The organism is Alkalidesulfovibrio alkalitolerans DSM 16529, from assembly GCF_000422245.1.
GTDB classification, from domain to species: domain Bacteria; phylum Desulfobacterota; class Desulfovibrionia; order Desulfovibrionales; family Desulfovibrionaceae; genus Alkalidesulfovibrio; species Alkalidesulfovibrio alkalitolerans.
The window spans coordinates 113,810-169,558 of sequence record NZ_ATHI01000030.1; the positions used below are offsets into that span (position 1 = coordinate 113,810).

Sequence of the window (55,749 nt, forward strand, 5' to 3'; positions counted from 1 at the left end):
CCCACGCGTTGCCGTCGTTGCGGCACCTGCATGGGCGCTTGCCCCGAGCGCGTCATCAGTTTTGACAACTACAACGTCGACATGATCGGCACCATGATCAAGGCCGTCGAGGTTCCGCCCAAAATCAACGAGGGCGGCCCGCGCGCGATCATCCTGGCCTGCGAGAACGACGCCTATCCGGCCATCGACATCGCGGCCATGCGCGGCCATCCGTGGAGCCCCTACGTGCGCATCATTCCGGTCCGTTGCCTGGGATCGGTGAACACCATCTGGATCGCCGATGCCATGTCCAAGGGCACGGACGGCGTGCTGCTCCTCGGCTGCAAGTACGGCGAGGACTACCAGTGCCACTTCGTCAAGGGTTCCGAGCTGTGCAGCCGCCGCATGGTCAACGTCGCCGAGTCGCTGAATCGTCTCGGTGTCGAGCCGGAGCGCGTGCTGCAGAAGCAGGTGGCCATCGATGAGTACGACCAGGTGCCGCACATCATCGATGATTTCATGAACTACATCCTGAAGCTCGGCCCCAACCCGTTCAAGGGATACTAGGCCATAAGGGAGGACGAATTCATGTCGAACCCGGTCCGCATCCAACCCGACCTGCAGTTCGTCAAGGACCTGCAGCAGGTGGGGGGCGACACGCTCAAGCGCTGCTATCAGTGCGCTACGTGCTCGGTCGCCTGTCCCATCTCGCCCGCCGTGAATCCCTATCCCCGAAAGGAGATGATCTGGGCGCAGTGGGGTCTGAAGGACAAACTCGTCAACGACATCGACATCTGGCTGTGCCACAACTGCGGCACCTGCTCGGATCTGTGCCCGCGCGGCGCCAAGCCTGGCGATCTTCTGGCCGCGCTACGCAACATGGCCTACCGCAAGGTGGCTGAACCCACGATCATCGGTGAGTGGATGAGCAAGCCCAAGCACCTGCCGTTGCTCATCGCCATCCCGGCGATCATTTGGCTGGTCGTGTGGATCATCCGCGCGGGCATGCTCGGGAGCTTCTTCCCCATGTTCGAGCCTGCGGCCGACGGACACGGCTGGCAAGTGGTGGCTGAAGGCGGCAAGGTGATCTACGGCGGTCTCTTCCCCGGCGATTTCACCATCGACCCGATCTTCATGGCCACTTTCTTCGCCATGGTTTTCGTCTTCTACCGAAGCGTGAAGAAGCTCATCACTTCCTTCGACGTGCCCAAGACGTTCGTGCTTTCGGGCGAGAAGAATCCATCCATGTTCGAGGCGTTCAAGGCGACCATCGCCTGCGAAATCGCCACCCACACCAAGTGGAAGAAATGCGGCGATGATACCGAAGCCGACAAGCAGAAGTTCATGGGGCACTTCACCCTGTTCTATGCCTTCATCGCCCTGATGATCGTCACCGGCACCATCGCTGCCACCCACTGGGGCAGCAATTTCCTGCGCTGGTTCACGGGTCTTGAGCTAGGCATCCTGAAGTTCTTCGGCCATACACCGCTGAACCTGTGGAACCCGCTCAAGCTCCTGGCCATCTTTGGCGCGGTGCTTTTCGTCTACGGACTGGCCAAGCTGACCGCCCGTCGCATGCGCCAGGACACCTCCAAGCACGGCTCCTCTTGGTACGATTGGTATCTGTTGGGCATCATCTGGGTCGTCGGCCTGTCCGGCATCTTCTGCATGCTGCTCAGGCTCGCCAACACGCCCACCCTGGCCTATCCCATGTACTTCGTGCATCTGGTCTCGGTGTGGATGCTCTTCGCCTATCTGCCCTGGTCCAAGCTTGGGCATTTGGTATATAGGACCGCGGCCCTGACGTACGCCCGTCACGTCGGCCGTATCCCCATGGAAACCAAAGAGGAAAAGACTTTTGTCCTCTAAGTGATTGAAGACAAGGGAGGATCTATCATGGCTGAAGCGCGCAAGACTTTCCCGATGAGCACCTTCGCCGCCTACATCAAGGGTGTGGGCAAGGAAGGCCAGAAGCAGAACATCACTGAACTGCTCGCATTCATGACCGGCTCCGACGTCGATGCCGAGGCAGAGCCCTTCGCCGCCGCCCTGGCCAAGGCCTGGATTTACGAGCAGCATCCCGAACTGGCCAAAATGGCTGGCGGCCAAGTGCAGGCCCTTGGCGACACCGTATCCGTGCTCGAACTGCCCGAGGGCGTGAAGACCGAAGTGGCCGCGATTTTCGCGAAGCTTGGCGAATACCGCAAGACCATCGCGGATCAGAAGGGCAAGATCGCCGACCTGGAAAAGAAGCTGGCCGAGACCGAGGGCAAGCTTTCCGAGACCAGCAAGGCCATGGCCGACTTCAAGGGCAAGTACGAGGCTCTTGAGGCGTCGGGCAAGGGGGCCGGTGAGAAGGTCATCATCGCCGCCGAGGAGAAAGTCACGGCCCTCAACGCCCAGTTGGGCGATCTGGCCGCCGAGATCGAGAAGGCCAAGACCGGCATCATCGCCATCCTGAAGGCCGCTCCCGCCGCGGGAGGCGTCGCTGCCGCCGATGCGCCCGCTGGCGCCGGCGCTCCGGAAGTGGGTGGCGAGCCAGAGGCAGATTTTGGCTTCGGTTCCGACCCCTTCGCGGACAGCAAGTGGTAGTCCCGCATTGACGGATTTGTCATCCCAAACCCGGTCGACTTCGCGTCGGCCGGGTTTTTTGCTTTCGTCGCTCCGCGAAGCTTGTTCGGGCGCAAACCCGGCGCGCTCGCGCGAAGCGAACATTCTTCTGTTTGCGCGCAAGGGGCCCGGCGACACGGTCTGGACGGGGTGTCTTTGCTGACAATTGTGTCAAATCCATGCGCTTGATTTCGTTCATCGTTTCGTTGTAAGCAATCCGCCACTATGGGACATTTGCGCTTAACCGACGTGTGTGTTCGTTTCGGCGGGCTGCAGGCCCTTGCGAACGTTTCCTTCGAGCTTCGGCCTGGCGAGATCATGGCCCTCATCGGTCCCAACGGCGCGGGCAAGACCACGCTTTTCAACGTCATCACCGGTGTGTATCGAGTCTCGGACGGAGACGTCACCTATGGCGACGTGAGCCTGATCGGCCTGCGGCCGCACAGGATATTGTCTTTGGGCATCGCCCGAACCTTTCAAAACATTCGTCTCTTCACCGCCATGACCGCCCTCGAAAACGTCATGGTCGCCCAGCATTGCCGGTCGCGTTCCGGCGTCTTCTCCGCCGTGCTCAGACCGCGCTCGCAGCGCGAAGAGGAGCGGCGGATCATCGACAAGGCCCAGGCCGCGCTCGATTTCGTCGGCATGGGCGACATGACGGACGTCGTGGCCCGAAATCTTCCCTACGGCTTGCAGCGCCGACTCGAAATCGCCCGCGCCTTGGGCAGCGAACCGCAGACGATTCTGCTCGATGAGCCCGCCGCCGGTCTCAACCCGTCGGAGAGCAGGGACCTCATGGAGCTCATCACGCGCATCGCCGATTCCGGCATCAACGTGCTCATGGTCGAGCATGACATGAAAGTCGTCATGGGCATCAGCCACCGTGTGGCCGTTCTGGATCACGGCGTCTTGATCTGCCAGGGGCGGCCCGACGAGGTGCAGTGCGACCCCAAGGTCATCGAGGCGTATCTGGGCCAGTAAACTCAACCGTTGGAGGGTGATGGAATGAACAGGAATGTGGTGCGGATTCTCGTGGTCGCGATGGCGCTCGTGCTTGCCAGCGGCCCGGCCCTTGCGGCCAAGCTCAAGATCGGCAGCCTTTCTCCGCTGACCGGCCCCTATGCTGCGGACGGCAACGACATCGCCAACGGCGTGCGCGCGGCCATCGCGGCCATCGAGAAGGAAGGCGGCATCCCCGGGTTCGACGGCATCGAACTGATGGCCGAGGACAGCGCCTGCGATCCCAAGCAGGCTGTGGCCGCCGCCAACAAGCTTCTTTCCGCCAAGGTTGCGGGCGTGATCGGCGCGTACTGCTCCAGCGCCACCATCCCGGCTTCCGACGTCCTCTCCGAGGACGACATCCCCATGCTGACCCCGGCCTCGACCAACGAAAAGGTCACCGAGCGCGGTCTCAAGCACATGTATCGCGTCTGCGGCCGTGACGATGACCAGAGTGTGGTCGCCGTGCAGTTCATGACCGACTACCTCAAGGGTAAGAGCGTCTACATCGTGGACGACAAGACCACCTACTCCCAGGGGCTGGCCGACAACGTCAAGAAGCTGGCCGCCGAAAAGGGCCTCAAGGTCATCGCCCACGACCACGTGAACCAGGGCGACCGCGACTTCTCGGCCGTGCTGACCAAGATCAAGGCCGCCAACCCCGACGTCTTCTACATGAGCCTGCAAAACTCCTCCTCGGGCGCCCTGATGCTCATCCAGGCCCGCCGTATGGGCATCAACGCCGCGATCATCGGCCAGGATGCCGTGTACCACCCGCAGCTCATGGAGATCGCCAAGGCCGACGCCGAGGGCGTGTTCCTGACCTTCGGCTTCATCGACGAGTCCACCGAGGCCTACCAGAAATTCCTCGCGGCCTACGCCCCCTACGGCACACCCGGCGCGTACTCCGGCTACGCCTACGACTCCGCCACCGTGCTGCTCAAGGCCATCAAGGACGCGGGCAGCACCAAGCCCGACGACATCCGCGCTGCGATCATGAAGATGGACTTCCAGGGCGCCTCCAAGCACATCAAGTTCATGGAGAACGGCGACTCCGGCTCCAACTACATCATCCGCATGGTCAAGGACGGCCAGTTCGTGAACTACTGGAATCCGGCCACCGGCCAGACCTACTAGTTGCATTATGGGAGGGCTCCGTGACGGGGCCCTCCGTTTTGTCCGGAACATGTGGCGCTGTCCTGCAGGGCCGCATCCCCGCCGCGCTGGGCGCGACAAACCGAGCGAGCAGACATGGACTTTTTTCTCCAACAGTTCCTGAACGGCCTGACCCTGGGCGGTCTGTACGCGCTCATCGCGCTCGGCTACACCATGGTCTACGGCATCATCCAGCTCATCAACTTCGCCCATGGCGAATTTTTCGCCGCCGGCGGCTACATGGGCGTGATCCTGCTCTCGTGGATGGCATCGCAGGGCATGATCCAGAGCAATCCCTGGTTGTGCATGGGCATCGCCCTGTTCCTGACCATGGGATATTGCGCGCTTCTGGCTATGGCCGTGGAAAAAGTGGCCTACAAGCCTCTTCGTCATTCGAGCCGTCTGGCCGTGCTGCTCTCGGCCCTTGGCATGTCCATCTTTCTGCAAAACGGCCTGATGCTCACCCAGGGCGTGTACGACAAGGCCTACCCCACGGAGCTCGTGTCCGGGCAGGTCGCGTTCGGTGAACTTCAGGTCTCGCTCATGCAGGTCGTGATCCTGTGCACCACGGGACTGTTGCTCATGGCCCTGAACACGCTGGTCTTCAAGACCAACATCGGCAAGGCCATGCGCGCCACGGCGCAGGACAAGACCATGTCCGCGCTGGTCGGCATCAACCCCAACAGGATCATCTCCATGACTTTCGCCATCGGCGCCGGGCTGGCCGCCGCGGCGGGAATCCTGGTGGGCTTCAGCTACGGCTCGGTGCGCTACGACATGGGCTTCGTGCCGGGCATTAAGGCCTTCGCGGCCGCCGTGCTCGGGGGCATCGGCAACATTTCCGGGGCCATGATCGGGGGGCTGATCATCGGCATGGTCGAGGTCATGGCGGCGGCCTACATCCGGGGCGGGACGGAATACAAGGACGTCTTCGCATTCATCATTCTGATCTCGGTGCTCTATTTCATGCCCACCGGCATCATGGGGGAGAACGTCGATGACACCCGCGTCTAACTCCCCCTTCCGCAGGGCATGGTTCATCCTGGCCCTGGCCCTGGCCTGGCTCTTCGTCCTGCTCTGGCCGCTTCTGGGCATCCGGTCGGACGGCTCCTTCACCTTCGCCGAGACCTTCGCGGTCTGGAGCAAGGTCGCGCTGGCCGGTCTTGCGATCCTCGCCATCTGGAAGCTTCGCCACGTCGGGGCGTTCGATTTCCTGCAAAAACCCGTGGCCGTGGCCCGTCAGGCCGTGGACACCGGCTACAACGCACTGCCCAAATGGGTCTGGCTGGGCCTGCTCGGGGCCTTTGCCCTGACCTTTCCCATGTACACCGAGCGCTATGCCCAAGACGTGGCCGTGCTCGTGCTAGTCTACGTCTGCCTGGGGCTCGGCCTGAACGTGGTCGTTGGGTTGTGCGGCCTTCTGGATCTGGGCTACATCGCCTTTTACGGCGTGGGTGCCTACACCTATGCGCTGCTGTCCATCCACTACTCCATGCCGTTTTGGGTCTGCCTGCCCATCGCGGCGGTACTGGCCTCGATTTCTGGCTGCATCATCGGCTTTCCCACGCTGCGTATGCGTGGCGACTATCTGGCCATCGTGACGCTCGGCTTCGGCGAGATCGTGCGCATCATCCTCAATAACTGGATGAGCCTGACTAACGGTCCCAACGGCCTTTTGGGCATCAAGTCGCCCGGCGTGTATGTGCCAACCTTCGTTGACGGAAGCCTGACCTTCGAACACCTGTGGCTGCGCAACCTCCATCTCATCTATTACGTCATCCTCGGCTTGGCGGTATTCACGATCATCGCCGTGAACCGTCTCAACTATTCGCGCATCGGTCGGGCCTGGGAGGCCGTGCGTGAGGATGAGACCGCAGCCGAGGTGATGGGCGTGAACACCTTCCTCATCAAGCTCCTGGCCTACGCCACAGGCGCGGCCTTCGGCGGTCTGGCCGGAGCCTTCTTCGCCGCGCGCATGCGTTTCGTCTCGCCCGAGTCCTTCACCTTCATGGAGTCGATCATGGTCCTGGCCATGGTCGTGCTCGGCGGGCTTGGCAGTATTCCCGGCATCATCCTCGGCGCCATGGCGCTCATTGTGCTGCCCGAAGTCTTCAGAGGCTTCGAGTTGTACCGAATGCTCGCCTTCGGCGGAGCCATGACCCTGATGATGGTCGTGCGTCCGGCCGGACTCATTCCGGCCAAGCGCATGGGCAAACGCGGCGAGGAGGCGGACTAGTCATGGCCGAACCCATCCTCGAACTGGAAAACGTCACGGCCCACTACGGCCGCATCCAAGCCCTCAAGGGGATCTCGCTGCGAATATTCCCTGGCGAGATCGTGACCATCATCGGCGCCAACGGCGCGGGCAAAAGCACCACGCTGATGACCATCTGCGGCGTGCTCAAGGCGAGTTCGGGAGACGTACGCTACCAGGGCGCGAGCATTCGCAACCTGACTTCGGACCGTCTGCCATCCATGGGGCTTTGCCAGGTTCCGGAGGGGCGGCGCATCTTCCCCCGTCTGACCGTGGCCGAGAATCTGGACATGGGCTCCTTCTTCCGCAAGGACAAGGAGAACATCCGCCGCGACAAGGACATGGTCTTCGAACTTTTTCCGGTTCTCAAGGAGCGCCGCCGCCAGGCCGGGGGCACGCTTTCCGGTGGCGAACAGCAGATGCTGGCCATCGGCAGGGCGCTCATGGGCCGCCCCAGGCTGCTTCTGCTCGATGAGCCCTCGCTTGGTCTCGCTCCGCTGATCGTCAAGCAGATCTTCGAAATCATCCGGCGCATCAACGAGGAGAACCAGACGACCATCCTGCTCGTGGAGCAAAACGCCAATCTCGCCCTGCAATTGGCCACGCGTGGCTACGTCATGGAGACGGGGCATGTGGTTATGGAGGACGACGCCCGCTCACTCCTTGGCAATCCGGATATCCGCAAGGCCTATCTGGGCGAATGATCCCTCCTGCGAAGTCGGTGCGCGCGGGCTTGCCCGGATGTCGTTTCGCCGTCGAAGTAGGGCGAATGGGTATTTCATGATTTCGTGGATTGGGGTAGGGTTCGCCTACCCAGGCCGAGATTCGACTACAGGTCCGTGATCGCCACGGACGTTTCAGGGGGTGTATCCGTGTTTCTCGGCGTATGACCAGGGAGCGTTCATGGCTGGCCTTATAAATCCCGCGAAAGAGATCAAAACGCGCATTGGCAAGGCCAAGATCTATTTGAACAAGCGGCAGGCCGTGCGTTGCATGGCCGAACTGCTCGGCGCGGTAAAGATTCACATCGCCTGCCAGAAAAAACTCGTCGGCGCGGAAAAGATCGAGATCGAGTACACTCTCGACGAACTCATGAGCGGGCTTTCCGCCCTGCCGGAACTACAGCCTTATCTGCCCGAGCCGTTGTCCTACAAGCGTGGCTGCGAGCGGGCCGCCTTCGGTCGGATGATCGAGGTCCTCAAGCGCATCAGCAAGGATCTGGAAAACGGCGGAGCGGAGGAGGATCCCGAGGAGGTCGAGGCCCGCCGCAAACGTAATGCGCTTCTCGACCGCATGGAGGAATTCCTCCTCAAGGGCGATCAGATGATGGTCGCAGCCTGCATCAAGAAGCTCGTGGACGAGAGCGGCGGCGACTCTTACGTGCTCATGGACGTGGCCGAACGTTACTATCGCGCCCATGACTGGCGCTCTGTGCTGCAGTACGCGCTCGAAGCCATCCGCAAGAATCCCAAGGAGATGCGGGCCTACAAGCTGGCCATCAACGCTCACCGGTTCCTCTCCGAATACGACGAGGCGCTCGGGCTCTACAAAAAGGCCATCTCGGTCTTCGGCCATCACCCCAATATCTACGTCAACTTGGCCAAGCTCTACCAGGAGTGGGGCAAGCTCAAGCCCGCTTTTGATGCCGCGCGTATGACGCTCAGGCTCGATCCCGACAATGATGAAGCCCAGCAACTCGCCGTGACTCTGGCAAGGAGCCTCGGCGTGCCCTGGCCGGGGGCGGGAACGGCCACGGTCGCGCCTGCAGGCGCTGCGGCGCAATCCGACGACGCGGAGAACGGCGCGCCTGCCACCGGTACTGCTTCGGCGCCCTCCGTCTGATCTATCTTTCACCGGGATTTTTGTGCGGGCGCCGACAGGCGCCCCACTTCCGCCCAGGCTTGACGCCGTGTCAGGCCATGAAAGCGGCGATGCGCTCGACGACCACGTCCAGGAGACGCTCCACCTCGTTTTTCAGGCGCATGGCCTCGGCCTTGTTCCGCTCGCGGCAGGCCATCTCCAATTCCAGGGCGAGTTCCATGAGCGCCGAGGCATTAAGGGTGCCGCACATGCCTTTGAGGGAGTGCGCGGCTTTGGACGCCTTGATGAAGTCGCCCTCGTCCAGGGCGTTGGATATTGTGGCAAGACGCGTGGGGCCGTCCTCCAGGAACAGTCCATATATCTCGCGCAGGAACTCCACTTCCCCATCCAGTCTGTCGAGGGATTTGGCAGTGTCGAGGATGAGTTCGTCGGAGAGGCTTTCGATATTCATTGGCCGGCCCGTTGTGTTTCCATTGCGCATTGAGCTTCAGTTGTTATGTCATTATTCGTCATCCACGAATTCGTCAATGCGCATGCTTTGATCTGGCTGCGCCGAGGTGGTCCGGCGGGTGGACCTGTTTTGACGGCGCATCCGCGATGGTGTAGCCAAGCGAAACGTTTACCTGCGGCCGGCTGCCCGGCCGCATCTCTTGCCCGGAGGCTCCTTCGTGATCCGCATCCAACCCCGCTGTGAGACCGGTTCGCGCCGCATCGCGTTTCATCGTGTTCTGGCGGCATTTCTATGTCTGCTGTTTTTGTGGCCTGCGGGCCTCGTCGCCCAAAGCACGGCCATGGACCCGCGCGAGGAGGGGGGATTGCGCTCCGGCAAGGCCACGACCTTCGAAGAGATGCTGCACCGGCACCGCTTGCAGCGGCTCAAGGAGCATGCGCTATTGACCTCCGAGCGCGCCTGGAAGGCCCGCGAGGACCACTTCGCGGCCCGGCTTTCCGGCATGAGCCTGCGCGAGAAGGTGGGGCAGGTCTTCATGGTCACCTTTCCGGGCGACGTCTACACGGGCGACGTGGCCGATCTGGTCGAGAACTGGAAGGTCGGCGGCGTCATGCTGTACGGGGCGGCAGGCAACGTGGGCTCGCCGCGGCAGGTCAAGCGGCTGACCGACGCTTTGCGAGATCACGCCCTGGTCGGCGGCAAGCCCCTGCCGCTGTTCATTTCCGTGGACCAGGAGGGCGGCCCGGTGGCCAGACTCCGGGACGGCTTCACGGTCTTTCCCTCGGCCATGTCCATCGCGGCCACCGGCTCCCCGGAGAACGCGGCCCTGGCCGCTCGGCTCACGGCCCGCGAGCTTCTGGCCGTGGGCGTGAACGTCAATTTCGCTCCGGTGGCCGACGTCAACACCAACCCGGACAATCCCATCATCGGACTTCGCTCCTACGGCTCCTCTCCGTATCTGGTCGCGGCCTTCGTGCGCGCGGCCGTGCGCGCCTATGGCGAGATGGGGCTTTTGGCCACGGCCAAGCATTTTCCCGGCCACGGCGAGGCGGACATCGATTCGCACCTCGACCTCCCCGTGCTCGACGTGGACCGCGACCGGCTGGCGAACATCGAGCTTCCACCGTTTTTCGCGGCGGAGCAGCAGGGCGTTCCCATGATCATGACGGCGCACATCGCCCTGCCTAAATTGCATCCCGAAAGCCCGGACCTGCCCGCCACGCTTTCGCACCGTGTGCTCACCGGGCTTTTGCGCGAGCAGATGGAGTTTCCCGGGCTGATCGTCACGGACTCCATGTTCATGGGGGCCATCATGCAGCGTTACGGCGTGGAGGAGGCCGCCCTCACGGCCTTCGAGGCGGGCGCGGACATCCTGCTCTACGGCGCGGACCTCTATGCGCGCGGCGGCGACGGCGACACCGTGGCCCTGCAGAAGCAGGCCATGGAGGCGCTCTATCAGGCCGTGCGCTCGGGCCGCATTCCGGCAAAGCGGCTCGACGAATCCGTGGAGCGCATCCTGCGCGCCAAGGCGCGCATCGCGCCGGGGCTGCACATCCCCGAGGACGACCGCTACGCGCTCATCGCGGCGGGCGACGTCTCGGCCGTGGTCACGGCCGAGCGCATGGCCGCCGAGGGCGTGACCATCGTGCGCCACCAAGACTTCTTTCCGCTTCCCGAGGACGGCGCATTGGTGGTGGTCTACCCGCGTGAGCTTTCGGCCCTGGCCGACGCCTTTCGCGTGCGGCTGCCCTGGGCGCGGCTCGTGCCCGTGGAGCGCGATCCCGGCGAGGAGGACGTGGTCCGGGCCGTGAACGCGGCCAAAAACGCGGTCAGGGTCGTGGCCGTGGTCACGGATTGCCGCAAGTTTTCCGGCCAGGAACGGCTCGTGCGCGCCCTTGGCGAGCGCGCGGCCGTGGTCGCGGCCGGGTTGCCCTACGATCTCGCGCTGTTCCCGTCCGCGCCGTTGCTCGTGGCCACCTACGGGCCGCACCCGGGCGCGCTCGCGGTCCTGCCGCGCCTGCTCGAAGGCGAATTCAAGCCACGGGGCACGCTGCCCGTGGAGTTGCCTGGTCTTGGCGGCATCGGTTTTTCCGACTCCTTACCCTAGAGCGGAGGTTTCATGATCAGCGAACTGTCGCAAAGCGCCATGCGCGTTCAGGAATATCTCGCCGCGCGGGGCCATGCCCTGCGCGTGGTCGAACTTGCCGATTCGACCCGCACCGCGGCGGACGCGGCCAAGGCCATTGGCTGCGAGGTCGCGCAGATCGTCAAGTCGCTCGTCTTCCGGGCCAAGGATTCCGGCCGTCCCGTGCTGGTCGTGGCCAGCGGCGTAAACAGGGTGGACGAGGCCAAGGTGGCGGCCCTCCTTGGTGAACCAGTGGGCAAGGCGGACGCGGCCTTCGTGCGCGAGTGCACCGGCTTCGCCATCGGCGGGGTGCCGCCCGTGGGCCACGCCGAGCAGATCGTGACCATCATGGACGAGGATTTGCAACAATACGTCGAAATATGGGCCGCTGCAGGCACACCGCACGCTGTTTTCAGGCTCACGCCCGACATCCTGCGGGAACTGGCCGAGCCCATCGTGGCGCGGATCGCCCAGGACTGACCCTCTTTTCGTCGCCAAAGCGCTTCGGGAAGTTGGATAAAGGCGTGTCACGGGTCCATGAGTCGTTTGCGAGGGCTCCCGGCGTGACCCGTCAGGGCGCGTGGTTTGCGCTGGCCTTGCGGGCGGCGAACTCCCGGCGCAGGCGGGCCATGACGTGGTCGTAGCCGCCTGGTCTGTGCGGCAGGGCGCAGCCCGAGCAATCCTTCACGCCCGTGGGCGTCAAGCGCGGCGAGCCGCCGCAGTCTTCGAGAAAATAGAGCGGACAAAAGCAAAACAGGCAGTTGAACTCCTCGGGCCGTTCGCAGGCGTGGCAGGGGAAGTACTCGCACTCGGCGTTGTTGAAGAAGCGGTGGCTGTTTTTCATGCCGCCTCCGGGGCCGTGGGGGCGCTTGCCGCTTCCATTGCGGGCGGCTTGAAGAGTCTGAGCCTGAGCGCGTTGCTGACCACCGAGACCGAGGACAGGGCCATGGCCGTGCCCGCGATCATCGGGTTCAGGGTCGGGCCGCCGAAGACGTGGAGCACGCCCATGGCCACGGGGATGCCCAGCACGTTGTAGCCGAAGGCCCAGAACAGATTCTGGCGGATGTTGCGCATGACCGCTCGCGACAGGGCCAGGGCCGTGACCACGCCGTGCAGTTCGCCGCGCATGAGCACAATGTCGCCCGCCTCCACGGCCACGTCCAGGCCCGTGCCCATGGCGAGGCCCACGTCGGCCTGGGCCAGGGCCGGGGCGTCGTTCACGCCGTCGCCGATCATGGCCACGCTCAATCCCTCGGCCTGAAGGGTTTGCACTTCCTGGGCTTTTCGTTCGGGCAGCACCCTGGCCGTCACGCGCGAGATGCCCGCCTGCCGCGCCACGGCTTGGGCCGTGGCCGTGGCATCGCCCGTGAGCATGACCACGGAGAGCCCCATGCGCGAAAGTTCGCGCACCACTGCCGGAGCCTCGTCCTTGAGCACGTCGCTGACGCCGATGATCCCGGCCGCTTGGCCGTCCACGGCCACGTGGACCGGAGTGCCGCCCGTCGCGGCGATCTCATCTGCGGCCGCCTCGTCGAAGCCCGCGTCCTGATCCCCGGAAATGCGCTCTCGGACGAACTCGTCGTTGCCCACGGCCACCTCGCGGCCGTTCACGCGCGCCGTGACGCCGCGTCCGGGCAAGGAGAGGAAGTCTTCTGCCTGCGCCAGGGCAAGCCCTTTGTCGCGCGCGGCTCGCACCACGGCCGCCGCCAGGGGGTGCTCGCTGCCGACCTCGGCCGAGGCCGCAAGGGCCAAAAGCTCGTCATCGGATATGCCGCGCGCGGGCGAAAGGCGGGAGACCTCTGGCCTGCCGCGCGTCAGGGTTCCGGTCTTGTCGAAGACCACGGCGCGCACGCCCTCGGCCGCCTGCAATGCCTCGCCGCTCTTGATGAGCACCCCGGCCTGCGCGCCCCGGCCCATGCCGACCATGAGCGAGGTGGGCACGGCCAGCCCCATGGCGCAGGGGCAGGCGATGACCAGGACGGCGATGAAGATGCGCAGGGCGAAGGTGAACTCCGCGCCCGCGGCCAGCCAGGCCAGACCCGAGGCCAGCGCGAGGGCCATGACGATAGGCACGAAATAGTAGCTGACCCGGTCGGCAAGTCCGGCGATGGGGGCCTTGGAGCCCTGCGCGCGGCGCACCATTTCCACGATGCGCGCGAGGGTGGTGTCCGCGCCCACGCGCGCGGCCTCGATGGTCAGCGCGCCGCTTTGGTTCATGGTTCCGCCGGTCACGGCCGCTCCCGGCTCCTTGGCGACGGGCATGGACTCGCCCGTGAGCATGGATTCGTCCACGCTGGAGCGGCCCGAGACGACCACGCCGTCCACGGGCAGGCGCGTGCCGGGCCTTACGAGCAGCCGGTCGCCGGGCTCCACGTCCTCGATGGAGACCTCGCGCTCACCCTCGTCCGTGACCAGCACGGCCGTGTCCGGGGTCATCTCCATGAGCTTTTCGATGGCGCTCGACGTTTTGAGCTTGGCCCTGGCCTCCAGGTATTTGCCGAGAGAAATCAAGGCCAGGAGCACGCCAGTGGTCTCGAAGTAGAGGTCGTGCGCCCGGGCCACGGCGTCGATGCCAAGCGCGATCTCCACGAGTTGCCACAGGCTGTAGACCAGGGCCGCGCCAGTGCCCACGGCCACGAGCGAGTCCATGTTCGGCGCGCGCCGCAAAAGCGCGGGAAACCCCTGGAAATAGAAGCGCCGCCCGATCCAGACGATGGGCAGGGTGAGCAGGCACTGGGCCGAGGCGAAGGCCAGCGGCGCGGTCATGGGGTCGAGCGCGGCGGGCAGCGGCAGGCCGAACATGTGGCCCATGCTGATAATGAACAGCGGGACGACGAAGACGAAGGCCAGTCCCACCTCGCGGCGCATGGCGAGAAGCCGCGCCAGGGCCTCGCGCCGCTTGGCCTCCTGGGCGTCGCGGCCCGAGGTGCGGGTGTGGGCGGTGAAGCCCAGTCCCGCGATGGCCTCCTTGACGGCCCGGGGCGAAACCAGGGCCGGGTCGTGGACCACGCGGCCGGTATTGTTCGCGAGGTTGACCTGGACCTCGCGCACGCCCGGCGTCTTGGCGAGCACGCGCTCGATGCGCGCCTGGCAGGCCGCGCAGTGCATGCCGCCGATGTCGAGCAGCAGTTCGTTCTCGTCAGGGGGCTGTTCGAGGCTGAAGCCGAGGTCGGCCACGGCCTTGGCGATGGCCTGGGGCGACAGCGCGTCCGGGTCGTATTCCACGGCCATGGTTTCGGCGGCCAGGTTCACCGCCACCTCGCGCACGCCCGGCGTCTTGGCGAGGACGCGTTCGATGCGCGCCTGGCAGGCCGCGCAGTGCATCCCCTTGACCGGGGCTTCCAGCCGAATGGTCTTCTTTTCCGCTTGGCCTTCCATGGGGTATGGAGTATGCGCCGGGAACACGGCCGTGGCAAGGCCGAGTGACACGCTTTTTTCACTCATAGGGATCAACATGCGATACGATGACGACGATTTCGACCCGACGATCAAGTCCCGCTCCCAGGTCAAGCGCGAGATGCACGCCCTGCAAAAGCTCGGCGAGCGGCTGGTGAGCCTGTCGCCCGCGCGGCTCAAAAAGCTCGGCCTGTCCGATGATCTTTACGAGGCCGTGCTGCTCGCGGCGCGCATCACGGACAACGAAGGCCGCCGCCGCCAGATCCAGTACCTGGGCCGCCTGATGCGCGAGACGGACACGGCCGCCGTGGAAGCCCTGTTCACCGAGGTCGACGAGGCCAAGGCCCTGGACGCGGCGCGTTTCAAGCGCCTGGAGCGCTGGCGCGACGGTCTCATCGCGGGCGATGCGGCCATCCTCGACGAAATCCTGGCCGAGTTCCCGGACCTCGACGTGCAGCGCGCGCGTCAGCTCGCCAGAACTGCCGCGGGCGAGGCCAAAAAGGGCAAGCCGCCGCGCTCCTCGCGCGAGTTGTTCCGCATCCTGCGCAAACACCTGGAGCAATCGACCTGTCCGGCCGCTTTGGACGAGTCGGGCCAGTGCGACGACGCAGCCTCAGACGACACCGAAACCGCTTCCTGATCATCCGTCGGCACGTGCCCGGCAACCCCGTACCAGTTTGACGGATAGGGGTGCTGTGTGTATTTGTTTCGTGGCACGATTTTCTTTATAATATACTTTTTCGGGATGAATTCGGAGGTTCGCATGCGTTTTCACCGCCTCTTTCCGCTTCTCGTATTTGTCTCCGTTCTTCTGGTCGCGCCGTGCGCTTCGGCGCGTACCGTGGTGGACGCCATGGGCCGCACCGTGACCATCCCCGAAACCGTGGAGCGGGTCATCTGTTCGGGATCGGGCAGCCTGCGTCTGCTGACCTACCTCGGGGCGCAGGACTTGATCGTGGCCGTGGACAGCATCGAGAAGCGCGGCGCGCAGGTGGACGCGCGGCCTTACGCCATCGCCAATCCGCAGTTCAAGGACTATCCGCTTTTCGGGGAGTTCAGGGGATTTGACAATCCCGAACTGATCGTCGGCCTCGACCCCCAGCCCCAGGTCATCCTCAAGACCTACGCGACCTCGGGTCATGACCCCATCCAGTTGCAGGAAAAGACCGGTATTCCGGTTGTGGTCGTCAACTACGGCAACCTGACCCATGGCCGCGCCGACCTGAACGCCGCGCTCAGGATCATGGCCGAGGTGGTCGGCAAGGCCGGGCGCGCCGAAGAGGTCATCGCCTATTTCGACGCGGCCGAGGCCGATCTGCGGCGGCGCGCGGCCCTTGTGTCCGAGGCGGCGCGGCCGAGTTGCTACGTCGGCGGTCTGGCCATGCGCGGCGGCCACGGCTTTCGCTCCACCGAACCGGCGTACGCGCCGTTCGCGTTCCTTGGCGCGCGCAACGTGGCCGCCTCCCTGGCCACGGGAGCGGAATTGTCGCACGCGGACGTCTCCAAGGAGCAGATCATCGTCTGGGATCCGGAAATCGTCTTCCTCGACGTGGCCACAACGCGCTTGAGCGGCCAGGCGAGCGGGCTTGAGGAGTTGCGCACCGACCCGGCCTATGCCGGGCTTTCAGCCGCCAACAAGGGGCGGGTCTACGGCGTCTTGCCCTACAATTCCTACACGCAGAACTTCGACTCCATCCTGGCCAACGCCTACTTCATCGGCAAGACGCTCTACCCCGAAGCCTTCGCCGACGTAGAGCCCGTGGCCAAGGCCGACGAGATATACACGTTCCTCGTGGGCAAGCCGGTTTTCGACAGGCTGCAAAGCGACTTCGAGGGGATGGTTTTCGCGCCGATCAAAGTGCGGCCGTAGACGCGCAACGGTGGGACGAAACGCGTGAGCCATTTCGAGCACGGGGAGATTCCCCGCGAGTACAGCGCCTACATCGGCCGCAAGACGTTCTTCCTGACCGCGTGCCTGGTCACGACCCTCGCGCTGCTCGTGGCCGGGGTGTCGCTTGGCGCGGTCAGCATCCCCATGGCCGAGGTCGTGCGCATCCTGCTGGGCGTCGGCGAGCCGTCGCGCTTCGAGGCCATCATCTGGCACATCCGCCTGCCCCACGCCCTGGCCGCCGTGGCCGCCGGGGCAGGGCTCGCGGCGGCGGGCACGGCCATGCAGTCCATCTTGCGCAACCCCTTGGGCTCCCCCTTCACCCTGGGCATTTCGCAGGCCGGGGCCTTCGGCGCGGCCTTCGCGGTCATGGTCCTTGGCTCTGGCGTCATGCAGAGCACGAGCGTGGGCGCGGTGACCATCAGCGACCCCATGCTGACCACGGCCTGCGCCTTCGTCTTCTGCCTGGCGGCCTCCCTGGTCATCATCGCCGTGGCCCGGATGCGCGGGGCCACGCCCGAGGTCATGGTCCTGTGCGGCGTGGCCCTGGGCGCGCTGTTCACGGCCGGCTCCATGTTCCTGCAGTATTTCGCGGACGACGTGCAGCTCGCGGCCATGGTCTTTTGGACCTTCGGCGACGTTGGTCGCGCGGGCTGGCGCGAAGTCGGCATCCTGTTCGCCGTGGTCGTGCCCTCCATCATCTACTTCTCGCTCAACCGCTGGCGCTACAACGCCATCGACGCGGGCGACGAGACGGCCCGGGGGCTTGGCGTGCGTGTTTCCCGCGTGCGCCTCGCGGGCATGCTGGTGGCTTCGCTGCTCACGGCCACCATCGTCTCCTTCCTTGGAGTGATCGGCTTCGTGGGGCTCGTGTGTCCCCACATCGTGCGCCGCATCATCGGCGACGACCACCGCTTTCTCCTGCCCGCAAGCTGCCTTGTGGGCGCGGCGCTGCTTTTGGCTTCGGACATGGCCGCGCGCCTCGTCCTGGCCCCGCACGTGCTGCCCGTCTCCATCCTCACAGCCATGCTCGGCGCGCCAGCGTTCCTCTCCATGCTCATCACGGGGGTGCGGCGATGAGCCTTAGGGTGGACGGGCTGTCCTTCGCCTACAACGGGCAAAGCGTGATCGAGGCCATCGGTTTCGCCGTCAAGCCGGGCGAGCTTTTGGCCGTGCTCGGGCCAAACGGCGTGGGCAAGACCACGCTGTTGCGCTGCATCTGCGCCATGCTCAAGCCCAAGGGCGGGGCCGTGTTCGTGGAAGGCGGCGACGTGATGCGCATGCGCCGGGAGGAGATCGCCAAGCATCTTGGCTACGTGGCGCAGCGCGGCGAAACGGGCCGCATGACCGCCTACGACGCCGTGCTGCTCGGCCGCATGCCGCACATGGGCCTTCGGCCCTCGCGGCGCGATCTGTGCCTGGTGGACGCGGCCCTGCGCCAAGTGGGCCTCTCCCACCTTGCGCTGCGCCCCATCGACAGCATGAGCGGCGGGGAGTTCCAGCGCGTGTGCATCGCCCGCGCCTTGGTGCAGGAGCCGCGCGTGCTCCTGCTCGACGAACCGACAAGCTCCCTTGATCTGCGCAATCAGATCGGTATTCTCGACACCTTGCGCGGCATCATCAGGGGCCACGGCGTGGCCGCCGTGATGACCATGCACGATCTGAACACGGCGCTACGCTATGCGGACGCCTTCCTCTTCGTCCGCGAGGGGCGCGTCCACGCCCTGTGCGGCCGCGACGACGTCTGCGCGCGGGTCGTCGAGGACGTTTACGGCGTACCCGTCGATATCATCCATCACCAGGGGCTGCCAGTCGTCCTGCCCCGGAATCGAACCCCCACGGAGGAACCATGGCCTGCACCCTGAATCCTGAAACCATCGCCAAGGTCGTGGCCTTTCACGGCCATTCCTGCCCCGGCCTGACCATCGGGCTTCGCGCCGCCGAGATGGCCCTGCGCGAGCTCGGCGAGCCGAGCGGCGACTGGGTCTGCATCACGGAGACCGACATGTGCGGCGTGGACGCCATCCAGGCCCTGACCGGCTGCACCTTCGGCAAGGGCAATCTGGTGCACAGGGATTACGGCAAGATGGCCTTCACTTTCTTCGACCGCGCGGCGGGCAAGGGTTTTCGGCTTTTGCTCCGGCCAGAGGCGCGCGGCGGCACGGACAAGGAGATGGGGCGACTCATGGGCCGCATCCAGGACGGCCTGGCCACGCCCGAGGAGAAGGCGCGCGCGGCCGAGCTGCGCGAGGGGTTGCAGCGTCGCCTGATGTCCCTCGATCTGGGCGAGATGTTCAGCCTGAGCGTGGTGGACGCGCCCCCGGTCAGGCCCGCGCGCATCCTGCAAAGCCTGGTCTGCGAGGAGTGCGGCGAGCGGGCCATGGAGTCGCGCACGCGCCGCTTCGCGGGCAAGACGCTTTGCCTGCCGTGTTTCACCGAGGTCGAGCAAAAGGTCTGAAGGCGAAAGGGCAAAGGACGGCGAGCCCTCGCGGCCTGGAGATGGCGGCGCGGGAATCCTGGCCGGGCCGATCAGACGGCGACGTTGAGGAGCGAGCCCCTGGGCAGGTCCAAGGCGGAGTTCGAGGCGGCCACGGCCTGGCCGAAGAGGCCGTTAAGACCAGCCGTGGAGGCTTTCTGGAGGTCGTTTGACGCGCCAGGATCGTGCGTGAGTTGCTCCTCCAGGCGATCGAGCATCTCGGTCAGCCCTTCGCGCAGCCCCTTGGCCAGCCCCTTGTCCTTGATGGAGTCGAGCAGCAGCGATTCTGCCGAGGCCGCAGCCTCCGGCCCGAAGCGCTCGGCAATGCCCGCCACGGCCATGGAAATGGTGCGGCCCGCGTCCGAGGGCAGGACGGTGTTCGTGTAGAGCTTTTCGTTCAGGCCGTTGTCGAAATAATCGTTCACCTGGACGTTCAGGTCCGCGTTCAGCTTGTGCGCCAGGGCATCCCCGGCCGCGATGCCGTGGTTTTTGTCCATGAAGCGGACGGCCGCGAGCATGCCCTTGCCGAGCGCCGTCTCGTCGACGGTCCCGCCTCCGGCGTATCCGGCCATGATGCCCATGAAGGCCCGGCCGGTCTGCTCCCCGTAGCTCTCGGCCAGCCAGCGCGAGGCATCGACCAGGGCCCGGGAAAGCTCCTGGCCGTTCAGCCCGCCGTTTTCGCCGATGACGGCCGTTTCGGCCAGACGCGAGACGATCATCTCCGCATCTTCAAGGGTCCGCGTCTGGGCGGCCTGGCGGTCGAGACGCGCGGCCGCGACCTGGGGCATGATGCCCCCGCCTTGCGTGCCCGAGGCGGACGTGGCGCCGAAGATGGACCCCTGGCCGTAGCTCAGGGCGAGCGGAGAGACGTTCATATTCGCCCTATCGGATGCGCTCGGAAAAACTTGAGGTCCGGCGCGGGGAAAAAACCTGGTTGAACGGGGCGGGCGTGTTCTCCGGTCAGGAAGAGGCGGTCTCAAGGAGCTTCGCGGTCGTAGGAAAACACGAATTGAACGCGCCGGATACCGACTGGAGAGGAAGTTGCGGCCGTCTCCGGGGCCGCTCATCGCTTTGGAGCGGAGTTCGGCAACGGCCCGCTATGCCCGCTGGCTGCCGGAGACGCGGCCGAGCGCTTCCTTGGCGCGGCGCACGAAGGCCCTGACCTTGGCCTCGTCCTTGTCGCCACGCTCGTTTTCGAGGCCGGTGTGGGCGTCCACGCCAAAGGGCCGGACCGCGCGCACGGCCGCCGCCACGTTGTCTGGGGTGAGCCCGCCCGCGAGCAGCAGCGGCACGGGCAGGGCGTGCGCCAGCGCCGCGCTCACGGACCAGTCGTGCGTCTTGCCCGTGGCCCCGCGCGCGCCGCTTTCGGGATCGAAGGTGTCGGTGATGCAGGCGTCCACGAACGGGGCCAGGGCGAGACCGCGCGCGACGAGCGCGTCATGATCCTCACCATGCACCACCAAGGCGGCGATGAGTCCCAGCTCTGGGGCCGCGTTTCGAAGCTCCGCCACCACGCCCGGCGCGACGTCGGCGTGCAGTTGCACCCAGCGCGCGCCGAGAAGACGCGCCAGATCGGCCACGGCTGCGGGGTCGGTCTCGTAGGTGATGAGGCAGGCGCGCGTGGGCGGCACGCAGGCGTGGATGAGGCGCGCGGTCTCGTCCTCGCTCAAGTCCGGCGTGTGCACGGGCAGGCGCAGGGGAAAGCCGAGCAGATCGACCCCGGCCGCGAGCAGCATGCGCGCCTCTGCGCGGGAGCGCACGCCCGCGACCTGCACCGTGCGCGGGGCGAGAAGGGGTCGGAGGGCGTCAGACGGCAGGGTAGTAATCCAGGCCCAAAAGGACCTGCTCCTTGTTCGAGAGATCGCCGATGACGCGGCGAAGCGGCAGGGGCAATTCCTTGATAAGCATGGGCGTGGCCAGGATCTTTTCATCCTGGGCGAGTTGCGGGCGTTCCAGGATGTCGATGATGAACAATTCGTACTGACCGCCAAGTTCCTCTTCGCAAATGCGGCGCAGGTTGGCTGCGGCCCGCACCGAGGCCGAGGTGTGCCCGGTGACGTACAGCTTGAGGACGTATTTGCTCATTGCTTCCCCCCGTTTACCGTCCATGCCTTGTTCACTCTTTTCAGTCAAGATGGCGTCGGGGGCGGGGGCGACAGCGGGCGAGCTGGCGGAAGTTTGAGGCGACCACGGCGAGATAGACGACATTGAGCAGGATGAGCGTCACCCGAGCCACGGGGTCGTTCAGCGCGACCAAGATGCCCGCCGCGATCACGGCGATGGCCACCTTTGGCCACCACCAGCGCGAGCCCATGCGCATGAGCAGGCGCACGCCGGGGTTGAGTTCGCGGCCGCCGCAGGCAAGAATGCGGTTGGTCGTCCAGATGTCGGGGATTTGCAGCGCGACGAGCGCCAGGGCGAGGGAGACGTCGAGCATGGGGGGCGGGTCGTGGCGCGCGCGAGGCGCGCCACGAAGCTTTGCTGACTACTTGAACAGGGAGCCCATGTAGTCGTCGAGCTCGTCGCCCAGTCCGTTCACGAATTCCTCGACCTTGTTGACCTGCGCGGCCTGGACCTTATTGGCCACCAAGGCGGCCTTGGCGTAGACTTCTTCAAAGGCCGAGGGCGAGAGGCCCGACATGGCGAGCGCCTCTTCCTTGGAGATATGGCCGGTATGGGCGAAGACCGCCGCGAAGAGCCCCATCGATTTCTGAACGTTGTCCTTGGACATGTCTGCCTCCTCGTCTGCAGGGCGAAAGGGGGAAAATCAAGTTTCCATGATTGCTTTTCTAAGCCCTTTCGCCCGTCGGCGCAACCCGCAGGCGCGATTTCAGGCGCTGGCCACGCCGCAGGCGCAGGAATCGACGCGCTCGATGGTCTCGATGACGTACAGCCCTTCCTCGCCGGTGATGGGCATGGGCGCGCCGTCGCGCACGGCCGCGAGAAAGCGGGTCAGCTCCTCGCGCACGGGTTCGCGGAAGACCACGGGCCATTCGCGCACCGAGTAGCTGGCCTGGTAGCTCTCGAATTTGCTGTATTCCTTGACCTGCTGGGTGATGAGGTTGGACTCGATGTAGCGCGACTGCGTGGCCACGCGGATCTGGCGCGACTTGTAGGGCGTGACCCAGTTGCAGTTGATCTGCACGAGCACGCCGGACTCCATCTCGCCCGAGAGGATGACCGTATCCTCGTGGCTGCCGATGTTCTTCGAGGTGAAGGCCGAGATGCGCTTGTAACGCGAGCCGGTCAGGAAGCAGGCCAGGTCGATGTCGTGCGAGGCAAGGTCGCGCACCACGCCCACGTCCTGGATGCGCGGCGGGTAGGGCCCCACGCGTTCGAAGATGATGGAGATGACGTGGTTCTCTTCTTCGAGCAGGCTTTTTACCCGTTCCACGGCAGGGTTGAAGCGCTCGATGTGGCCGACCATGAGTGGCACGCTGCGCGCCTTGGCGGCCTCCACGATCTCTCGACCCTCGGCCGCGGAGGCCGCCAGGGGCTTTTCCACGAGCAAGGGGATGCCGCGCTCGATCACGGCCATGGCGGTGACGTGGTGATGCACGGTGGGCACGCACACGGACACGGCATCCGGCTTTTGGTCGAGCAGGGCGTCAAGTTTCGTGAACAGGGGCACATCATATGTCATGCCGACCTCTTCCAGCACGGAAGAGTCGAGGTCCATGACGCCCACGACGTTGACCTTGGACATCTGGGAATAGTTGCGCAGATGGACCTTGCCCATCCAGCCAAGGCCGATGACCGCGACGTTCATTTCTTTCATGGGGTCCTTCGTCGTTTTGGGGGAGCCGGATTCGGTTTTGGGGAGTGCCGTGCCGTGCGGCGGTCAAGGGCTCGGACGGCGGGGGCTCTTTGGCCTTGGCCACGGCCCGGCCGTCAGGCAGGCTCCCGCAGGCGTCCCGCTTGTGTTTAGGGACGCAGGATAGTACGAGGGGCGGTCGATTTCAACATCCATTTCGAGGCGGGGCGCATGCCGGAAAACGGCGAAAACAGCATCTGGATCAACGCGGGCGAGGCCTCGGGCGACATGCACGGCGCGGCGCTCATCCGGGCTCTTTCGGCCCGCGATCCGAAACTCCGCTTTATCGGCATGGGCGGTCCGGCCATGGCCGAGGCGGGCATGGAGCTTCTCTACGAGAGCCGCATGCTCTCCACGCTCGGGCTGACCGAGGTTTTCCACGCCCTGCCGCGCATCGTGCGCATGCTCGCGGGCACCTGGCGGGAACTCAAGCGCAGGCGGCCAAAGGCCCTGATTCTGCTCGACACGCCGGACTACAATTTCTTTTTGGCCCGCATGGCCCGCCGCCTGTCCATCCCCTGCTATTTCTACATCAGCCCGCAGGTCTGGGCCTGGCGCACGGGGCGGGTCCGCTTCCTGGCCAGGCACGCCCGCGAGATACTGTGCATCCTGCCCTTCGAGCAGGCCTTCTACGAATCGCACGGCGTGCGCGCGGCCTTCATCGGCCATCCGCTCATGGATGAGATTCCCTTCGCCGAAATCGACGCCATGACGCCCGAGGCGGATTTGGTGGGCATTCTGCCCGGCAGCAGGCGAAAGGAGCTGCACGCGCTCCTGACCGAGTTCGGCGCGGCCGCGCGCGAGCTTTCGCGCGCCCGCCCCGGCCTTCGCTTCGAGGTCATCCGCGCGCCCTCGGTGGAGCGCGAGGCGTTGCTCGCGGGCTGGCCTTCGGACGTGCCCATGACCATCGTGGAGCCAAGCGACCGTTACCGGGCCATGCGCCGGGCCTCGCTGCTCGTCGCGGCCTCGGGCACCGTGACGCTCGAATCGGCGCTCATCGGGACGCCGACCGTGGTGTGCTACCGGCTCTCGAACCTGACCTTCGCCCTGGCGCGCAGGATCATCGACGTGAAGTACGTCAGCCTGCCGAACCTCATCCTCGACGAGGCGGTCTTTCCCGAGCTTCTGCAGGACGACGCGCGCGCCCCCGGCATCACGGCCAAGGCCTTGGAATGGCTGGACGAGCCCGCCAGGCTCGATCGGGTCCGCGCGCGGCTGGCGGATCTTCGCTCGCGCATGGGCGAACCCGGCGCGCCGGGCCGCGCGGCCGCGATCATCCTGGATGATCTGGCCGCGCTTGGCGGCAAAACCGTCTGAATATCGTCCTTCTTCAGCCTTCCCCGCCCAGCCCCATGCCCGGCCGCATCTCGCGGCCGGAAAGGTCGGTCTCGTACCCGCCCAGGTCGCGCACATGCGCCTGAAAGGCCGGGTCGCGCACGATGGCGAGCAGCGCCGCGATGCGCGGATCGTCCAGGGCCGCGCGCGGGATGAGCAGGTCGTAGCGCTCGCGCGCCAGGGGCACGAAGCCCAGATCCAGCGCCTTGGCCGCCGCGTAAACGCCCAGTCCGCAGTCCGCCGTGCCCGTGCGCACGTTCACGGCCACGGCCATGTGCGTGAACTCCTCCTTGTCGTAGCCGCGCACCTGGTCGGGCCTGATCTTGGCCAGCTTCAAGTGGTGGTCGAGGAGGATGCGCGTGCCCGCGCCGCGCTGGCGGTTGGCGAAGACCACGTCCGGCCGCGCGAGGTCGGCCACGCCCGCGATGTTCTTGGGATTGCCCTTTGGCACGATCAATCCCTGATGGCGCACGGCCAGGGCGATCACGGCCACGTCCAGGTCCGGCGCGTGGCGCGCGAGGAAGGGAAAGTTGAAGTCGTTTGTCTCGGGGTCGAAGAGGTGCGCCCCGGCGCACAGCGCCTGCCTGGACGAGAGGGCCGCGATGCCGCCCATGCTGCCCACGTGGGACGAGGCCAGCCGCACCGGCTCGGGCTGGCCCATCAGCGCGTCGGCCAAAAGGTCGAGCGTGTTGTCGTGGCTGCCCACCACCACCAGCGTGGCGTCGAGCTCCTCCTGGGACACGTAGAGTTCGGCCTGAACGGTCTCGCCCGCCTCCACTCCCTCGCACGCGGCCGGGAGCGCGGCCACGGCCTGGGCGTTGGTCAGCGAGGTGATGAGTCCGGCCCCGCGCGCCAGGGGCAGGCCCACGTAGTCCTCGCCCACGCGGCCCACGGCCAGGCGCACGAACTCCTCCATGCCGGGCCGTGAGGGCACGCGGCGGGCCAGGCGCACGGGCAGCCGCGCGCGGCGCGGCGCGGCCCGGCCTTCGAGCCAGCAGCACAGGGGCAGGACGAGTTTTTCGAAGGCCACGGCCGCAGACACCGGGTAGCCCGGCGCGCCCGCGAGAAGCGAGCCGTTTTCGGCCACGCCGAGCAGGGCGGGCTTGCCCGGCATGGCGGCCACGCCATGCACCACCACCCGGCCCAGGCGTTCCATCACGCCGCGCGTGTAGTCCTTGGTTCCGGCGGACGAGCCCGCGCCGAGCACGACCACGTTGAATCCGGCCGCAAGCGCCTTTCTCGCCGCCGCTTCGAGCGCGGCCGGATCGTCGGGCACGGGCGCGAAGCGCTCGGCCCTGATGCCCGCGTTTTTGGCCATGTTCACGAGCATCACCGAATTGCTCTCCACGACCTGGCCCGGGCCGGGCACGGGACGCTCGGTGTAGTCCAGCACCTCGTCGCCCGTGGGGATCACGGCCATGCGCGCCGTGCCCGTGACCTCGACCTCGAAGACGCCCGCCGAGAGCAGGGCGGCCAGATCGAAGGCCGTGAGGGTGCGGCCGCGCGGCAGCACCAGTTCCGTGGCCACGATGTCCTCGCCGATGCGGCGCACGTGCTGCCAGGGAAAGGCCGGGGCCTCGATGAGCGCCGCGCCGTCGGCGTCGAAGGTCACGTGCTCGGCCATGATCACCGCGTCGCGCCCTTCGGGCAGCGGATTGCCGGTGTTCACGGAGGTGAAGCCGCTACCCGGCGAAAGGCGCACGGGCGAGCCCTCGCGCGCGGCGAAGGTGGTCTCGGCCGCCACGGCGATGCCGTCCATGGCCGCGGCGTGAAAGGTGGGCGAGGAGTAGCGGGCGATGACCGGCCCGGCCAGGACGCGGGAGAGCGCCTGGTCCGTGGGAATCGTCTCGGGCGCGATGAGCGCGTCGCGGTCGAGTTCCTTCTTGAGCGCCGTCAGGGCATCGGGAATGGGCACGGTGTCGAGATACAGGGTGCGGTTCATGCTCACGGCCTTTTTTTACGGGTACATGCCGGAAATGGATATGTCACGGCTGACCGAACATAGCAGCTTTTGCGCCGGGGCAAAAGCCAGCTTGCTTGCTTTCATTCTGACACCTGGCGTTTCCGCCTGCCTTGTCGTGGCGGCGCAGCGTGGATGCAATCGGGCCTCGAAACGGTATTGTCGCTTGTCACCGCGCCTGGGCATCTGCTAAACCATGCATCATGGCGATCATCCTCGCAGCCGACATCGGTGGCACCAACAGCCGCTTCCAGGCCTTCGAGGCGGCAGACGCAACGCTTCGTCCCCTGGAAGAGGTCTGGCTGCCCACACCCTCGGCCCCGTCCTTCGTTGGGCTGCTGCAAGCGCTCACGGCCTCGGGCTTTCCGCATTCGCCCGGTTCGTGCGCGGCCACGGTGCTGGCCGTGCCCGGACCCGTGGAGCGCGGCCGCTACGCGAGCATGGCCAACATCCCCTGGGACATCGACCTCGACGACCCGGACAACCACCTCCAGGGGCTTTTCGTGCGCTTGGTCAACGATTTCGCGGCCCAGGGCTACGCCAGCCGCACGGCCGTCATGGACCACGCTCTGGAGATCAAGCCCGGCACGCCCGATCCCGGCGCGCCCCTGGCGGTCATCGGCGCGGGCACCGGCCTTGGCCACTGCGCCACGCTGCCCGACGGCAAGGGCGGCTATCTGGCCGTGCCCGCCGAGGCCGGGCACACGGCCTTCGCCTTCATCGGCGAGGAGGAAGAGGCGTTTCACGCCTTCCTCCGCACGGAACTCGGCCTGCCCTACGCCTTCGGCGACGTGGTCGTCTCCGGCCCCGGCCTCGCGCTGTTGCACCGCTATCTGACCGGCGAGGACCTCTCGCCCGGCGAAGCAGCGGCCCGCGCCGCGCCCGGTTCGCCCACGGCCAGACTCTTCGCCCGTTTTTATGGTCGCGCCGCGCGCCACTACACGCTGTGCGTGGTGGCCTTCGCCGGGCTCGTGATCGCGGGCGGGGTGGCGGCCAAGAACCCGCATCTCGTGGACAACGACGACTTCAGGGACGAATTCGTGCTCTCGCCCAGATACCACGCCCAGCTTGCGGCCGTGCCCATCCGCCTCAACCGCGACGAGCGAAGCGGCCTCTTCGGCGCGGCCTTCTTCGGGGCGCAGTCCCTCGGGCTTCTTTCGGGCGGTCGCTCGTGAGCCGGTCGCGCGCCGCCCGGCTCGGCGTCATGGCGTTGGTCGTCCTGGGCGTGGCCGCCTTTTTCGGCCTGGGGCTGCACGAGCACCTGACGCTGGACGCCCTCAAGGAGAACCGTGAGCAGCTTTCCCGTTTCGTGGCCGAGAACACGGCCGCCGCCTATGCGGGCTATTTCGCGGGCTACGTTCTGGTCACGGCCCTGAGCCTGCCCGGCGCGACGATCATGACGCTCGCGGGCGGCGCGGTCTTCGGCTTCACGCCCGCGCTCCTGCTCATCTCCTTCGCCAGCACCATCGGGGCCACCCTGGCCTGCGGCCTGGCCCGGTTCCTGTTGCGCGACTGGGTGCAGGGCCGCTTCGGCGAGCGTCTGGCCCGCATCAACCAAGGCGTGGCCCGCGAGGGGGCCTTCTATCTCTTCACGCTCAGGCTCATCCCGGCCGTGCCGTTCTTCGTCCTGAACCTGGCCATGGGCCTTACGCCCATGCGCCTGTTCACCTTCTATTGGGTCTCGCAACTCGGCATGCTGCCGGGCACCATCGTCTACGTCAACGCAGGGGCGCAGCTCGGCCGCATCGAGAGCCTGGGCGACGTGCTCTCGCCCGCTCTGATCGGCTCGTTCGTCCTGCTCGGCATATTTCCGCTGCTGGTCAAGAAGATCATGGAGCGGGTGCGGCGGGCGCGCGCCTGCCGCGCCGCAGCAGGCCGCTGAAAAAGCACCATCTGCTTCGTTGCTGCAAAGAATCCAGACCCTCGCGTATTGCCAATACGCGAGGGTCTGGATTCTTCTTGCGCCTTGCATCTGTCGCTTTTTGAGCGGCCTGCGAGATGGGGAGGCAGCCTGCCGCGGTAGTCCGGCCGAAGCAAAAAGGCTTCAAATCCGTCGCGGGATGAGGTAGCCGGGGACGTGCACTACTTTCCCGACGCCGATCTCGCCTCGCGCGCGGTGCAGCGCGATTTCACCGTGACCTGGCTGAACGCCCGGGCGCTTCGCGCCGAGGCCGACAGACTGGGCGCGGACGTGCCCGAACGCACCGTGAAGGCGCTTGAGACCATCCTCACCAATTTCGTCCACGACGCGCAAAGAAATGCGCACCACCTCTACCGCGAGGCCGCGCGCGGGCTCGCCATGCTGCTTCGGCCCGGCATGCCGCCATCCCTGGCGAGCCGGGCCCTGGCCGTGCTCGACGCCATGTTGCGTGAGGGTACGCGCAAGGCCCGCCTGGCAGTCTCCGACGTCATGGGCGGGCTCGTCTCGGTTGCGCCGGGACCGCGCCTTTCGCCCTGCGATCCCGGCCGTGCCAAGGCCGTGGAGCTTGACGAGGTGCTCGCCCAGGTCGGCGCGCAGGGCGTGAAGCCCCGCCGCGCGGGGCGAAGCCTGCTCTTCGACCTTCCGGGCAAGCGTCTGCTTGTGGTCAAGCGGGCCAGGAGCGGCGAGGACGGATTGGGTCTGGGCCGCGAGGCCGCCTGGATGGATCTTCTTTCCCGCGAATCCTTCCCCGTGCGCTTCGAGGCGCCCGTTCCCCTGCCTGTGCACGGCTGTCCGCTGGTCGCGTTGCGCGGGCTTCGCGAGCCGGGGCTTCATCCACGCGGGCTGGCCCTTTGTTTCGTGGCCCCGGCCGACTACTTCGTCTATCCCAACGAGTTGTTGTGCGGCGGCAGGCCGGGGGCTGAGGAGTTTTGCGAGATGTGGCTGCGCGCGGCCGAGTTGTTCGGCCTGCTCGCGGGGCGCGGCATCGTGCACGAGGATCCCATCCCGCTTTTTCACAACCGCACGGCCCAGACGCGGCGAGGCGATCAGGGCGTGTACGACTGGCGGCGCATGGGCCGCCTGGACCAATGGCTGGCTTCGTGCCGCCATCCGAATTTCGGGGCCACGGGGCTGCGCGACTTCGAGCACCTGGCGCGCTGGCCCGGCCAGGGGCAGGCGCTGCACCGGGCGCTTGGCAACGCCCTGATGGCGCTGCTGCTCGTGGCTGGAAGCTGGTTTCGGGCCGCTAAGCCCGCCTGCCGGGGGATAGCGCCGGACGGCTCGCCCGCCGACGCCCGCCATTGCTTCGACGAGGAGTTGCTGACCCGCCTCGTGGGGCAAGGGTTCGCGCGCATGCACCTCGGCTTCGCCGGGGAGCCGTTCACGGGCGCGCTGCCTTTCGACGCGGCCCATCTGGCCCGGCGCATGGTCGAGGAGATGGGCGTGGACCGCTACATGGAAGAGTTGTTCCGGGTCGAGGACCAAGGCAGGCTCGGCCGCGTTGCCTTCGAGGAATTCCTTGTGGCGCGCGGGATGCCGCCCGAAGAGGCGGCGAAAGCGGAGCAAGGCAGGGAGGACATCGCCCTTGCCACGGGGCCGCATCTGGGTCGCTTCAACGCCCAGACCTCACTGCCGGAATTGAACGAATTCGTGGCCTGCGCCGCCGCCCGGATCATCGCGGGCCGTTATCTGGCGCACAATTTTCCGGACGCCCTCGTGCGCCTGGATGCAAACTAGAACGATCGGGAACGAGATGCCGCCCGTTTTTCCGGCGCGGCGTCAGGAGTCGAAATGTCCGTCACGCACCGCCCTGTCCGCCGCCTGCGGCCCCATTCCGAGGAACTGTTCGACGACGACCTGACCGTGGAGCAAGGGCTTGAGATCGTGATCGACGACGTGCCCTACGCCATGACCATGCGCATGCCGGGCGAGGATCACGATCTGGCGCTTGGGTTCTGCTTCACCGAGGGGCTGATCTGCGGCCCCGAGGAAATGGAGGGCATGGAGCACTGCGCCGGGAGCATGGGCGAGGGCCGCATCTTCGTGCGCCTTGCGCGCGGCGGCAAGGACAGGGCCGAGCGGCTGGCCCGGCAGCGTGGGCAGGTCAGCAAGTCGAGTTGCGGTCTGTGCGGCAAGGGCAGCCTGGCCGAGGTCCATGCCGACATCGCGCCCGTGACGCGCACGACGCCTTTTACGGCCCAGGCGTTGTGGGATCTGCGGGAGAAGGTGCTTGGCCTGCAGGAGGTCTTCGCGCTGACCGGCTCCACGCACAGCGCGGCCGTGGCCGATGCCTCGGGCGAGGTCTTGGCCTTCGCCGAGGACATCGGCCGCCACAACGCCCTGGACAAGGCCATCGGCAAGACGCTGCGCCTGGGGCTTAGGGAACGCGCCCACACCGTGCTCGTCTCCTCGCGCTTGTCCTACGAGATGGTGCTCAAGGCGGGCATGCTCGGGGCCGAGGTGCTGGCCGGGCAGTCCGCGCCCACGAGCCTAGCCGTGGATTTTGGCGGGAAACTCGGCATGACCGTGATCGGCTTTCTGGAACGCGCGCGGATGAACGTCTACACCCGGCCCGAGCGGGTGCTGCACGAGCCGAAAGCCGGATAGGGAAGCGTCCCTGATCCGGCTTTCGCGACAACGCGGCAGATGGGATTTTTGGGGCGGCCTGTCATCCGCCTCGGCCGAAGTCGCGCAGCATACGGCTGATCTTGAGCATGCAGTCGCCGCCGGCCTTCACATCGCCCTTGGCCACGGCACGGACGAAGCGCGCCTGCACGTCGCCGTTGCCGCTCAGGCTCTCGATGAAGATGGCCCCGACCTGCTGCACGAAGATGGTGTTGCGGCCCGAGGTGGGTGGCCGCTTGGGGTCGTAGAAGGCCATCAGACTCACGCGCGGGCTGTCCAGGGGATTGGCGTAAGCACTGCCCTTGATGGATTTGGTGGAGCTATCCCAGTATGCGCCAGCGTCCTGGGCGATGAGGTCGCTGATGCCCTGCTTGACCGGCCCCATGGAGTTGCCGGGCTCGATCTGCAATTCGTCCTCGATCTGTACGACCACGGAATTGCTGGCGGTGCAACCCGCGATGTTGCTGCGAAGTTCCGAGCCGCCGGTGACGGGTGTCCCCTTGTTTTTGGGCGGAAAGTTCACCAGGTTGTAGAAGCTGGGCACGAAGGCATCGTGCGGATCGCCGGGCTTGAGCAGGATCTGCGTGCCCGCGTCGGCGTCGTTGTAGCCGGGCGCGACGATGGAGGCCATCTCGCAGGCGCTGGCCGGATCGAGCTTGCCGTTGTTGCGCTTTTTGGAATCGGGGTCGCAGGTGTCGTCCCAGGTGAACTTGGCCGGGATGCTGAAAGGCTTGAGGCAGGCGCTTTCGCACACGCCAACGATGCCCGCCCGCGCCGAGGCTGAGACGTCGGCCGTGGGCGTGCCGATAACCCCGGCCAGGAAGAGTTGCAGCGGATTGCCGCGCGCGGCCTCGAACCCGGCCGTGACCTCGATCTGGTTGGGCATGGAGAGGCAGGGCACGCCGTCGCACAGAAAGCCCACGTCCGTATTGGTGATGGCCTTGGTGGGCTGCTCTTCGCTCAGCAGATTCGCACGGCCGAAGGTCAGGGATGCGTCGCGCACGGCCGAAAGGTCCGATCCCTTGGCCAAGAGCGTGCCCGCACCCGCCAACGCTCCGGCGTCGGCCGCAGTCTGAAGGCGGCTGCGATTGTACTGCATCCAGCCTACGTCCACGGCCAGGGCCGAAAGACCGACAATGGCCGCCAGGGAAAGCCCAAGGAAGATGGCCGCGATGCCGCGTTCGTCCGAATGCAGTCGGCGTATAAAACGCGCGAGCGAAGTAGTCTTTCTCATTCCTGCCTCGCTTCGGCCCGGGCAGTGAGGCCGTTCGGTATGAAGATGTCCACCGGGAAGAGCGAGAACCCGGTCAGGTTGTAGTTCAACTCCACGCGCACTCCGGTGCCGTGGCCGCCCGGTTTGCTCACCAGGGCGGTGTTCACGGAAAGCCTGGTCACGTCGAGCCCGGCAGCCTCGGCCGAGGCCAGGGCGACCGGCGTGGCGTCGCCGCCGCGGCTGGCCGTGACCACGGCCTCGCGGGCCGTACGGGTCAGGATGTTGCCGGTGTGGATCAGGCGTGAGACGTCGATGGTCCCGATGAACATGGGAAAGACCAGCAGCGCCATGGTGATGGCGAATTCGGTGGAGATGCCGCCTCGCTCTCCCTCGAGCAGTCTGCGTATGCGATCGCGCATGGCTGCCCCCTACCGTTCGTGGATCATGACCGAAGTGGCGGTCACGGCGTCGATTTTGAAGATGTCGGCGAAGACCGCGATCAGGGTGATGAAGTCGAAATTCACGCTGACCTTGACCGAGACCGGTTCAAGGGGAACGCGCGGCCCGATTTCGATCTTCGGGATCTCGCTCACTCCGCCGTTCACGAGATGCTGCGCGATGGTGGTATTGATTTCCGACTCGCTGACGTCCGCCAGAATGGCCAGCCGCGCGCCCTCCACGGCGGCTGCCGTGACCGAGCTCTGCGTCCAGTAGAGGCGGCTGAAGTCGATCACGCCCATGAGAATGAGAAGGAAGAGCGGCAGGAGCAGCGCCGTCTCCACGGCGGCGTAGCCGCTCTCGCCGGTTTGCCCCTTGCGGGCTCTGATGCGGTGCATGAATTGCCTGATCACGATACGCTCCCCCGGCTCGTGGCCGTACAATGGGGAAGCAAGGTTTGGACCAAACTTGTCCTAATATCTTTAGGTCTGTGAATTCATTGTGTTGCGATATTAAATGGAAACGAATAGCAGGGGTTTTCTGTCCACGCTTCGTGACCCGATCCATGAATCGTGGAGGGCGGCGAATGCCGTGCGCGCTGCATGCGGAGAAGTCGCCCGCGACTGGCGGCAAGGGAGGGCGCGCAGACTGTTCAAAAAGCGGCCGGATGCAAGGCGCAAGAAAGCGCCGGGGCCGACGCGTATCAAAACATGCGCGAGGACCCGGCGCTTTCGCGGCAACGCGGCAGACGGTACTTTCGGGGCAGTCTGCTAGCAGACCCACTCGTCGTCGGCGGCGATGGGCGCAAAACCCCGGCGCATGGTGTTTTCGGTCACGCAGCGCGGGTCCATGAACTGGAGCAGGTAGTCCGGGCCGCCTGCCTTGGAGCCAACGCCCGACATCTTGAAGCCGCCGAAGGGCTGCCGGTAGACCAGCGCGCCGGTGTTGTTGCGGTTGAGATAGAGGTTGCCTACGCGGAATTCCTTCTTGGCTTTCTCCAGATGGCGCGGACTGCGTGAGAACACGCCGCCCGTGAGCGCGAAGCGGGTGGAGTTGGCAATGGCGATGGCCTGATCGAAGTCTTTGGCCTTCATCACCGCGAGCACCGGGCCGAATATCTCCTCCTGCGCGATGCGGTGGTGCGGCTCGATGCCCTCCACGATGGTCAGGGGCGCGTAGCAGCCCTTGTCCGGCACCTCGCGCTCGACCAGGATGCGGCCTTCCTTGCGCGCGATCTCGATGTATTCGCGCACGTTGCGCTGCTGCGAGAGGTCGGCCACCGGCCCCATGTAGTTGGAGGGATCCTCGGAGGGACCGATCTTCACGGACTTGGCGGCCTCGACGAGGCGCTCGATGAAACGCTCGTAGATCGGTTCGACCACGATGACCCGCGAACAGGCCGAGCACTTCTGGCCCTGGAAGCCGAAGGCCGAGTACATGACGTGCAGCACGGCCTCGTCGAGGTCGGCGTCGTCGTCCACGATGATGGCGTTCTTGCCGCCCATCTCCGCGATGACCCGCTTGCACTGCTCCTGGCCGGGCCTGACCACGGCGGCCTTCTCCTGGATGCGCAGACCGACTTCCACCGAACCGGTGAAGGCGATGACGCTGATCTTCGGATGTTCGACGAGGTAGTCGCCCATGACCCGCGAGCGGCCGGGGCAGAAGTTGAAGACGCCGTCGGGCAGCCCGGCCTGCCTGAAAATGTCCACCATGCCGTGACCGATGATGGAGGAGATGGAGGCGGGCTTGTAGATCACCGGGTTACCGGTGACGATGGCCGCGCTGACCATGCCCAGGGAGATGGCCAAGGGGAAGTTCCAGGGCGCGATGACTGCGGCTATGCCTTTGGGCTGGTAGAAAAGGTGGTTCAACTCGCCCGGCGCGTTGCCCATGCGGCGGGGTTTGCCCAGGCGAATCATCTCGCGGGCGTAGTATTCCAGGAAGTCGATGGCTTCGGTCACGTCGTGGTAGGCTTGGTCCCACTGCTTGCCGACTTCGAGCACCTGGATCGCGGAAAGCTCGAAGATGCGTGCGCGGCAGATGGCGGCGGCCTTGAGCAGCACGGCCGCGCGGTCCTCGGGAGCGGTGTCGCGCCAGGCGGGGAAGGCACGCTCGGCCGCCGCGATGGCATCGTCCACCTCGCCCGTGCCAGCCTGGCAGACATGGCCCAGGATTTCGTCCGGGTCGGCCGGGTTGTAGGAGGCGATGGTGTCGGAGGTCGTGACATCGCGGCCGCCGATGAACAGCGGATAGGTGGCGCCGGCCTTGGAGCGGACCGTGGCGATGGCCGCGACGAAGGAGTCGCGCGCGGCCTTGATGGTGAAGTCGATGTTGGGGTCGTTGCGGAAGGGCGGCAGGCCGCCGGGGGCCTCGCGCGGCGCGGGATGGGTGCGCGGCGAGCAGGCCAGGGCGCGCTTGAGTGTGGCCTCGGGATTCTCCAGGAGCTTTTCCGCGTCCACGTTGTCCGCAAAACCCTGGCGAAGGAACGACTCGTTGGCCGTGTTCTCCAGCAGGCGGCGCACCAGATAGGCCATGCCCGGCAGAAGCTCGCCGTAGGGGCAGTAGAGGCGCACGCGGCCAGCCACGTTCTTCAGGCCCTTGCGCACGGGTTCGGCCATGCCGAAAAGCACCTGAAACTCATAGCGGTCCTCGGAGACGCCAAGCGCCCGGGCGTATTCCATGACCGCGCTGATGCTGCGGATGTTGTGCGAGGCGCACTGGTAGTACACGAGGTCACTGTTTTCCAGGATGACCTTGGAGCAGCGCTCGAAGGCGATGTCCGATTCGGCCTTGTTGGTCCACACGGGAACGGGCCAGCCCGACTGCATGGCGATGACCGTCTCGAAGTCCCAATACGCGCCCTTGACCAGGCGCAGGCCGAAGGGCAGCTTCTCGGCCCGGCTCCAGGCGATGAGTCCGGCGAGGTCGTCGTCCACGCTCTTCAGGTAGGCCTGCAGCACCACGGAGAGGTGCGGCCAGTGGCGGAACTCGGGATCGGCGCGCAGCCTTTTGAAGAGTTCGATGGTCGCTTCCTTGTACTTGAGCTGCTCCATGTCGATGCACATGGCCCCGCCCATGGCCACGATCTTCTTGTAGATCGGACGGATGCGTTTAAGCATGCCCGCCACGGTGCCCTCGACGTCCACGGCTTTGGACTGGGAATAGAAGGCCGAGGGCTTGACCGAGACGTTGACCTTGGGCGCGTGCTCCCAGTCCAGGTCGCCCGAGGTGCCAAGCGCCTTCCAGGAACGCTGTTCCGCGGCGAGGGCGTCGAGCACCTCCAGGTAGCCGTTCATGTACTCGTCGGCCTCGATCTCGGAGACCGTGGCCTCGCCCAGAAAGTCCACGGTGAAGGTGAAGCCGTCCTTGCGCAATTTATTCAGCGACTTGACCGCTTCCTTGGTGTTCTGGCCGATGATGAATTGCTTGGCCATGCCCTCGATGTTGGTGCGGATGATCTTGCCCATGGCCTTGGCGGCCAGGCCGCCGAGCAGGCCGGACTTCTCGGCGCCCCACTTGAGGACCGGCGGAATCTCGCCCGCGCCTTCGCCCGCGAAGTACTCGTCGATGTGGCGTTGCAGGGACTCCGAGGTGTTCAGGTAGGGCAGAACGTCCACGAAGCGGAAGAGCTGGACCTTGAAATCCTCGTGCTTCATGGCCCAGTCCATGACCTTGCCGGTCCAAAAGCCCTTGTTGAAGACGCTCGGGGCCTCGCCCGAGATGGAGGCGAAGAATTCCTTGCCCCGGGCGATGATCTTCGGATCAACCTGCTGCATGTCCATGAGGCGCGTGCTCCTTGGTCGGTTAGTCTTCGGGTGGCGCGGCGAGCGGGATGGACGCCGTCTCCTTGATGGTGCGAAGGACGATGGTGGAGTTGGTGTCGCGCACGCCGGGTATCTTGCCGATACGTTGCAGGAACTCGGCCAGGGCCTCGGTGTCGCCTACGCGGACCTTGACGAGGTAGGCGGCCTGCCCGGCGGTGTAGTGGGTCTCCAGGACCTCGGGCAGCGCGGCCAGCTTCTGGCCGGTGTCCATGGTGCCCACGCCTTCCTCTACGTGGACGAAGGTGAAGGCGGTGAGTCCGAGGCCTGCGGCCTTGGGGTTCACGCGCGCCTCGTAGCGTTCGATCACGCCGCGCCGTTCGAGCTTTCGGATGCGCTCCAGCACTGCCGAGGGGGCCATGCCGATGGTCCGGGCGATCTCCGCGTTGGGCACTCGGGCATTGTTGCGAAGGATATTCAGGATTTTGCGGTCAACTGCATCGATCATGCTGAATGCTCCGTTCAAAGTGAATGTTATTCGTTATGCCACCGAAAAGTCAAGACTCCTCGTCGTCTCCGTCTGGTCCTGGCGCGGCAAGGCCAAATGCTTTGGGCGTTTTCTCCGTCTAGGAGCCGGTTTCGCCGAATGGCTTGAGAAGCCAGGAATGGCAAGGGTTTTCCGGTCATGCCAGGGGCTTTCTCCCCGGACTTTCGCCGGGTCGGCGACGAGTGTTCGAAAAAAATGGTCAAACGCCCTCAAGTGTTCTGCCTCATGTCCGATACAAAGAGCAACTTCTTGTTTTACGTGCTGCTCTCATCGTTTGCCGGGTGAATGGGGTTTTCCCGGCGGACAACCCAAGAAACGGCGGGCACGGCCCGCCGTTTCAATTCATAAGCAGGGAAGAGCGGGCGGCCCGTGGCCGTGAGGGAAAAGCCCGGAACCTTGCGCGTGGCGACGCGAAGGTTCCGGGCTTTTAGCGCCGCGCGCGGAGCGGATGGGCGTCCGGGTTGCCTCGGTTCGGAGTCGGAAAAGCTATTTGTTGAAGATCTTGTCGATCTTCTGGCCCAGGGTGTCGGCCGTGAAGGGCTTGACGATGTAGTTGGAGACTTTGGCCTGCACGGCCTCGATGATGTTCTCCTGCTGCGCCTCGGCCGTGACCATCAGGAACGGCAGGTCTGCGAATTCCTCACTGGCTCTCACCTTGCGCAGGAGATCGATGCCCGTCATCTTGGGCATGTTCCAGTCCGAGACGATGAAGTCCGCGCCCTGGCTGTTTAGTATTTCCCAGGCCGTGGTGCCGTCGTCGGCCTCCACGACGTTGGTGAAGCCGAGTTGCTTGAGGATGTTGCGCACGATGCGGCGCATGGTGGAAAAATCGTCCACCACGAGCACCCGCATATTCTTATTGTAGGACATGATACCCCTCCTGGCGAATTGCCCCGGCCCAAAGCCTCGGGGGAGCCTGGGCGGAACGCTTGGTGCTCTTAGCCTGAACCGAAGGGATTGTCACTATCGTATGGCATGTATCCATTGTGCGCAATTTTGCCGCCAGGCAGTCACGCAGGAAGGCTCCGCTTGCCACGATACATTTCCCGATCCGCCTCGGCCAGAAGTTCTTCCAGGGTCTGGCCGGGCGCGAAGGTGGCCATGCCCACCGAGGCGCTGAGTCGAAGGTTTGTGCGCCGACCGGTGCATGCGGCCACGTCGAGCGCCGCGATCTCGGCCTTGAGCCGTCCGGCCAGGGCCAGGGCCTCCTCGGGTGAGGCGTCGGGCATGAACACGGCGAACTCGTCGCCGCCCATGCGTACGAAAATGTCGTAGGCCCTGACGGCTTCTCGGATGCGCGCGGCCACCTCGCGCAGTACCTTGTCGCCCGCGTCGTGTCCCAGTGCGTCGTTGACTGGTTTGAAGCGGTCCAGATCCAGATAGACCAGGGCCAGAGGCATGTCCTTGCGCTCGGCCAGGGCCAGCAGGCGTGGCGCGTGGCGGTTCAGGTAGAGCCGGTTGTGGGCCGAGGTCAGGGGATCGATGACGGCCTCGCGCAAAAGCTGTTCGTGGTCGCGCAGCGTGACCAAGGTGTGGGCGAAGAGGTCGCAGAAGTGGTCCAGGAAATCCGTGGCCTTGTCGATGCTGAAGCGGTCGGCGGACGTGTCGTGCAGGGCGATGACGCCGATGTGCGTGCCCGGCGCGTACTTGTTGGGCAGCGGGTGCAGGTAACACGAGCCTTCGGGCGCGGGAAAGGCGCGGCCAAGGAACACGTCCAGGCGCGGCGCGCAGGCGCATGCACCCAAAAACGAGCCGTTCCCGTGGCCGGGCAGTTCCGCTTGGGCCTGGAAAAGCTCGGCTGCGGGCAGGGTGGTCACGCCGTGGGGCACGAACTCGCCGAACATCTCTTGCGAGAGCACGAGGCGCACGCGGCCCATGTCCAGGCGCAGGCGAATCCCGTCCAGCACTTCAGACAGATCGGAGAGGCTGGTCATGGTCTGCACGTACTCGATGCAGTGGCGGAATTTTTCGAACGTCTCCAGGGTGGCGCGATAAAGCTCCGTCATTTCGCGCATGGCTCCCTGGAGCCGGAAGAATTGATCAACCCGTATCTGCCCTGCCATGCGGCGGTTGTATAACCCCAGGGGCGCAAGAGCAAGGTCGCTCGCACAGGCCACGCCAAAAGTCCCATCGGATATGTCTTGATATGTGTCGGACCCGGCGCTTTCTTGCGCCTTGCATCTAGAACTTTTTGGGCGTCCTGCGAAGCCGGGTTTGTCAACCGTCTCACGCGTTCGCCATGCGAACGGGCTTGCGCGTCGAAAGGTGGGCGGGCATAACGAGGCATGCGCGTCGTCATCCTTCTCATGGTAACGCTGCTGGCGCTTGGCTGCGCGGCCAAGGTAGCCGTTCCCGACGCGGTCGATGACCCGCGCGCCGAGCCAGTGCGCGACCTCGTGCTTTTCCCGCAGAATCCGCTGGCCTATCTGGACATGCCGGGCAAGGCCGAGGCCTTGATCGCGCCCGAACGTCACGAGGAGCGGTTCGCCGAATTCCGGGAGCGCTTCTTCGCGCCCTGGGCGCGCGAGCGTCCGGCGCACGGCGCGGCCGAGGCCCTGTGGGGCTTTTCGGCCCACGCCGGGCGAAACGTCTGGGGCCAGGATCTGCGCAGGCGGCCGCCCGAATGGATTCGAAATCTCGCAGACACGGCCCTGGCCGGGGATTACCCGAACCTCGGCCGCCCGGCCGTGGCGCTGACGCGGCTCGACATGCGCGTGCTGCCCACTGCGGCCCCGGTCTTCGGCAACCCCGAACTGCCCGGCCAGGGCTTCCCCTTCGACCTGAACCAGAATTCGGCGGCCCACGCGGGCACGCCGCTCTTCGTCTCGCACGTCACGGCGGACGGCTGGATGCTGGTGGAGACCTCGTTCGCGGCCGGGTTCGTGCCCGCGCGCGACATCGCTTTCGTGGATCAGGCCTTCATGGACGCTTGGCGGGCCTTGCCCCTGGCCGCGCTGCTGCGCGAGGGCGAGCCGCTGCGCCTGGACGATGGCCGTGTCGCGGGCGTCTCGCGTATCGGCATGGTCCTGCCGCTGGCCAAAGGGTCGGACGGCCCGCGCCTGCTCCTGCCCGTGGCCGATCCCTCGGGCATGGCCGCGCTCTTGCGGATCAAGGCCGCGCCGGGACTTGCCGAGCCCTTGCCCCGGCCGCTCACGCCCCTGCAAGCGGCGGCAACGGCCGCCGAACTGACGGGCGCGCCCTACGGCTGGGGCGGGCTGTACGGCGAGCGCGACTGCTCGTCGCTTCTCCAGGACATTTTTGCCTCCTTCGGGCTTTGGCTGCCGCGAAACTCGCGCCAGCAGGCCGTGTTCGGCCGCTCCATCGCGCTTGCTGGGCTTTTGGACGACGAGAAAGCCGCCCTGATCCGTGAGCACGGCAAGCCGTTTCAGACCATCCTGGCCATGCCCGGCCACGTGGTGCTCTATCTGGGCCAGTGGCGCGGCCAGGCGGCCGTGCTGCACGCGGTGTGGGGGCTTCGCACGGGCGAGGGCGAACGGCGCGGAAGACTCGTCATCGGCCGTACGGTCATCACGGGCCTTGCCCCGGGCAGCGAGCACCCCGATCTTTCCAGGGAAGACGGCAAGCTCATCTCGCGTCTCACGGCCATGACCTTCGTGGAGTAGGCCGCAAGGACTTTTGCGCCCTCAGGCGTCGGCGCAGGAGATGGCCGGGGTGTCGCGGTGCGGCACGAGCAGTACCGGGCAGGGCGACTTTTCCAGGATCGTCATGCCCGTGTAGTCGATGCGCGCAAGCTTCCTGCGATGGCAGCCCATGACGATGAGGTCGAATTCCCTCTCGCGCGCCAGGCGGCAGATCTCCATGGCGGGGTCGGCGGGGCGGCAGTCGAAAGTCGCCTCCACGTCGGCCAGGGCGTCGCCGTGCTCGCGCGCGAACCGCTCCTCGGCCTCGGTGCAGGCCAGTTCGCAGGAGTCGTCGTCAGGCGCGAGATTCATGAGCTTGTAGTCCAGGGCGTGGAAGATGTGCAGCTTGGCCATGTGATGCCGGGCGAGCCCCGCGGCCATGGCCAGGGCGTCGCGGCCCGCGTCGCTGAAGGCGAAGGCGACAAGGATGGATCGGTACATGGGGACCTCCCGCGCGGCGCGCTTTGGGGTTCCCGAATACCATATCACATCTTCGCGTCCGGGCAAGGTCATGCGAACCGCATCCCGTCCGCCGCGCGGCATCGCGGCGACGACGCAAAATTTCTCCTCCCGGCGCAGCCATCGCCCTCCCGTAGCTGGTCGCGGCCGAGGGAGAACTGGAAACCGGCCTAGAATCCGTTCTGCCCGAACCTGTTCTCGGCCAGGAAGAGGAACATTTCGTGGCGCTTCTTGTAGGGCGGGAACTTGAAGAAGGCCGAGCCCGACACAAGCACGTCCACCCCGGCCTCCACCAAGTCGGCCGCGTTCTCGGGCGTGACGCCGCCGTCCACTTGGATCAGCGTCTTGGCCCCGGCCGCGTCGATCATGGCGCGAAGCTCGCGGATCTTGTCCATGACGAAGGGGATGAACATCTGGCCGCCGAAGCCGGGGTTCACGCTCATGAGCAGCACCATGTAGCATTGCGGCAGCACGTACTTGATGGATTCGAGCGGCGTGGCCGGGTTGAGGGCCACGGCGGGCTTGGCCCCCAGGTCCTCGATGAGCGTCAGGGTGCGCTCCAGGTGCGTGGTGGCCTCGGCGTGCACGCAGACCAGATCCGCGCCCGCGTCGATGAAGTCCTTCACGTAGCGCTCGGGCTTCTCCACCATCAGGTGGCAGTCGAAGAAGAGCTTGCTGTTCTTGCGCAGGGCCTGCACCACCAGGGGGCCGATGGTGATGTTGGGCACGAACATGCCGTCCATGACGTCGATGTGCGCCCACTTGATGCCCGCCTCTTCAAGGGCGGCCATCTCCTCGCCCAGGCGGGAGAAGTCGGCGGAAAGCAGCGACGGCGAAAGTATGATTTCACGGCCCATCAGTCGTTCTCCTCGCGGTGCATCTTGAAATCGACCTTGATCTTGAACATCTTCTCGGCGGGCAGGTTCAGGATGGGAATGCCGGTCTTGGCGGTGATTCCCCGAAGCTTGCGGGAGACCTCCTGCTCGCTTTCGCCGATGTAGGTGAACCAGACGTTGAAGGCGTGCCGCCTGAGGTAGTTGTGGGTCACGCCCACGTGACGGTTGACCTCGGCGGTGAAGGCGTCGAGCCTGTCCTCGGGCACGCGCGCGGCGCACAGGGTGGAGTGCCAGCCGAGCTTGCGCGACTGGAAGTTCGCGCCCATGCGCCGGATCACGCCCGCACCCTTCAGCGCCCGCACCCTGGCCAAGGTCTCGGCCTCGGTCAGCCCGAGCCGCTCGCCGAGTTCCTCGTAGGGCCGCTCACTGAGCGGAAACCCGGACTGGATGATGTCCAGAAGCTTCTTGTCGAGATCGTCCATGATTGCCCCGTCGTTCATATGTGGGCGTGATGCGGCCGGTCGTCCGGGTCGCTGCCGGTCCGGCCGCATTCTCAAGCCGCTATTTTCCGCCGCCCTTTCGGGGCGTGTGGGAGCAAAGCGGCTCCTCGGCCAGGTAGTCGCCGCGCATGGTGGCCGCGCGGGCGCGGCAGCCGCCGCACACGCGCTCGTACTCGCAGGAACCGCACTTGCCGGTGTAGGTCTTTGGGTCGCGCAGGTTCAGGAACTGCCGCGAGGCGCGCCAGACCTGAGGGAAGGGCGTCTGTTTCACCTGACCGCAGTCCAGTTCCAGGTAGCCGCAGGGCTGCACCTGGCCGGTGTGGCTGATGAAGCAGAAGCCCACGCCACCCAGGCAGCCGCGCGACACGGCGTCGAGCCCGAAGTTCTCGAAGGTCACGGGCGTGCCGTCCTCCTTGGCGCGTTGGCGCAGGATGCGGTGGTAGTGCGGCGCGCAGGTGGCCTTGAGCTGCATGGTGGTGGTCTTGCGGAAGTCGTAGAACCAGTTGAGCACGTTCTCGTACTCCTCGGCCGAGATGACCTCCGCGCCGAGCTGGGCCGCACGGCCCGTGGGCACGAGCAGGAAGATGTGCCAGGCGGCCGCGCCCACGCGCTCGGCAAGCTGGAAGATATCCTTGAAGGAGCCGAGGTTGCCGCGCGTGACCGTGGTGTTGATCTGAAACTCCAGGCCCACGCTCTTGAAGTGCTCTATGGCGTTCAGCACGCCCTGAAACGAGCCCTCGACTCCCCGGAATTCGTCGTGCGTGGCTGCGTCGGGGCCGTCCACGGAGAGCGAGCAGCGTTCGATCCCGGCTTCGACCATCTTGCGTGCGATCTCGGCCGTGACCAGGGTGCCGTTCGGGGCCATGACGCAGCGAAGGCCTTTGGATTTGGCGTGGGCCACGAGCTCGAAGATGTCGTGGCGCATGAGCGGCTCGCCGCCGGTGAAGATGATGATGGGGTTGCCCACGTCGGGAAAGGTGTCGATGAGCGCCTTGGCCTCGTCCGTGGAGAGCTCGCCCGGATAGGGCTCCAGGTGCGCCTCGGCCCGGCAGTGCTTGCAGGCCAGGTTGCACGAGCGCGTGACTTCCCAGGCGATGAGGCGGCAGACGGGCGAGCCGTCCTCCAGAGTGGCCGTTGGCCCGTGCGCGCCGCGCGGCCCCTGGCCGCCGTGTCCGATGTTGCCGGGATGGCCTCCGGGATGCCCCTCGGACTTGCCGCCAGGATGGTTGGCTGGATGCTTTCCCGGATGCGCGGCCGGGTGTCCCGAGGGATGGCCCGAAGCCTGGACCGGGGTCCTTTCGTGTGAGCGTTCGTTCATGTGTTCCGTCTATCCAATGGCCGGAAGAAGTTCTTCCGCGAAGTAGGTCAGAATCAGCGAGGCCCCGGCGCGCTTGATGCCCGTGAGGCTTTCCAGGGCCACGGCCCGGCCGTCCACCCAGCCGCGCTCGGCGGCCGCCTTGATGAGCGCGTATTCGCCGCTGACCTGGTAGGCCGCCAGGGGCGCGTCGAAGGCCTCGCGCAGGTCGCGGATGACGTCCAGGTAAGGCCCGGCGGGCTTGACCATCAGAATGTCCGCGCCCTCGGCGAGGTCGGCCTCGGCCTCGCGCAGGGCCTCGCGCCGGTTGGCCGGGTCCATCTGGTGGGTCTTTCTGTCGCCGAACTTCGGCGTGCCCTCGGCCGCCTCGCGAAACGGCCCGTAAAAGGCCGAGGCGTACTTGACCGCGTAGGACATCAGCGGCAGGTCGGTGAAGCCTTCGGCGTCCAGCGCCGTGCGGATGGCGGCCACGCGGCCGTCCATCATGTCCGAGGGGGCGACCATGTCCGCGCCCGCGCGCGCGTGCGAAAGCGCCGTTTGCGCCAGAAGCGCGAGGGTTGGGTCGTTCTCGATGCGCTCGCCGTCCACCAGGCCGCAGTGCCCGTGCGAGGTGTACTCGCACAGGCAGACATCGGTGATCACGCACAGCTCGGGGAACTCGCGCTTGAGCGCACGCACGGCGTCTTGCACGATGCCGTTCTCGGCGTAGGCCTGGCTGCCCTTCGGATCCTTCTCTTTAGGGATGCCGAAGAGGATGCAGGCGGCAAGCCCGTTTTTCACCGCGCCCTCTGCCTGGCGCAGAAGCTGCGGGATGCTCAATTGGTATTGCCCCGGCATGGAGCCGATGGCCTTTTTGTAGTCCGCGTCGTCCGTCTCGAAGACGAACCAGGGCTGGATCAGGTCCTGCGGCCTGAGTTCTGTTTCGGCCACCAGCCGCCTGACCTGCGGCGACATGCGCAGCCGCCGTCCCCGGAAGAAGTCCATGTCCGCGCTCCTTCTCGTTTCCCGGCCTAACGGGCGCAGGCCTGGGGTTCGGACGGGGCAGCCTCGTCGGGACGGCACACGGGCTCGCCCGCGATCTCCTCGTCGGTCAGGTAGCAGGCCGGGTCCTCGGCCCATACGTCGCCGTAGACGGCCTCGGCGCGCGCGCGGAAGTTGCCGCCGCAGATGTTCAGGAAGCGGCAGGTGGCGCAGCGGCCCTTGACGTGCGGGCGCTTGTCCTTGAGCTTGTGCAGAAGCTCGATTTCCGGATCGGTCCAGATCTCCGAGAAGGGGCGTTCGAGTACGTTGCCGAAGGTGTGGTTGCGCCAGAACTGATCGGCGTGCACCGAGCCGTCCCAGGAGATGCAGCCGATGCCCCGGCCCGTGGAGTTGCCCTCGTTCCAGGAGAGAAGCTCCAGCACCTCGGCGGCCCTCTTCGGGTCCTCGCGCAGGAGCCTGAGCCAGACCAGGGGGCCGTCCGCGTGGTTGTCCACGGTCAGGACTTCCTTCTCCTTGCCGCGCTCGAAAAGCTCGCGCGTGTGGTCGATGATCTGGTGCACCACGGCGCGGGTCTGGGCGTGGTCCAAGTCCTCGGCGATCATCTCCGAGCCCCGGCCCGCGTAGACCAAGTGGTAGAAGCAGATGCGCGGCACTTCGAGGTCTTCGAGGAGCCTGAAGAGCACGGGCACCTCGCCCGCGTTGTGGCGGTTGATGGTGAAGCGAAGCCCCACCTTCAGCCCCTCGGCCTGACAGTTCTCGATGCCCTGGATGGCGCGGCGGAACGAGCCGGGCACGGCGCGGAACTTGTCGTGCACTTCCTCGCCGCCGTCCATGGAGATGCCCACGTAGGACAGGCCCACGGCCTTGAGTTCCCGGGCCTTTTCCTTGGTGATCAGGGTGCCGTTGGTGGAGATGACCGCGCGCATGCCCTTGCCGGTGGCGTAGCTGGCCAGTTCGGTCAGGTCGCGCCTGGCCAGGGGCTCGCCGCCGGAAAAGAGCATGACCGGCGCGCCGAAGGCGGCGAGGTCGTCGATCATGACCTTGGCCTGCTCGGTGGAGATGGGGTCCGCGCCCTTGTCCTCTTCCACGGCCTTGGCGTAGCAATGGATGCATTTGAGGTTGCAGCGCCGGGTCATGTTCCAGACCACGACGGGCTTCTTGTCTTTGGAGAACTGCAGCAGATGAGAGGGCAGTTTGCCCGAATGGCGTCCGTAACGCAGGGCGTCGGACGGCTCGACCGTGCCGCAGTAGAGTTTGGAAATGCCGATCACGTGAGACCTCCGGGTGAGATGCGAAGCCTGCGGGCTACCACAATTCGGTCCGCCTGAACAGCCCTCGCGGGGTATCGATTCCGGGGCCGGATGTACTCGGCCGCCGCCTGCTTTTCTCAGGTCAGTATAAGCTCCCTGTTCGCAAGGGCAAGGCATGATAGGGCCGCGTCCGCGCGGGACCGTTATGCCGTTGTCGTGGATTCGGCGCGCAGCCGTAACGCGGCGCGGCTAGAAGTGGCCGAATCCACAACCGGACGTGCCCGTGATCAAACCCCGTTCGCCCCTCTCGCCGCTCGCAGCCATCGGCCGTCTGGCCAGGGGCCGCCTGCCCGGTCAGGTCGTCATCCAGTTCACCGAGCGCTGCAACGCGGCCTGCGTCCAGTGCGGCATGCGTCGCGGCAACGAGTTCGCGCGCTGCACCCTTGACGTCGAAGCGACCCGCCGCCTGCTGGACGTGTTGGCCGCGCGCGGCGTCGTTTCGGTCTCCTTCACCGGCGGCGAGCCGCTGCTCCACCTCGACGAGGTCTGCGCCCTGGCCGCGCACGCCCGCGCGGCGGGCATCCCCTTCACGCGCACGGGAACCAACGGATTTCTTTTCATGGGCGCGGACAAGCCAGGGTTTGCGCGCCGCGTCCACGCCCTGGCGGAAAAGCTCGTCGCGGCGGGGCTTTACACCTTCTGGGTCAGCCTCGATTCAGCCGACCCCGCCATCCACGAGGCCAACCGGGGGCTGCCCGGCATGGTCAGGGGCCTTGAGAAGGCCCTGCCGATTTTTCACGAGCACGGACTGCACCCGGCCGTGAACCTGGGGCTCAATCGTTTGACCGGCGGGCAGCGCCTGCCCGCCATCGATCCTGAGCGGCCAGAGACGCGCGAGGCGTTCGCCGCCCAGGCGCGTCTGGCGCTGCACCGTTTCTATCTGCGTGTACTGGACCTGGGTTTTTCCATCGTCAACGCCTGCTACCCCATGAGCGGTGAGGACGCGGGCGCGGTCTACCAGGCCACGAGCCGCGACGACGTCATCTCTTTCAGCCGGGCCGAAAAGCATGAACTTTTCGCCGCGCTTTACGACGTGGTCCCGCGCTACCGCCACCGTTTGCGCGTCTTCACGCCCAAAAGCGCGCTCTTGGCCTTGATGCGCGAGACGGCCGGTGAAGGCGGCCCTGCGGCCAACGCCTGCCGGGGCGGCGTCGATTTCTTTTTCGTGGACGCGAAGGGCATGCGCGCCTTCCCCTGCGGCTACAGGGGCGGGGAGGATCTGGGACCGGCCTTGGAACTCGACCCTGCGCACATCACGCCTTCGGCCGCCTGCCGCGCCTGCGAGTGGGAGTGCTTCCGCGACCCCTCGGAGATGGCCGGGCCGCTCCTCGACCTGTTCCGAAGACCCCTTGCGCTCGCCGGGCGGCTGGCGGGCGATCGCGCGTTCATGCGCGAGTGGCTGACCGATCTTGCCTACTACCGCGCTTGCGGTTGGTTCGACGCCCGCATTCCCCCAGACCGCGAGGCGCTTGCCCGCTTCGCGCCCGCATGAGGAGCCCGTCATGTTCAAGAGCCTGCACGACCGTTTCTTCCGTCTGGTCCACCAAGGCCGCCTGATCTATAATTGCTGCTGGGAAGACCCGGCGCTCGACCGGGACTTGCTTGAACTGGGGCCGGACGCGCGCGTCGTGGTCATCACCTCGGCCGGGTGCAACGCCCTGGAATACCTGCTCGACGATCCCGCCCGCGTGGATTGCGTGGACATGAACTACCGCCAGAACGCGCTGCTCGAACTCAAGAAGGCGCTCATCCTGCATGCCGGGCACTACCAGCTTTGGGCGCTCTTCGGTCGCGGCGCGGATCGCGACCACGAGCGCATCTATTCCTCCGTGCGTCGCCATCTGCCCGACTTCGCCAAGGATTTCTGGGACAGGAAGATCGGCTGGTTCTCGCCCGAGGGGCGGGGGTCGTTCTACTACCGGGGCGCGGCCGGGGACGTGGCCTACGCGGTCTCGCGCCTGCTGTGGAAATTGCGGCCGGAGCTTCGCACGCTGGCCATGGAGCTTTTGGAGGCCAAGGATCGGCAGGAGCAGGAGCGGGTCTTCGCGGCCATCGAGCCCCGGCTGTGGAGCCGGGTGCTGTCTGGAATCGTGCGCCAGCCGTGGCTCATGGCCTTTTTGGGCGTGCCGCGCCCCCAGATCGACCTCATCGTGCGCGAGCACCCGGATGGACTGGCTGGCTTCGTCCGCGACCGGCTCAGGCACGTGCTGACGCGCGTGCCCATCGACGAGAATTATTTCTGGCGCGTCTATCTGACCGGATCCTACACGCCTGCCTGCTGTCCGAACTACCTCAAGCCCGAGAATTTCGAGGTTCTGCGCGAGCGGGTGGCGCGCGTCCACACCCATACCGACAGCCTGAGCGGTTTTTTGCGCGCAAACGAGGGGGCTTACAGCCATTTCGTGCTCCTTGACCATCAGGACTGGATGGCCAGGCACGTTCCGCTGGCCCTGCGCGAGGAATGGGGGCTGATCCTTGAGCGGGCGTTGACCGGGGCCAGGGTGCTGCTGCGCTCTGCTGGCGGCCGCGTGGACTTCATCCCCGAGGAGGCCTTGGCGCGGCTCGCTTTTCGTCCCGATCTGACCGAGCCCGCGCATCCCCTCGACCGCGTGGGCACCTACGGCAGCCAGCACCTGGCGGAGGTCGGCTGATGCGCGACGCAGCCTTCGCCACGCACGAGAAGCTCAACCGCTACTATGCCGTGCACGCGCGCATCTACGACGCCACGCGCTGGACGTTCCTGCTCGGCCGCAACGAGATATTGGATGTCGCGGCGCGCGAGCTTTCCGCAATCCATGAGCCGCGAATTCTGGAGGCGGGATGCGGCACGGGCCGCAATCTGCAGACTTTGGGCAGGCGCATGCCGCGCGCCTCGCTGACCGGGGTGGACGTGTGCGCGCCCATGCTGGCCAGGGCCAGCAAGCGGCTCGGGGGGCTGGGGCTTTGCCGGGCCGGGGTCACGGCCAAGCTCGCGCGGCGGCCGTACGACGCGCCGCTCGAACCGGGGTCGCACGACCTCGTTCTCTTTTCCTACGCCTTGTCCATGTTCAATCCGGGCTTCGAGCAGGCGTTGGATGCGGCCTACGCGGATCTTCGTCCCGGCGGGCTGCTCGCGGTGGTGGATTTCCACGACACGGCCTTGGACGGCTTTCGGGCCTGGATGCGGGCCAACCACGTGCGCATGGAAGGGCATCTCCTGCCCGAACTCGAAGCGCGTTTCGCGCCGCGCCGCGTGAGCGTTCGCCCGGCCTGGTTCGGCGTCTGGCGGTACGCGCTGTTCGTGGGCGAGAAGAAATAGTCTGGACGCCAGCGCCTCATGGTGTGGCGAGCAGGCCGCTCACGGCGGACAGCAACTCGTCCGGAGCGAAGGGTTTTCGCAACAGCGCTTGCGCGCCGAAGGCCCTGGAATAGTCCAGAAAACTCATGTCGCCCAGCGATCCGCCGCCGGACATGGCCAGGATGCGGCATTCGGCCGATTCGTTGCGAAGCTCCATGATCGTTTCCAGGCCGTCCTTGTCCGGCATGAAGATGTCCACGATCAGGCAGTTCACCGGCCGCGAGCGGAAGAGCGCAAGCCCCTCCTTACCGTTGGCCGCCTCGATCACCTCGTGGCCTTCGCGTTCCAGCACGGCGCGGATGAAGCGTCGCATGGTCGGGTCGTCGTCGATGACGAGCACGGTGGCCCGGGGATGCGTCATGCGGCAGGGCTCCTTGCATGGCGTTCAGGGCGAACGTTATGTTGACCCATTTTTTGAAATAGGGACTGTGCGCGTTCCGTCAAGCGTCCAGGGACGTGCGGGCGGCATGAAGTTCGCGCTCCAGGTCGGCGACGAGGCTCCGGCAGTCCTCGGGGCAGCCTTGCACGGCGGCCGCTTCGAGTCGCATGGCCGCGATGGAGGCACGCGTCGCGCCGACCATGGCAGTGGTGCTTTTGAGGGAGTGGCCGTGACGAGCCAGCGCGCCCAGGTCATCCGTGTCCATTGCGTGGCGCAGACCCGCCAAGCGGCCGGGAAGCTCGTCCAGGAAGATGGACGCGAACTCGCGCGCCAAGGCGGTGTCGGCGCCGAGCGATCGTCCAGTCAATGCATTTGCGGACGGTGCAAGCGCCTCGGCCAGGGCTGCTTCCGAGATGGGCTTGGAGAGAATTCCGCTCAGTGCGCCGGTCACATCCCGTTTTTTGATCCAGGCCCGCTCATGGCCGGTGAGCGCAAAGACGGGCACGTCGGATGAAGTGGCCCAGTGTCGCGCCTCGCGCACGCGCCGCAAGACCTCGAAGCCGTCCATGTCCGGCAGTTCGATGTCCAGGATCACCGCCCGGACCGGCAGGGAGGCCATGATTTCCAGGGCCGCGCGTCCGGAACCCGCAACGCGCGCTGGCAGGCCCATCCTGCGCAGCACCTGTTCCGTGTACATGGCGTTCAGGACGTCGTCCTCGACCAGCAGGACAGGGCGTTGATCCCCGGAGGCCGGACGGGATGTGGAATGGGTGTGTTCAGCCATGGGATTCTCGCATCTGCCAATCCCATAGCGCATTTCTCGCCCTGGGTGCAATCAAGGATTGCGAACGACCTCCACGCGGCGGTTCAATTGACGATTTTCCGGGGTGTCGTTGGGGGCCAGGGGCATGGATTCGCCAAAGCCCTTGGGGATGAGCAACTCCGGAGCAATCTTGAACTGCGTCGCGAGGTAGTGCTTGACCGCGTTCGCGCGGCGCAGCGAGAGACGCATGTTGTACTCCTCGGTTCCCACGCTGTCCGTGTGGCCACGCAAGGTGAAGCTCTTTCCGGCGAGTTCGGGCGAGGTCAGGGCCTTGCCCAGTTCGTTCAGGATGAGCGCCGCGTCCGGCCTGATGTCCCACTTGTCGAAGTCGAATTCGACCTTCAGGTTCACGCCCTTGAGCGGGTCGCGCTCCACGACGACGCGCTCGGTGCCGTCGGGTGCGTACTCCATGGCCTTGGCCCCGGCCTTGGGATCGCTTGGCGCGGCGACACGATGGGGACGCAAGAGCCCTTGCAGGATGTCGTCCGAGGTGGTGGCGAAGCCGTGGGCGTCGGACCAGTCGTGGACGACGTCGGCCATGTTCGTAGCGATGCGGTAGAGCATGAGGTTCATGGCGTCCATGGGCATGCGGTACGAGCGCCGGAACAGGATGTAGTCCTCGGTCAGCACCCGCTCCATGCGGCCAGCCTGGGCAAGGGACCACACGAGATCGCCCGAGGCGGCGTCGATGATGTCGAGCCTGAGCGAGACGGCCGAGTCCGAGTTGCTGCCGCCGTGCAGATAATGGCTGATCTCGCCGGTCACGGCCAGGTCCGCGCCCTTGGAACGGGCCAGGCGGGCCACGTGCGCGCGGTTGTTGTAGAAGGCGTCGTCGTCGAGGCTTTGCACGGCGAAGACTTCACGCTCCATGAAGGTCTGCCAGAAGACGGTCATGGATTGCGTGCCGATGAGGCGCGGGTTTTCCATGGACTCCGTGACCTTGAAGGGCACGAAAAGGGCCGAGAGTCCGCGCGTGGGCGTGGTGCGAGGCTTGGAGTAGGTGTGCAGGGGCGAGGTGCGCACTTCCTGGTCCAGTGTGACCTTGGATGACTCGGTGACGCGGGGCTGCACATGGCCGCAGGCCGAGAGCAGGAGGCAGGCGAGGGCCAGGGCCGCAAGGCGCGTGGTCGTCAGATTCATGACGCTTCTCCGGGAACGGCTTTTCGCGCGCCCCCCGCGCCTGGGCCGTGATCATTCACGGCCCAGGCGCGGGGTTTTGGCGGCGGACGGGTCCGTGACGGGACGCCGTTGTTTCACCCGGAGATAGCAACAACTATGCCGAGTAGCTCGACATGCCCGCGATGACGGCGAAGACCAGCAGCACCAGGATGGCCAGAGGCAGGACCAGGGCCAGAAGCACCTGGAGATAGCTGGTCCTGTGGATGCGTTTGAGGCCGATGAACGTGATGAGCATGGACCAGACCAGGGCCAGGGCCGGGCCGACGAAGGGGATGATCGCGAGCGGCGCGGTGGCGCAGGAGTAGCAGAGCACCCGGAAGGTAGCCTCGAATCCCCGCTTGCCCCCCTGGAAGACGAATAGACCCACGTGGATGATCGAGGCGAAGAAAAACATCTGCAAGGTGGTCGTGAAAGGCGCGACGATGGTCTGGGTTATCTGGCTGCGCGGACCGTAGGCGGACATGATCACTTCCCGCAAGGCGGCCGAATCCACCTGGGTCGCGAGCGTGTCCAGAGCCGTGACGACCCAGGGCAGCATCAGCAGATGTCCGATGAGCGAGATGAGGATGGCGTAGACCAGTGGGCGGCCCAGGCCCTTGTTCACGGGTAAGGCCTCGAAAAACAGGCCGGGCGAGAACATGGCGCGCGTGGTGGTGGCGAAAAGTCCGCCGAAGAAGCCGTGCCGGTCCAGGCGTTCGAAAGGTGCGTCCACCTCGGGTTCGCCCGGCTCGGGGCGCCAGTCCACGGCCTCGTCGAAGCGGCTCTCTCGCCGTTCTGCCTCGTCGCCTGCCTCCATGGCCTCGAGTCGCTGCCAGATGTCGTCGGCGTCGTCCTGCGGGGGCTGGCGTCCGGAGCGTTTCCCGGCGCGGCTTTCGGGCTTCTCGTCGGTCCAGGGAGCGGGATGCGTGGGGGGCTGGCCTTCCTCTTCCGGGCCTTCCTCTTCCGGGCCTGCCTCGGTCCACCTCCTCGGTCCCGTGACCTGCACCGGAGAGTCGTCGTCGGGGCTTGCGCCGGGCCAGGTTTTTGAAGCGGCCTGCCTGGCGTGGCCGACGTGCGGCTCGCGCAGCAGCGAGGCCGGGGGTTCTTTCGCTGCCGTGCCCGGTTTTGCGGGAGGCGGCTCGGACGGTCGCTGCAAAAGCGTGGAGGCGCTGTCCGAACCAGTGTCCGCATCATGGCCCGCAATTGTGCGGGCCGCTTCGGGCTCATTGTCTGGGAGTTCCGGCGAGGATTCGAACCCGAGGGTCCGGGTCAGGCGGCTGATGGGGTCGCCGCCTTCGGTTTCGGAGGGCTGCGCCGTCGGCGGAGGTTTGAGCAGGGCCGAGATGCGCTCTGCCGAGGCCTCTTCCGCCTCGGCCTCCTCGTCAACCCAGGGGATGAGCGGCCGGGTGCGTGCCGGTTTGGGCGGTTCGTCGACCGACGTGGGCGTTTCGCGAGGCGTTTCGGGCTGGAGCAGGGAGGGTTTTTTGTCCAAAGCCTCGTCCGGGAATTCGCGTCTCGGCGCGAGGTCGGGCGGCGCAATGTGCGTCCGTTCTCGCTTCTCGACGCCTTCGTCCTCGGCATCACGTTCCTGTTCGCCGGGAAACTCGTCGGGCAGGGAGCGGAACTGGAACTTGGTCTTGCACTTGGGGCAGGTGGCGCGCACCGAGCCCGCGGGTATCTTGTCGTCCGGAACGCTCCGGGTGAATCCGCATTCGGGGCAGGTTATGTCCATGGCGTCATCCGCTTGGGGGGATTTTGGATGTCCAAGTTTGAAAGCCTACCTTCTCGGGCGTGGCAAATCAAGGCGAATCGGGGCCCGCGCGGACAGGGCCGAGGGGCTCGCGTTCGTCCGGGCAGCCTTTGCCCGCGCGGCCTGCGATGACGAAGTGCGGGGTGTCGCGGGTCGTGAAGAGCCGCCGGGCGCGTCGGACTAGGTCGGGATCGAAGGGGGCGCGCACGGCGCGCGGGCCGCGATGGCAGGAAAAGACGAGCTTGCCCCAGGGCGAAACCAGGCAGGAGTAGCCGGGCAGATGGCCGAAGGGCGTCTCGCCCACGGCGTTGGCCGCGAGCATGTAGGCCTGTGTTTCGATGGCCCTGGCTGTGAGCAGCCGCCGCCAGTGGGGCAGGCGCGTCTGGGCCCATTGTCCGGCCACGGCGAAGAGGTCCATGTCCTGGCGGGACTGGAGGCGGAAGAGTTCGGGAAAGCGCAGGTCGAAACAGATGGCTCCGCCGATGCGAAGTCCCCGCCAGGTCACGGGCCGGGGGCAGGGCTCGCCGGGCGTGAAATAGCGGCTCTCGTCCACGCCGGGAAACAGGTGCAGCTTGCTGTAGATGCGCTGCGGCCGGGGATGCTCGCCGGAAACGACGTACAGCGAATTGTACAAGGCGTTGTCGCGTCGCTCCCAGAAGCTGCCCGCCAGAGCATGGCCGGTCTGGTCGCAGAAGTCCTGGAGCCTGACCAGCAGGTCCTGGTTTTCGGCGGCCCAGCGCAGTCGCTGCTCGTAGTCGAATCCACCGTAGAAGAGTTCGGGAAAGAGCCAGAACGTCGGCTCCGCGTGTGATGCGGCCGTGTCGAGAAAGGGCGCGAGGTCTTCAAGGCATGTGCAGACGGGCGTTTGGAACGCGCCGAGGTAAAGCGTCATGGGCGTCTCTCCGGGCCATGCATGGCGCAAGGGTGGTTACACCTGGTTTTCGGGAAGCACAAGGCCGCGCGCGGGAAGCGTGAAATGGCCTGCGCCGGGGAGGAGCGCAAGCGGCAGACGGGGGTAGTCGTCCGAGAGCACGTGGCGCACGCCCCCTCGCGCGGCGGCGTTGAAGCCGTCGAGCTTTTGTCTGATGCGCTCGCTGCTTTTGGTCAGTGTCTGCTCGTGCAGGATGGACGCATTCAGGAGGATGCAGGTCTGTCCCGTGATTCCCTCCAGCCGTTCGTGCACGGGGCGCGCGTAGGCAAGTCTGGGCCGCTTGCGGAAGAAACGAAGTTGCAGGTCCGGCCACAGGCCGTGGCCGCATTTTGCGTGCGCGGCGTCTGGATAGAGCGTCAGCCGGGGCAGGTGAAACGCCGAGACGCCCCTCTCGTCCGCCTGCGCCGCAAGGTCGGGCAGGGCTTGCCACAGTGCCTCCGGCAGCCGTTCGTCCGCGTCCAGGACGAGGACCCAGCCGTCGTCGCAGGCATCGAGCATGACGTTTCGCTGGGCCGCGAAATCGCCGTCCAGGGGGCGCACGATATCCGTGCGCCGTGCGTCGAGCGGCAGGTCGTCGGGGATGTGGCCATCCCACACGGCCACGAAGCGGCGCACGTATTTGGGCGCGCAGGCGAAGAAGTCCGCAAGGCTTGGCTCGTCCGGATGCAGGATGGCCGCGAGCGTGAGGGCGGGGAGGGCAATGGTGGGAGGGCCGTCGAATTCGACCGTGCGGCCGAGATGGAAGACATCGCGCAGCCGCGTGGCCGCTCCGCGTTGCTCGGGAGAAAGTTCGGGATTCACGAGGTCGAAGGTGGTCTCGGGCGTGAGCCCTTCCGAAAGCCACAGGAGCTTGTGCGCCCAGGGCGAGGAATCGGCGAGCAGATCGCGGCTTGGGTCACCGCGCCACCACTCCAGCCGCCCCGAGGCGAGGCCCGCTCGGGCCGTGCCGGGGTCGGGCTCGCTGACCACGAGGCGCACGGAAGACGGCAGGCTTGCCGCCAGGGCGCGGGCCAGCGCGCCCGAGGCCAAGCCGAACAGGAGTACCGCGGACTTCTCTTGGCGGGCCATGGCCTTTCGAATGCGCGCGCAGAGCGTCTCGACGCGCGCGTGAGGCGGCTCCGGCGAAAGCGGTGTATCCGGTCCGAGCCGGTAGCGTAGCACCTCGCGGCTATAGAAGGAGAACGCCGACGTGTGGCCCGGAGTATGGACGATGCGAGGCATGGCGCAGCATAGCCGTGGGAGCGCGGCGCAGCAAGGGGCCTGCCTGGGGATCACCTGCTCTGCGAGTTGCCGTAGGCCATGGCGGCGCGGCGGACCTGCAAGGTCACGGGGCGCGGCGGCTGCGGAGACGCTTCGGTCGCGGGCTTCGGGGCGCTTTCGGGCGCGGGCCGCTTCTCCGCTCCGTTTGCCGCGTCGCTGAATGCGGTCGGCTGCATCGTCGCTTCCGATTCGGACTGCGCCCGCGCTTCTCCGGTCGTCGCGGCCTGGCTCTCGGGCTGGACCGCACCCGCCTTGGGCTGCATCTTCATCGCCGTGGCCGCAGCCGCGAGGCTGAGCG

At 66.1% G+C, this 55,749-nt stretch carries 55 protein-coding genes (2 of these 55 only partly in view); 25 read left to right on the forward strand and 30 right to left on the reverse strand.

What is annotated here, in order from left to right; translation table 11 throughout:
• The 9 genes from DSAT_RS12320 to DSAT_RS12360 form a co-directional block, all read left to right on the forward strand.
• On the forward strand, positions 1–546 hold the end of the coding sequence (locus tag DSAT_RS12320) for a hydrogenase iron-sulfur subunit (RefSeq protein ID WP_020887856.1). Its footprint begins 1,725 nt before the window's first position; only the last 546 of its 2,271 coding nucleotides appear in the window; its start codon lies off the left edge, out of view; its stop codon occupies positions 544–546.
• A 21-nt stretch (positions 547–567) separates the two neighbouring features.
• On the forward strand, positions 568–1,848 hold the full coding sequence (qmoC, locus tag DSAT_RS12325) for a quinone-interacting membrane-bound oxidoreductase complex subunit QmoC (RefSeq protein WP_020887857.1): 1,281 nt from the start codon (positions 568–570) through the stop codon (positions 1,846–1,848).
• A 27-nt stretch (positions 1,849–1,875) separates the two neighbouring features.
• Complete coding sequence (locus DSAT_RS12330; RefSeq protein WP_020887858.1) at positions 1,876–2,571, forward strand: hypothetical protein; 696 nt, start codon at positions 1,876–1,878, stop codon at positions 2,569–2,571.
• Positions 2,572–2,814: 243 nt separating this feature from the next.
• Positions 2,815–3,570 (forward strand): ABC transporter ATP-binding protein, encoded by a 756-nt coding sequence (locus DSAT_RS12335; RefSeq protein ID WP_020887859.1) that lies wholly within the window; start codon positions 2,815–2,817, stop codon positions 3,568–3,570.
• A 24-nt stretch (positions 3,571–3,594) separates the two neighbouring features.
• Positions 3,595–4,725 (forward strand): branched-chain amino acid ABC transporter substrate-binding protein, encoded by a 1,131-nt coding sequence (locus DSAT_RS12340; protein WP_020887860.1) that lies wholly within the window; start codon positions 3,595–3,597, stop codon positions 4,723–4,725.
• Positions 4,726–4,839: 114 nt separating this feature from the next.
• Complete coding sequence (locus DSAT_RS12345) at positions 4,840–5,757, forward strand: branched-chain amino acid ABC transporter permease (protein WP_020887861.1); 918 nt, start codon at positions 4,840–4,842, stop codon at positions 5,755–5,757.
• Positions 5,741–6,979 carry a high-affinity branched-chain amino acid ABC transporter permease LivM gene (gene livM / locus DSAT_RS12350; protein ID WP_020887862.1) on the forward strand — a complete coding sequence of 413 codons (1,239 nt, stop codon included), beginning with the start codon at positions 5,741–5,743 and terminating at the stop codon, positions 6,977–6,979. Before DSAT_RS12345 ends, livM begins: the two co-directional genes overlap by 17 nt.
• A gap of 2 nt (positions 6,980–6,981) precedes the next feature.
• Positions 6,982–7,701, forward strand: a complete 720-nt coding sequence (locus tag DSAT_RS12355) for an ABC transporter ATP-binding protein (protein ID WP_020887863.1) — start codon at positions 6,982–6,984, stop codon at positions 7,699–7,701.
• Positions 7,702–7,900: 199 nt separating this feature from the next.
• Positions 7,901–8,839, forward strand: a complete 939-nt coding sequence (locus DSAT_RS12360) for a tetratricopeptide repeat protein (protein ID WP_020887864.1) — start codon at positions 7,901–7,903, stop codon at positions 8,837–8,839.
• Positions 8,840–8,909: 70 nt separating this feature from the next.
• On the opposite strand, the gene DSAT_RS12365 is transcribed toward DSAT_RS12360, so the two are convergent.
• Positions 8,910–9,269, reverse strand: a complete 360-nt coding sequence (locus DSAT_RS12365) for an Hpt domain-containing protein (RefSeq protein ID WP_020887865.1) — start codon at positions 9,267–9,269, stop codon at positions 8,910–8,912.
• Between the two features lie 217 nt (positions 9,270–9,486).
• Between DSAT_RS12365 and DSAT_RS12370 the strand changes: the two genes are divergently transcribed.
• Together DSAT_RS12370 and DSAT_RS12375 are read left to right on the forward strand one after the other, a co-directional pair.
• Complete coding sequence (locus DSAT_RS12370; protein ID WP_020887866.1) at positions 9,487–11,376, forward strand: glycoside hydrolase family 3 protein; 1,890 nt, start codon at positions 9,487–9,489, stop codon at positions 11,374–11,376.
• Positions 11,377–11,388: 12 nt separating this feature from the next.
• A complete protein-coding gene (locus tag DSAT_RS12375; protein ID WP_020887867.1) occupies positions 11,389–11,874 on the forward strand; it encodes a YbaK/EbsC family protein in 486 nt (161 codons plus the stop codon).
• A 91-nt stretch (positions 11,875–11,965) separates the two neighbouring features.
• Here the strand turns inward: DSAT_RS12375 and DSAT_RS12380 are convergent, their stop codons facing one another.
• Positions 11,966–12,238, reverse strand: coding sequence for a cysteine-rich small domain-containing protein (locus tag DSAT_RS12380; protein WP_020887868.1), 273 nt, complete (start codon positions 12,236–12,238; stop codon positions 11,966–11,968).
• Positions 12,235–14,838 carry a heavy metal translocating P-type ATPase gene (locus tag DSAT_RS12385; RefSeq protein ID WP_020887869.1) on the reverse strand — a complete coding sequence of 868 codons (2,604 nt, stop codon included), beginning with the start codon at positions 14,836–14,838 and terminating at the stop codon, positions 12,235–12,237. Before DSAT_RS12385 ends, DSAT_RS12380 begins: the two co-directional genes overlap by 4 nt.
• 10 nt (positions 14,839–14,848) lie before the next feature.
• Between DSAT_RS12385 and yjgA the strand changes: the two genes are divergently transcribed.
• From yjgA to DSAT_RS12410, 5 genes are all read left to right on the forward strand, one after another.
• Positions 14,849–15,430: a ribosome biogenesis factor YjgA gene (yjgA, locus tag DSAT_RS12390; protein ID WP_020887870.1), complete on the forward strand. Its 582-nt coding sequence runs from the start codon at positions 14,849–14,851 to the stop codon at positions 15,428–15,430.
• Positions 15,431–15,553: 123 nt separating this feature from the next.
• A complete protein-coding gene (locus DSAT_RS12395) occupies positions 15,554–16,660 on the forward strand; it encodes an iron ABC transporter substrate-binding protein (RefSeq protein WP_020887871.1) in 1,107 nt (368 codons plus the stop codon).
• Between the two features lie 24 nt (positions 16,661–16,684).
• Positions 16,685–17,758: a FecCD family ABC transporter permease gene (locus DSAT_RS12400; RefSeq protein WP_020887872.1), complete on the forward strand. Its 1,074-nt coding sequence runs from the start codon at positions 16,685–16,687 to the stop codon at positions 17,756–17,758.
• On the forward strand, positions 17,755–18,543 hold the full coding sequence (locus DSAT_RS12405) for an ABC transporter ATP-binding protein (RefSeq protein ID WP_020887873.1): 789 nt from the start codon (positions 17,755–17,757) through the stop codon (positions 18,541–18,543). Before DSAT_RS12400 ends, DSAT_RS12405 begins: the two co-directional genes overlap by 4 nt.
• Complete coding sequence (locus DSAT_RS12410; protein ID WP_020887874.1) at positions 18,528–19,136, forward strand: FmdE family protein; 609 nt, start codon at positions 18,528–18,530, stop codon at positions 19,134–19,136. Before DSAT_RS12405 ends, DSAT_RS12410 begins: the two co-directional genes overlap by 16 nt.
• Positions 19,137–19,207: 71 nt before the next feature.
• Here DSAT_RS12410 and DSAT_RS14970 read toward each other — a convergent pair whose 3' ends face one another.
• The 6 genes from DSAT_RS14970 to DSAT_RS12440 form a co-directional block, all read right to left on the reverse strand.
• Positions 19,208–20,029, reverse strand: coding sequence for a hypothetical protein (locus DSAT_RS14970; RefSeq protein WP_020887875.1), 822 nt, complete (start codon positions 20,027–20,029; stop codon positions 19,208–19,210).
• A gap of 222 nt (positions 20,030–20,251) precedes the next feature.
• Positions 20,252–20,914 carry a phosphoribosylanthranilate isomerase gene (locus DSAT_RS12420; RefSeq protein ID WP_167324226.1) on the reverse strand — a complete coding sequence of 221 codons (663 nt, stop codon included), beginning with the start codon at positions 20,912–20,914 and terminating at the stop codon, positions 20,252–20,254.
• A gap of 46 nt (positions 20,915–20,960) precedes the next feature.
• Positions 20,961–21,239: a circadian clock protein KaiB gene (gene kaiB / locus DSAT_RS12425; RefSeq protein ID WP_040371238.1), complete on the reverse strand. Its 279-nt coding sequence runs from the start codon at positions 21,237–21,239 to the stop codon at positions 20,961–20,963.
• Between the two features lie 40 nt (positions 21,240–21,279).
• Positions 21,280–21,591 carry a DUF5658 family protein gene (locus DSAT_RS12430; RefSeq protein ID WP_020887878.1) on the reverse strand — a complete coding sequence of 104 codons (312 nt, stop codon included), beginning with the start codon at positions 21,589–21,591 and terminating at the stop codon, positions 21,280–21,282.
• A gap of 48 nt (positions 21,592–21,639) precedes the next feature.
• Entirely contained in the window at positions 21,640–21,885 is a 246-nt protein-coding gene (locus tag DSAT_RS12435; RefSeq protein WP_020887879.1) for a hypothetical protein, read from the reverse strand.
• Between the two features lie 99 nt (positions 21,886–21,984).
• Positions 21,985–22,932, reverse strand: coding sequence for a Gfo/Idh/MocA family protein (locus tag DSAT_RS12440; RefSeq protein WP_020887880.1), 948 nt, complete (start codon positions 22,930–22,932; stop codon positions 21,985–21,987).
• A 207-nt stretch (positions 22,933–23,139) separates the two neighbouring features.
• Here DSAT_RS12440 and lpxB point away from each other — a divergent pair, with 207 nt between their 5' ends.
• Entirely contained in the window at positions 23,140–24,285 is a 1,146-nt protein-coding gene (gene lpxB / locus DSAT_RS12445) for a lipid-A-disaccharide synthase (protein WP_020887881.1), read from the forward strand.
• A gap of 13 nt (positions 24,286–24,298) precedes the next feature.
• Here lpxB and DSAT_RS12450 read toward each other — a convergent pair whose 3' ends face one another.
• The gene (locus tag DSAT_RS12450; protein WP_020887882.1) at positions 24,299–26,245 is read right to left on the reverse strand and encodes a molybdopterin biosynthesis protein; all 1,947 of its coding nucleotides are present in this window, start codon (positions 26,243–26,245) and stop codon (positions 24,299–24,301) included.
• Between the two features lie 221 nt (positions 26,246–26,466).
• Here DSAT_RS12450 and DSAT_RS12455 point away from each other — a divergent pair, with 221 nt between their 5' ends.
• The 4 genes from DSAT_RS12455 (at position 26,467) to fdhD (ending at position 30,791) form a co-directional block, all read left to right on the forward strand.
• Positions 26,467–27,438, forward strand: coding sequence for a glucokinase (locus DSAT_RS12455; protein WP_020887883.1), 972 nt, complete (start codon positions 26,467–26,469; stop codon positions 27,436–27,438).
• Complete coding sequence (locus tag DSAT_RS12460; RefSeq protein ID WP_020887884.1) at positions 27,435–28,145, forward strand: TVP38/TMEM64 family protein; 711 nt, start codon at positions 27,435–27,437, stop codon at positions 28,143–28,145. The genes DSAT_RS12455 and DSAT_RS12460 overlap by 4 nt, the downstream gene beginning before the upstream one ends.
• A 195-nt stretch (positions 28,146–28,340) precedes the next feature.
• Positions 28,341–29,921, forward strand: coding sequence for a SidJ-related pseudokinase (locus DSAT_RS12465; RefSeq protein WP_020887885.1), 1,581 nt, complete (start codon positions 28,341–28,343; stop codon positions 29,919–29,921).
• Positions 29,922–29,975: 54 nt separating this feature from the next.
• Positions 29,976–30,791, forward strand: a complete 816-nt coding sequence (gene fdhD, locus DSAT_RS12470; protein WP_020887886.1) for a formate dehydrogenase accessory sulfurtransferase FdhD — start codon at positions 29,976–29,978, stop codon at positions 30,789–30,791.
• Positions 30,792–30,852: 61 nt separating this feature from the next.
• Here the strand turns inward: fdhD and DSAT_RS12475 are convergent, their stop codons facing one another.
• From DSAT_RS12475 to DSAT_RS14975, 7 genes are all read right to left on the reverse strand, one after another.
• Complete coding sequence (locus tag DSAT_RS12475) at positions 30,853–32,043, reverse strand: TadE/TadG family type IV pilus assembly protein (protein ID WP_020887887.1); 1,191 nt, start codon at positions 32,041–32,043, stop codon at positions 30,853–30,855.
• Positions 32,040–32,441 carry a TadE/TadG family type IV pilus assembly protein gene (locus DSAT_RS12480; protein WP_020887888.1) on the reverse strand — a complete coding sequence of 134 codons (402 nt, stop codon included), beginning with the start codon at positions 32,439–32,441 and terminating at the stop codon, positions 32,040–32,042. The genes DSAT_RS12475 and DSAT_RS12480 overlap by 4 nt, the downstream gene beginning before the upstream one ends.
• A gap of 9 nt (positions 32,442–32,450) precedes the next feature.
• On the reverse strand, positions 32,451–32,873 hold the full coding sequence (locus tag DSAT_RS12485) for a TadE/TadG family type IV pilus assembly protein (RefSeq protein WP_152490321.1): 423 nt from the start codon (positions 32,871–32,873) through the stop codon (positions 32,451–32,453).
• Between the two features lie 357 nt (positions 32,874–33,230).
• Positions 33,231–36,245 (reverse strand): L-glutamate gamma-semialdehyde dehydrogenase, encoded by a 3,015-nt coding sequence (pruA, locus tag DSAT_RS12490; protein ID WP_020887890.1) that lies wholly within the window; start codon positions 36,243–36,245, stop codon positions 33,231–33,233.
• Between the two features lie 22 nt (positions 36,246–36,267).
• Positions 36,268–36,732 carry an Lrp/AsnC family transcriptional regulator gene (locus DSAT_RS12495; RefSeq protein ID WP_020887891.1) on the reverse strand — a complete coding sequence of 155 codons (465 nt, stop codon included), beginning with the start codon at positions 36,730–36,732 and terminating at the stop codon, positions 36,268–36,270.
• A 525-nt stretch (positions 36,733–37,257) separates the two neighbouring features.
• The gene (locus DSAT_RS12500) at positions 37,258–37,641 is read right to left on the reverse strand and encodes a chemotaxis response regulator CheY (protein ID WP_020887892.1); all 384 of its coding nucleotides are present in this window, start codon (positions 37,639–37,641) and stop codon (positions 37,258–37,260) included.
• A gap of 140 nt (positions 37,642–37,781) precedes the next feature.
• Positions 37,782–38,786: a GGDEF domain-containing protein gene (locus DSAT_RS14975; protein ID WP_020887893.1), complete on the reverse strand. Its 1,005-nt coding sequence runs from the start codon at positions 38,784–38,786 to the stop codon at positions 37,782–37,784.
• Positions 38,787–39,056: 270 nt separating this feature from the next.
• Here DSAT_RS14975 and DSAT_RS12510 point away from each other — a divergent pair, with 270 nt between their 5' ends.
• Positions 39,057–40,394, forward strand: coding sequence for an NlpC/P60 family N-terminal domain-containing protein (locus DSAT_RS12510; protein WP_020887894.1), 1,338 nt, complete (start codon positions 39,057–39,059; stop codon positions 40,392–40,394).
• A gap of 21 nt (positions 40,395–40,415) precedes the next feature.
• Here DSAT_RS12510 and DSAT_RS12515 read toward each other — a convergent pair whose 3' ends face one another.
• From DSAT_RS12515 to ahbC, 6 genes are all read right to left on the reverse strand, one after another.
• Positions 40,416–40,853, reverse strand: coding sequence for a universal stress protein (locus DSAT_RS12515; protein WP_020887895.1), 438 nt, complete (start codon positions 40,851–40,853; stop codon positions 40,416–40,418).
• Between the two features lie 188 nt (positions 40,854–41,041).
• Positions 41,042–41,728 (reverse strand): ribulose-phosphate 3-epimerase, encoded by a 687-nt coding sequence (rpe, locus tag DSAT_RS12520; protein WP_020887896.1) that lies wholly within the window; start codon positions 41,726–41,728, stop codon positions 41,042–41,044.
• Positions 41,728–42,189: a siroheme decarboxylase subunit alpha gene (gene ahbA, locus DSAT_RS12525; protein WP_020887897.1), complete on the reverse strand. Its 462-nt coding sequence runs from the start codon at positions 42,187–42,189 to the stop codon at positions 41,728–41,730. Before ahbA ends, rpe begins: the two co-directional genes overlap by 1 nt.
• 79 nt (positions 42,190–42,268) lie before the next feature.
• Positions 42,269–43,525, reverse strand: coding sequence for a heme b synthase (gene ahbD / locus DSAT_RS12530; RefSeq protein WP_020887898.1), 1,257 nt, complete (start codon positions 43,523–43,525; stop codon positions 42,269–42,271).
• A gap of 9 nt (positions 43,526–43,534) precedes the next feature.
• Positions 43,535–44,506, reverse strand: coding sequence for a porphobilinogen synthase (hemB, locus tag DSAT_RS12535; RefSeq protein ID WP_020887899.1), 972 nt, complete (start codon positions 44,504–44,506; stop codon positions 43,535–43,537).
• Positions 44,507–44,532: 26 nt separating this feature from the next.
• A complete protein-coding gene (gene ahbC / locus DSAT_RS12540; protein WP_020887900.1) occupies positions 44,533–45,774 on the reverse strand; it encodes a 12,18-didecarboxysiroheme deacetylase in 1,242 nt (413 codons plus the stop codon).
• 262 nt (positions 45,775–46,036) lie between these two features.
• On the opposite strand from ahbC, the gene DSAT_RS12545 reads away from it, so the two are divergent.
• The 3 genes from DSAT_RS12545 to DSAT_RS12555 are packed head-to-tail and all read left to right on the forward strand — an operon-like array spanning position 46,037 to position 49,111.
• The gene (locus DSAT_RS12545) at positions 46,037–47,305 is read left to right on the forward strand and encodes a radical SAM protein (protein WP_020887901.1); all 1,269 of its coding nucleotides are present in this window, start codon (positions 46,037–46,039) and stop codon (positions 47,303–47,305) included.
• 10 nt (positions 47,306–47,315) lie between these two features.
• Complete coding sequence (locus DSAT_RS12550) at positions 47,316–48,464, forward strand: BtaA family protein (protein ID WP_020887902.1); 1,149 nt, start codon at positions 47,316–47,318, stop codon at positions 48,462–48,464.
• Entirely contained in the window at positions 48,464–49,111 is a 648-nt protein-coding gene (locus DSAT_RS12555; RefSeq protein WP_020887903.1) for a class I SAM-dependent methyltransferase, read from the forward strand. The genes DSAT_RS12550 and DSAT_RS12555 overlap by 1 nt, the downstream gene beginning before the upstream one ends.
• A gap of 16 nt (positions 49,112–49,127) precedes the next feature.
• Here the strand turns inward: DSAT_RS12555 and DSAT_RS12560 are convergent, their stop codons facing one another.
• The 7 genes from DSAT_RS12560 to fliS form a co-directional block, all read right to left on the reverse strand.
• Positions 49,128–49,511 (reverse strand): response regulator transcription factor, encoded by a 384-nt coding sequence (locus DSAT_RS12560; protein WP_020887904.1) that lies wholly within the window; start codon positions 49,509–49,511, stop codon positions 49,128–49,130.
• Positions 49,512–49,590: 79 nt separating this feature from the next.
• Entirely contained in the window at positions 49,591–50,313 is a 723-nt protein-coding gene (locus DSAT_RS12565; RefSeq protein ID WP_161656107.1) for a response regulator, read from the reverse strand.
• A gap of 51 nt (positions 50,314–50,364) precedes the next feature.
• A complete protein-coding gene (locus DSAT_RS12570; RefSeq protein WP_020887906.1) occupies positions 50,365–51,492 on the reverse strand; it encodes an OmpA family protein in 1,128 nt (375 codons plus the stop codon).
• Positions 51,493–51,625: 133 nt separating this feature from the next.
• The gene (locus DSAT_RS12575; protein WP_020887907.1) at positions 51,626–53,242 is read right to left on the reverse strand and encodes a YIP1 family protein; all 1,617 of its coding nucleotides are present in this window, start codon (positions 53,240–53,242) and stop codon (positions 51,626–51,628) included.
• A gap of 67 nt (positions 53,243–53,309) precedes the next feature.
• Positions 53,310–54,152 carry a nitrilase-related carbon-nitrogen hydrolase gene (locus tag DSAT_RS12580; protein WP_020887908.1) on the reverse strand — a complete coding sequence of 281 codons (843 nt, stop codon included), beginning with the start codon at positions 54,150–54,152 and terminating at the stop codon, positions 53,310–53,312.
• A 36-nt stretch (positions 54,153–54,188) separates the two neighbouring features.
• Positions 54,189–55,412 carry a glycosyltransferase family protein gene (locus DSAT_RS12585; protein ID WP_020887909.1) on the reverse strand — a complete coding sequence of 408 codons (1,224 nt, stop codon included), beginning with the start codon at positions 55,410–55,412 and terminating at the stop codon, positions 54,189–54,191.
• 50 nt (positions 55,413–55,462) lie between these two features.
• Positions 55,463–55,749, reverse strand: partial view of a flagellar export chaperone FliS gene (gene fliS, locus DSAT_RS12590; RefSeq protein WP_020887910.1) — the 3' end only. Its footprint extends 409 nt past the window's final position; 287 of the gene's 696 nt are visible here — the last part of the coding sequence; its start codon lies off the right edge, out of view; the stop codon is at positions 55,463–55,465.

Excerpts from the sequence above, each read along its gene's own strand:
- DSAT_RS12450 (WP_020887882.1), bottom strand. The coding sequence starts at position 26,245 with ATGAACCGCACCCTGTATCTCGACACCGTGCCCATTCCCGATGCCCTG.
- DSAT_RS14975 (WP_020887893.1), bottom strand. The coding sequence starts at position 38,786 with ATGCGCGAAATGACGGAGCTTTATCGCGCCACCCTGGAGACGTTCGAA.
- DSAT_RS12345 (WP_020887861.1), top strand. The coding sequence starts at position 4,840 with ATGGACTTTTTTCTCCAACAGTTCCTGAACGGCCTGACCCTGGGCGGT.
- fdhD (WP_020887886.1), top strand. The coding sequence starts at position 29,976 with ATGTCCGTCACGCACCGCCCTGTCCGCCGCCTGCGGCCCCATTCCGAG.
- rpe (WP_020887896.1), bottom strand. The coding sequence starts at position 41,728 with ATGGGCCGTGAAATCATACTTTCGCCGTCGCTGCTTTCCGCCGACTTC.
- DSAT_RS12330 (WP_020887858.1), top strand. The coding sequence starts at position 1,876 with ATGGCTGAAGCGCGCAAGACTTTCCCGATGAGCACCTTCGCCGCCTAC.
- qmoC (WP_020887857.1), top strand. The coding sequence starts at position 568 with ATGTCGAACCCGGTCCGCATCCAACCCGACCTGCAGTTCGTCAAGGAC.
- kaiB (WP_040371238.1), bottom strand. The coding sequence starts at position 21,239 with ATGAGCAAATACGTCCTCAAGCTGTACGTCACCGGGCACACCTCGGCC.
- DSAT_RS12550 (WP_020887902.1), top strand. The coding sequence starts at position 47,316 with ATGTTCAAGAGCCTGCACGACCGTTTCTTCCGTCTGGTCCACCAAGGC.
- DSAT_RS12335 (WP_020887859.1), top strand. The coding sequence starts at position 2,815 with ATGGGACATTTGCGCTTAACCGACGTGTGTGTTCGTTTCGGCGGGCTG.
- DSAT_RS14970 (WP_020887875.1), bottom strand. The coding sequence starts at position 20,029 with ATGAACGTCTCTCCGCTCGCCCTGAGCTACGGCCAGGGGTCCATCTTC.
- yjgA (WP_020887870.1), top strand. The coding sequence starts at position 14,849 with ATGCGATACGATGACGACGATTTCGACCCGACGATCAAGTCCCGCTCC.
- DSAT_RS12570 (WP_020887906.1), bottom strand. The coding sequence starts at position 51,492 with ATGAATCTGACGACCACGCGCCTTGCGGCCCTGGCCCTCGCCTGCCTC.
- DSAT_RS12365 (WP_020887865.1), bottom strand. The coding sequence starts at position 9,269 with ATGAATATCGAAAGCCTCTCCGACGAACTCATCCTCGACACTGCCAAA.
- DSAT_RS12560 (WP_020887904.1), bottom strand. The coding sequence starts at position 49,511 with ATGACGCATCCCCGGGCCACCGTGCTCGTCATCGACGACGACCCGACC.
- DSAT_RS12510 (WP_020887894.1), top strand. The coding sequence starts at position 39,057 with ATGCGCGTCGTCATCCTTCTCATGGTAACGCTGCTGGCGCTTGGCTGC.
- DSAT_RS12435 (WP_020887879.1), bottom strand. The coding sequence starts at position 21,885 with ATGTCCAAGGACAACGTTCAGAAATCGATGGGGCTCTTCGCGGCGGTC.
- DSAT_RS12430 (WP_020887878.1), bottom strand. The coding sequence starts at position 21,591 with ATGCTCGACGTCTCCCTCGCCCTGGCGCTCGTCGCGCTGCAAATCCCC.
- DSAT_RS12580 (WP_020887908.1), bottom strand. The coding sequence starts at position 54,152 with ATGACGCTTTACCTCGGCGCGTTCCAAACGCCCGTCTGCACATGCCTT.
- DSAT_RS12410 (WP_020887874.1), top strand. The coding sequence starts at position 18,528 with ATGGCCTGCACCCTGAATCCTGAAACCATCGCCAAGGTCGTGGCCTTT.
- DSAT_RS12565 (WP_161656107.1), bottom strand. The coding sequence starts at position 50,313 with ATGGCTGAACACACCCATTCCACATCCCGTCCGGCCTCCGGGGATCAA.
- DSAT_RS12355 (WP_020887863.1), top strand. The coding sequence starts at position 6,982 with ATGGCCGAACCCATCCTCGAACTGGAAAACGTCACGGCCCACTACGGC.
- DSAT_RS12515 (WP_020887895.1), bottom strand. The coding sequence starts at position 40,853 with ATGTACCGATCCATCCTTGTCGCCTTCGCCTTCAGCGACGCGGGCCGC.
- DSAT_RS12440 (WP_020887880.1), bottom strand. The coding sequence starts at position 22,932 with ATGAAAGAAATGAACGTCGCGGTCATCGGCCTTGGCTGGATGGGCAAG.
- ahbA (WP_020887897.1), bottom strand. The coding sequence starts at position 42,189 with ATGGACGATCTCGACAAGAAGCTTCTGGACATCATCCAGTCCGGGTTT.
- livM (WP_020887862.1), top strand. The coding sequence starts at position 5,741 with ATGACACCCGCGTCTAACTCCCCCTTCCGCAGGGCATGGTTCATCCTG.
- DSAT_RS12455 (WP_020887883.1), top strand. The coding sequence starts at position 26,467 with ATGGCGATCATCCTCGCAGCCGACATCGGTGGCACCAACAGCCGCTTC.
- DSAT_RS12395 (WP_020887871.1), top strand. The coding sequence starts at position 15,554 with ATGCGTTTTCACCGCCTCTTTCCGCTTCTCGTATTTGTCTCCGTTCTT.
- DSAT_RS12575 (WP_020887907.1), bottom strand. The coding sequence starts at position 53,242 with ATGGACATAACCTGCCCCGAATGCGGATTCACCCGGAGCGTTCCGGAC.
- hemB (WP_020887899.1), bottom strand. The coding sequence starts at position 44,506 with ATGGACTTCTTCCGGGGACGGCGGCTGCGCATGTCGCCGCAGGTCAGG.
- DSAT_RS12380 (WP_020887868.1), bottom strand. The coding sequence starts at position 12,238 with ATGAAAAACAGCCACCGCTTCTTCAACAACGCCGAGTGCGAGTACTTC.
- DSAT_RS12375 (WP_020887867.1), top strand. The coding sequence starts at position 11,389 with ATGATCAGCGAACTGTCGCAAAGCGCCATGCGCGTTCAGGAATATCTC.
- pruA (WP_020887890.1), bottom strand. The coding sequence starts at position 36,245 with ATGGACATGCAGCAGGTTGATCCGAAGATCATCGCCCGGGGCAAGGAA.
- DSAT_RS12385 (WP_020887869.1), bottom strand. The coding sequence starts at position 14,838 with ATGAGTGAAAAAAGCGTGTCACTCGGCCTTGCCACGGCCGTGTTCCCG.
- DSAT_RS12495 (WP_020887891.1), bottom strand. The coding sequence starts at position 36,732 with ATGATCGATGCAGTTGACCGCAAAATCCTGAATATCCTTCGCAACAAT.
- DSAT_RS12340 (WP_020887860.1), top strand. The coding sequence starts at position 3,595 with ATGAACAGGAATGTGGTGCGGATTCTCGTGGTCGCGATGGCGCTCGTG.
- DSAT_RS12475 (WP_020887887.1), bottom strand. The coding sequence starts at position 32,043 with ATGAGAAAGACTACTTCGCTCGCGCGTTTTATACGCCGACTGCATTCG.
- DSAT_RS12360 (WP_020887864.1), top strand. The coding sequence starts at position 7,901 with ATGGCTGGCCTTATAAATCCCGCGAAAGAGATCAAAACGCGCATTGGC.
- DSAT_RS12555 (WP_020887903.1), top strand. The coding sequence starts at position 48,464 with ATGCGCGACGCAGCCTTCGCCACGCACGAGAAGCTCAACCGCTACTAT.
- lpxB (WP_020887881.1), top strand. The coding sequence starts at position 23,140 with ATGCCGGAAAACGGCGAAAACAGCATCTGGATCAACGCGGGCGAGGCC.
- DSAT_RS12480 (WP_020887888.1), bottom strand. The coding sequence starts at position 32,441 with ATGCGCGATCGCATACGCAGACTGCTCGAGGGAGAGCGAGGCGGCATC.
- ahbD (WP_020887898.1), bottom strand. The coding sequence starts at position 43,525 with ATGAACGAACGCTCACACGAAAGGACCCCGGTCCAGGCTTCGGGCCAT.
- DSAT_RS12585 (WP_020887909.1), bottom strand. The coding sequence starts at position 55,412 with ATGCCTCGCATCGTCCATACTCCGGGCCACACGTCGGCGTTCTCCTTC.
- DSAT_RS12500 (WP_020887892.1), bottom strand. The coding sequence starts at position 37,641 with ATGTCCTACAATAAGAATATGCGGGTGCTCGTGGTGGACGATTTTTCC.
- DSAT_RS12405 (WP_020887873.1), top strand. The coding sequence starts at position 17,755 with ATGAGCCTTAGGGTGGACGGGCTGTCCTTCGCCTACAACGGGCAAAGC.